Below are 54,013 nucleotides of genomic sequence, written 5' to 3' on the forward strand. Positions count from 1 at the left end.
CGACGAACGCATCAGCACCCACGAGGCCGAGGAGGACGCGCGCAACGCGGGCATCCTGATCTGGGTGAACGGCGAGTTGCGGCCCCGCCACGCGGCCACGGTCTCGGTCTACGACAGCGGCTTCATGCTGGGCGACGGGGTGTGGGAGGGGCTGCGGCTCTATGACGGGGGCTGGGCCTTCCTCGACGAGCATCTGGCGCGGCTGTTCGAGGCGGCGAAGGCCATCGACCTCGACATCGGCATGACGCCCGACCAGGTCGCCGCCGCGCTGGAGGAGACGCGCGCGGCCAACGCCATGACCACCGATGCCCACGCCCGGCTGATGGTGACGCGGGGCGTCAAGCGCCTGCCGTTCCAGCACCCGCGCCTGTCGGACCGGGGGCCGACCATGGTCATCATCATGGAACATTCGCGCCCCCGCATCCCCCGCCCCGTCACGCTGGCCACGGTGCCGCACATCCGCGGCCTGCCGATGACGCAGGACCCCAAGCTGAACTCGCACTCCAAGCTGAACTGCATCCTGGCCTGCATCGCCGCCGAAAAGGCCGGCGCGGACGAGGCGCTGATGCTCGACGTCCATGGCTTCGTGAACACGACGAACGCCTGCAACTTCTTCATCGTGCGCCGGGGCGAGGTGTGGACCAGCACCGGCGACTACTGCATGAACGGGATCACCCGGCAGAAGATCATCGACCTTTGCCGCGCCAACGCCATCCCCGTGCACGAGCGCAACTTCTCCCTCGTGGATACCTACGGCGCCGACGAAGCCTTCCTCACCGGCACCTTCGGCGCGCAGACGCCCGTGGGACTGGTCGACGGCCGGGTGATCGGCACGGGGGAGCTGGGACCGGTGACGGAGCGGCTGCGGGGGCTGTACAAGGGTTTGGTGGGGTCGCACCGATAGAATCTGGATTGGCATCAGTCGGTGCCCTGGCTCTCGCGTCGACAGAACCTGTCCGATACATGCGCGGAGATGACCGACACTGGAAATGAAGCCTGATGCCGAAGAGTTCCGCTACCCCCAATATCTGTGCCATCGTGTGTATCCGCAATGAAGACAGGTATCTGAAAGAACTTGTCGAGCATCTTGAGAAAGAGGGTATCGAAGCCTTCTTCATCGACAATGGATCGACCGACGGTTCTCGCGAGACGATCGAGAAGCACATTGGCGGGAACGTCCTGGGCGTCAGGGATCTCCCTCACAGGGGATCGTTTTCCCTCGTGGATCAGCTTCAGGCAAAGGCGGAAGTGGAGCAGACCCTCCGCCACGAGTGGGTCATGCATGTCGATGCAGATGAAATCCATCACGCCAGTTCGGACGGGACCAGATTGGTCGACGTTGCCGGGCTATCCGACGAGGCGGGTTGCAACGTCGTCAACTTCGAGGAGTTCGTCTTTCTGCCGGAAGCGGATCACGATGGCACCGATGTCGGGGCACATCTTGACGTTCTCCGGTATTACTATTTTGCTCCGGTGCCCGAGCGGCTTTTGCGTCTTTACCGTCGTGGCCAGGGTCTGGACAACCGTCCCGGTGCCGGGCATCGGCTGCGAGGCGATGCAAGGATATATCCGCAACCTCAGGTTCTTCGGCATTACATCACGCTCGATCAGGACCATCTTCTGCAAAAATATGTCGGTCGCGCTTTCGACCCTTCCGAACTTGGACAGGGCTGGCATCACAACAGGGTTGGATTGACTGCGGAGATGCTCTCGTTGAGCCGGGCCGACCATGACCAATTCGAGTATCTGCCCGCTCGGGAAAGCAGGGCGTTCATTCGCGATCGGCCCCGCAAGCGACATTTCTGGAGTTGGTGAAGTCGCACCGCGCGTTTCGATCCCGCGGTGAAGGGCTCGTCGCGGCCGAAGCTGCGCCCCAGGATCTGATGACGCTGTCGCCTTCTGTCCTTTCCTCGAAGCCTGGCCCGCAGCTTCCGGCGCCCGCGACAGGATCGGGTCACGTGACATAAGCCCCCTTGACCGATCCCGCCCCGACGTCCGACCTGAACCCGACCACCCCCACCCACGGAGTTCCCATGCGCCTCATCGCCTGGTCCGGTCCCCGGAACCTCTCCACCGCCATGATGTATGCCTTCGGCAGCCGGCCGGATTTCGAGGTGCTGGACGAGCCGTTCTACGCGGCCTTCCTCAAGGCGAGCGGGGCGGATCATCCGATGCGCGACGCTGTGCTGGCGGATCAGCCGACGGACCCGGAGGAGGTGGCGGCGATCTGTGCGGCGCCGCCGAAGGTCCATTCCTATCAGAAGCACATGGCGCATCACATGCTGCCGGGGTTTCCCATGGGCTGGGCGGAGGGGGCCGTGCATCTGCACCTGATCCGCCATCCGGCCCGCGTGATCGCGAGCTACGGCGCCAAGCGCGCGGAGGCGACGGAGGCCGACATCGGGTTCGCCGCGCAGGCCGCGCTCTATGACCGGATCGGGGGACTGGTGCTGGACACGGGCGATCTGCGGGCCGATCCGCCGCGGATGCTGGCGCGGCTCTGTGCCGAGGCGGGGGTGGCCTATGACCCTGCGATGCTGCGCTGGCCCGCGGGCGGGCACGCCGCCGACGGCGTCTGGGCCGCGCATTGGTACGGGGCCGTCCACCGGTCGACCGGGTTCGCCGGGCCGGAGGGGCCGCTGCCCGAGGTGGACCGCCCCGACCTGCTGGCCGCGGCGATGCCGTTCTACAGGGCGATGCGGTCGCGGGCGCTGCAACCCTGAACGCGCAGGTCGCGCTTGCGGCGCCGGGGCGAACGGGCAATGTGGCGGCCGAGACATGGCGGGAGGGGCGCGCGATGGGACCGGGGATCGCCGTCCTGACACTGGCTTATGTGCTGTCGCAGTTCTACCGCGCGTTCCTCGCGGTGCTGGCGCCGGACCTGACCGCCGACCTGGGGCTGACGGCGGCCGACCTGGGCCGGGCCTCGGGCATCTGGTTCCTGTCGTTCGCGGCGATGCAGTTGCCGGTGGGCTGGGCGCTCGACCGGGTGGGGCCGCGGTGGACGGCCGGTGTCCTGCTGGGGGCGGCGGGCGGGGGCGGCGCGGCGCTGCTGTCGGTCGCGGGCGCGGCCTGGCACGTGGACCTTGCCATGGCGCTGATCGGGGCAGGCTGCGCGCCGGTGCTGATGGCGGGCTATGTGATCCTGGCCTACGGCGTCCGCCCTGCAATCTTCGCCACGCTGGCCGGGGCGATGGTCGGGGTGGGCAGTCTGGGCAACATCGCCGCGTCGGTGCCCCTGGGCTGGGCGGCCGAGGTGCTTGGCTGGCGCGGTGCGATGCAGGCGTTGGCGGGGGTGACGCTGGCCACGGCGGCGGGCTGCCTCGTGCTGGTGCGCGATCCGGGGGTGCAGGGCGGCGGGCGGCGGGGGTCGCTTCTGGACGTGCTGCGGGTGCCGGCGCTCTGGCTGGTGCTGCCGATGATGCTGGTGAACTACGCGCCGGCCGCGGGGCTGCGGGGCCTCTGGGCCGGGCCTTACGTCGCGCAGGGGTACGGGCCCGCGCATGTGGGGATGGTCACGCTTGTCATGGGCTTGGCGATGATCGCGGGCAATTTCGCCTATGCGCCGCTCGACCGGATCTTCGGCACGCGCAAGGGCGTGGTGCTGACCGGCAACCTGGCAGGGGCGGCGGTGCTGGCGGGCCTGTGGTGGGTGCCGCTGCCCGGGCTTGTCGTATCGACGGCGGCGCTGGCGGCGGTGGGGTTCCTCGGCGCGTCCTATGCGATGTGCATGGCGCACGGGCGCGCGTTCCTGCCGCCCGGATCGGTGGGGCGGGGGGTGACGCTGCTCAACCTGTTCTCGATCGGCGGCGTGGGGATCATGCAGTTCGCCACCGCACCGCTGTTCGATGCGGCAGGCGGGGGGGAGGCAGGGTTCCGGGCGATCTTCGGGGTCTTCGCGCTGATCCTGGTGGCGGGCTGCGCGATCTATGCCTTCGCGCCCGATTCCACGGACTGACGGGGCGCGGCCTTTACCCCACGGGCCGCGCGGTATACCCCCGGCGCGTCCCCTTCAGGAGGTTTCGATGGGTTACAAGGTCGTCGTCTGCGGCGCCACGGGGAACGTGGGCCGCGAAATGCTGAACATCCTGGCCGAGCGTCAGTTCCCCGTGGACGAGATCGCGGCGCTCGCGTCGCGCAAGTCGATGGGAACCGAGGTGAGCTTCGGCGACAAGACCCTGAAGACCAAGGACCTGGAGCAGTTCGACTTCACCGGTTGGGACATCGCCTTCTTCGCCGTGGGGTCGGAGGCCACGAAGAAGTTCGCGCCCATGGCCGCGAAGGCGGGCTGCATCGTGATCGACAATTCGTCGCTCTACCGCTACGACCCGGACGTGCCGCTGGTGGTTCCCGAAGTGAACCCCGAGGCGGTCGAGGACTATGCCAAGAAGAACATCATCGCCAACCCCAACTGCTCCACCGCGCAGATGGTCGTGGTGTTGAAACCGCTGCACGACCGGGCGCGGATCAAGCGGGTCGTGGTCAGCACCTATCAATCCGTCTCGGGCACCGGCAAGGAGGCCATCGACGAGCTGTGGGACCAGACCAAGGGCATGTACGTGCCGGGTCAGGAGCGGGAGCCGAAGGTCTATCCCAAGCAGATCGCCTTCAACGTGATCCCCCATATCGACAGCTTCATGGACTCCGGCGACACCCGCGAGGAATGGAAGATGGTCGCCGAGACCAAGAAGATCGTGGATCCCGCGATCAAGGTGACGGCCACCTGCGTGCGCGTGCCGGTCTTCGTGGGCCATTCGGAGGCCGTGAACATCGAGTTCGAGGACTTCCTCGACGAGGACGAGGCCCGCGACATCCTGCGCGAGGCGCCGGGCATCCTGGTCGTCGACAAGCGTGAGGACGGCGGCTATGTCACGCCCGTCGAATGCGTGGGAGAGTTCGCCACCTTCGTCAGCCGCATCCGGCAGGACAGCACCATCGAAAACGGGCTGAACCTGTGGATCGTGTCCGACAACCTGCGCAAGGGCGCGGCGCTCAACGCGGTGCAGATCGCCGAGACGCTGGGCGCACGGGTGTTGAAGAAGGGTTGATATCCGATACGGGCTGACAGGGCCCGGCGGAGTTGCCAGAGTGGCCCCCGGACATCATCCTTCGGGGGCCTTTTCATGCGCTGCGCCATCTTTCTCTGTCTTCTGCCGGGCATGGGCCTGGCCGAGGATTTCACGCTGACCGCACCCGCCACCGGGGCGGTGATCTACCCGCAGGGCGCGACCGTCACGCGCGCCGCCTCCGTGCAGGTGCCGCAGGGGACGCACCGCCTGATGGTGCCCATGACGAACGGCCGGATGCCCCGCATCGCGGTGGAAGGCGCGGCGCTGGGGGCGACGCAGGTGATGGCGCGCGGCGTGATCGACGGCCGGCGCCTGTTCACGCCCGCCCAGGCCGCGGCGCACGAGGCCCTCCTCGACGCGCGGGAAGCGCAGGCCAGGGCCGAGGATGCCCGGATCGCGGCCTCGGCCGCGCTGGAGGCGGCGGAGGCGCGGATGGCCTTCCTGAAATCGGTGTCGGGCGCGCAACTGGCCGGGCTGGACGCCGAGGCCGTGATCGCGACGGCGGGTTCCGTGGCGGAGGGCGTGGTGCAAGCGCAGGGCGCGCTGGCCGAGGCGCGCGCCGCGACGCGCGATGCCGTGCGCGAGGTCGAGGAGGCCGCGCGGGTCGTCGCACAGGCGGAGCGCGATTTCGAGGCGACTGCCGCCCAACTCGGCCCCGTGGACATGCTGGCCGTGACCGTGACGGCGGCCACCGCGGGCGAGGTCGCGCTGACGCTGGAGGATCAGGTGCCCGAGGCGGGCTGGAGCGTCGCCTATGACGCGATGCTGGAGGACGAGGCCCTGTCGCTGCGCCGCAACATCAGGATGTATCAGTCGAGCGGGCTGGCGCTGGAGGACATCGACCTGACGCTGAGCACCGCTTCGCCCGCAGGCCAGTCCGGCCCGTCCGAGGTCTATCCCGATCAGGCGACCATCGTCCCGCCGCCCGATCCGAAGGAACGGGACGCGCCCGCCGGCGCCCTGCTGCGGAGCGCGCCGGAGATGGCCGTCGCGGCCGATACGGCCTTCGCGCCCACGGTCCTGGCGCAGGCGAACCTGGACGGCCCGGTCGTCACCTATTCCTGGCCCGAGCCGATCAGCCTGCCCGCGGGCGGGGCGGAGGTGACGCTGACGCTCGACACGCTGGACCTCGACGCGCGCGTCTTCAACCGCGCGGTGCCGCGCCGGGACGAGACGGCGTTCCTGATGGCCGAGGTGACGAACGACACGGGCGAGCCGCTCCTCTCCGGTCCGATGCAGACGTTTCGCGACGGGGCGCTGATGGGCGAGACCATGCTGCCGCAGGTGCCCGCGGGCGACGAGGCGGAGTTGTCCTTCGGTCCGCAGGAGCATCTGCGCCTCGAATACCGCAGGCTCGACAACACCACCGGGGATCGCGGCATCTTCGTCACCTCGGGCACGCGGCAGCAGGATCTGGTGTTCCGCGTCCGCAACCTGTCGGATGCGCCCGAGGTCGTCGAGACGATCTTCGCCCTGCCCTTCTCGGAGCAGCAGGACCTGGAGATCACGCTCGACGCCGCGCCCGAACCCGACCGGCGCGACCTCGACGAAAAGCGGGGCGTGGCGCAATGGACGCTGGACGTGGCGGGCGGCGAGGAGGCCGAGGTGCGGCTCGACATCCGCATGGAATGGCCGGAGGGGCAGCAGCTCCAGTGGTATCCCTGACGCTCAGGCCGGGCGCAGGTCGCACAGGCGGAAGCCCCCCTTGGGAAGCGCCGGAAGCGCCGTCATGTCGAGACGCGCATCCGGCGTCGCCACCCGGTAGCGGACGGCCCCGGTCAGCCAGTCGGCCGCCGCCCGCATCTGCGCCACGCTGACCCATTCGCCGGCACAGCGATGGTTGGCCAGGAAGTCGCCGCCACCCTGCGGGATCATGTCGAAAGGCCCGACCTCGCGGCCGAGGTGCCGGTCGGGGCGGAAGTCGTCGGGCGAGTCCCAGACGGAAGGGTCGCGGTTCGTGCCGTAGAGCGACAGGACGCAGCGCGTGCCGGGGGCTATTGGTGCCCCGTCCCACTCCACCCCCTCGCCCGCGATGGCGGCCACGACGGGAAAGAACGGGTAGAGGCGGCGCACCTCGCGCACGAAGGCGTCGCGGCGGTCGGGGTCGCCCGTGATGCTCTCCGCCGCCGTGGGGTGGACGTGGAGCGCATGGGCGAGGAACACGACCCAGGCCGCGTTGGCGACGATGGGCCGCAGGAACGACAGGAAGTCGCCCGCCACGACATCGAGCGGCAGGGGCATGCCGTCGGCGTGGGTCCAGCCCGCCGCGCGCACCACCGGCGCCTCGGGCGGCAGGTCGGCGCGGCCCTTGCGGATGTCGTCGATCAGCCCGCCGATCCACTTCTGCCCGCCGTGGCGCGCGCGCATGGCGCGGATGCGGCTGGCGGGCGACATCTCGCCCGCCTGGTTGAACATGTCGGTCAGGATCCGCGTCCGGTCGTCCAGATCCCCGGGCGGCAGGGGCACGCCGTTCCAGCCGCAGGCCACGACGGTCAGGATGCGGCACATCTCGGGGAACAGGTCCACGGTGCCGGCTGCGGCCCAGCGCGGCAGCGCCGCGTCGAGTTCCTGCCGGAACCGCCGCGCCAGATCGTCAGGCGCGCCGTGCGCCATGAGGTCCATCCCCTGCTTCTTGCGATGCAGATGTTCGGCCCCGTCGGTGCCCTGTATCACGCCTTTCGGCCCGAACAGGATGCCGCCAACCGCGCGCGGCACCGCGCCTTCGCGCGTGAAACGGTCGGTGTCATAGAACATCCGGGCCGCACGACGCCCGGTCAGGGCGCAGGCCGGGCTGCCCATGAGGCGCATCCGGAACGCCTGCGTCCGCATCGCCCGCGCCCGTCGGGGGATATAGCGATAGGGGTCGTGGAGCAGTGGCAGGGTGGAATCGGGCCAGCGGTCGTGGGGAAGGTCGGGCATGGGGCATCCTCCGGGCGGTTCCCGACCCATAACCCCGATGCATGCGGACCGTTCCGGCCGCCCGGTCAGAACCGGTCGGCGCGGACGACGTCGCAATCGGTGACGGAGACGAGCCCGATATGCGTCTCGACCACGGCGAAGGCGGCCTCGAGCAGGGCATCCAGCCGGTCGGCGCGCACGATGCACATGACCGCGACCATGCCCCCCGCGCGCCCCACCTGCCCCGCCCGCGACCAGAGGCCCGACCGGCCGGACCCGCCGCGCACCGGCAGCACGGTGAAGCCGGTGACGCCCGCCTTGAGCAGGGTATCGGTCAGGCGGCGCTGCATGACCTCCTCGATCACGATCTCGACGCGCTTGGCGGGGTGGGTCTGCATCGGCTCAGCCTCCGGCGATCATGCGGGACACGGCCAGGTAGAGCGGCAGGCCCAGCGTCAGGTTGAAGGGAAACGTCACCCCCAGCGACAGGGTGAGATAGATCGACGGGTTCGCATCGGGCAGCGCCACCCGCATCGCGGCGGGCACGGCGATATAGCTGGCCGAGGCGCCCAGCACCATGAACAGCATCCCGCTGCCGGTGCCCAGCCCCAGAAGCGCGCCCGTCGCGGCCCCCGCCGCCGCCCCGACCAGCGGCATGAGGATGCCGAAGGCCAGAAGGCCGGGCCGCAGGATGCCCCCCGCCGTCCGCAGCCCCCGCCCCGCCACCAGACCCATGTCGAGCAGGAACAGGCAGAGCACCCCCTGGAACGGCGCGACGATGAAGGACGCGATCCGGTCGAGCCCCGGCTGCCCGGTGATCCAGCCGATGGCGAAGCTGCCCACCAGAAGGACGATGGACCCGTTGAGCAGGATGTCGCGCCAGAGCTCGCCGTCGATCGGCCGCCCGGTGCCCGACCGCGCCACGAGCCAGAGCGCCGAGAGGATCGCGGGAGCCTCCATCGCGGCGGCGACGGCGACCATCCAGCCATCGAAGGCGATGCCCGCGGCGTCGAGGACCGAGGTGCCCGCCACGAAGGTCACGATGGAGATCGAGCCATAATGCGCGGCCACCGCCGCCGCATCGAGCGGCGAGAGCCGCGTCATCGCCCGGAGGAGCGCGAAAGCCACGACCGGCAGGGCGAAGGACAGGACCACCCCGGCCAGCAGCGCCAGTGCCAGCGTGCCCCCCGGCCCCGCCGCATCCACGGCGACCCCGCCCTTGAAGCCGATGGCGAACAGAAGATAGATCGACATCCCCTTGGCCACGGCTTCGGGGATGGACAGGTCCGATCGCGCCAGCGCGGCGCCGAGGCCCAGGGCGAAGGACAGGATGATGGGCGACAGGAGGTTGCCCAGGGCAAGGTCGAGGACGTCAATCGGGGGGCCATGCGTTAATTGAACACCTGTTCAATTATCGCGACCCGGCCCGCCTTGCAAGATCAGATCACCACGAACCTGTCGCTCTGCGCGTCGTAGGATTCGAGCGTGCCCGCGACGATGTCGTTCCATAGCCCATGCAGCGCCAGGTCGCCGGCCTCGACGGCGGACTTCACGAAGGGGAAGGTCATCAGGTTGTCGAGCGAGGTCAGCACGGCGCGCTTCTCCAGCGCCTCCAGCCGTTCGGCGTCGTCGGCGATGTCGCGCACCTCCTCCCAGCCGGGGCGCAGCAGGTCCATCCAGCGGCCCACGAAGCTCTCGGGCTTTTCCAGTTCCGGCGCATGGCCCGAGCACATGGCCTCGCAGCCCTGAACGCCGCCGCATTGGGAATGGCCGAGGATCATGATCTGCGACACCTTGAGCGAGGTGACGGCATATTCGACGGCCGCCGAGGTGCCGTGGCGCAGGCCGTCGGGTTCGCAGGGGGGGACGAGGTTGGCGATGTTGCGGTGGATGAAGAACTCGCCCTGCTCGGCCCCGAAGATCGAGGTGACGTGGACGCGGCTGTCGCAACAGCTGATGACCATGGCGCGCGGCCGCTGCCCGTCGAGGGCGAGGCGCCGATACCAGGCGGCGTTTTCGGCGAATGTGGTCGCCTTCCAGCCGTGATACCGTTGGATGAGCGATCCGGGAAGGGGCTGGGTCTTGCGCATGGGCTGTCTCCTTCGGGCTGAGGCGCTTCTAACCCCGTTCTTGAGCGAAATTCGAGCGATTTCTGCGCCGCCTCGTCGGATGGCTGCCCCGGTTTCGCCCGCTTCGTCGACCATCCAGGGCTTCGGACGCCGAGGCCGCGAAACCAAAGGACGACGACGATGACCCAGCAGATCGCCACGCTGCACCCGCAGGAAACGATGACCTTCGACCGCGCGCGGCTGGCCGCCGTCTGCGACAGCCATGGCCACCGGGCCGAGACCTTCATCGCCTTCGTCCTGACAGAGATCGAGACGCTGGTCCCCACCCTGCGCGCCCAGGTCGCCGCGCGCGACGGCGACGGGCTGCGCCGCAGTTGCACCGACGTGAACATGCTGGCGGCCAGCATCGGGATGGTCACGATGGACCGGGCGTCGCGGGCCGTGCTCGACTGTCTCGACCGGGGCGACGCGACCGCCGCCGTGGCCTGCGCCGCACGGCTGGTCCGCCTGGGCCGGCCCGGCACGCCCGACGGCTGGGCCATGGTCTGCGCGCCCGCGGACACCATCGCCTGACGGATCCCGGCCCCGCAGGGCCGCCTGCCCTTGCGGCGGGGCCTGTCATCGCTATCGTGTGCCGCGCGCCCCGAAGCCCATGACCGAGACCCGCATGACCCCCAGATTCGCCGCCCCCGACACCCGCGCGATCCCCCTCAAGATCCTTCCCCGGGCCGGGTTCGACGACTGGCTGGCGGCGCAGGACGATCCGGTCCGCGACTGGGTCACCGCAAGCGGCTTCACCGCCGACGCGGGATCGGTGCTGCGCCTGCCCGCCCCCGACATGTCGGTGTCGCGCGTCCTTCTGGGCTGGGGCGGCGCGAAGGACCGGGCGCGCGGGCGGTTCCTCGCGGCCAAGGCGGCAACTGCCCTGGGCCGGGGCACCTATGCGCTCGACGGCGACCTGACGGCGAACGAGACCGAGGAGGCGGCGCTGGGCTGGCTCCTCTCGTCCTACCGCTTCACGCGCTACGCGGGCGATCCGGTCGATCCGCCCATGCTCAAGGCGCCGCGCGGCGTCGATGCCGCCCGGCTGGAGGCGATCGCCGCGGGCGAGTTCCTGACCCGCGACCTCATCAACACGCCCGCTTCCGACATGGGCCCGGACGATCTGGAAAAGGCGGTGCGCGACCTCGCCACGGTGCACGGCGCGGCGGTGGAGGTGACGGCGGGCGACGCGCTTCTCGACGCGAACCTGCCGATGATCCACGCGGTCGGCCGCGCCTCGACCCGCGCGCCGCGCCTGATCGACATGACCTGGACGGGACCGGGGGCGGAGGACGGCCCCGCGGTGACGCTGGTGGGCAAGGGCGTCTGCTTCGACACCGGCGGGCTGAACCTCAAGCCTGCCGCGTCGATGGGATTGATGAAGAAGGACATGGGCGGGGCGGCCACGGTGCTGGGCCTCGCGCATATGGTCATGGCGACGGCGCGTCCGATCCGCCTGCGCGTCCTGATCCCGGCGGTGGAGAACGCCGTCGCGGGCAACGCTTTCCGCCCCGGCGACATCCTGACCGCGCGAAACGGCCTGACGGTCGAGATCAACAACACCGATGCCGAAGGCCGGCTGGTGCTGGCCGATGCGCTGGCCCTGGCCGACGAGACGCCGCCCGACCTGATGATCTGCATGGCCACGTTGACGGGCGCGGCGCGGGTGGCGGTGGGGCCGGACCTGTCGCCCTTCTACGCCGACGACGACGCGCTGGCGATGGCGCTGATGCATGCGGGCGCGCGGGTCCGCGACCCCCTCTGGCGGATGCCGTTCCACCGCCCCTACGAGACGATGATCGAACCGGGGATCGCGGACCTCGACAACGCGCCCTTGGGCGGCTTCGCGGGCAGCATCACGGCGGCGCTGTTTCTCGACCGCTTCGTGCGGGACACGCCGCGCTTCGCCCATTTCGACATCTACGGCTGGAATCCGACCGCCGCCCCCGCCCGCCCCAAGGGCGGCGTGGGCATGGGGGCGCGGGCCATCTTCGACGCGCTGCCGGGGATCCTCGACGCATGAGCGTGCATCCCTCCGGCTTCGATCCGCGCATGACGCCCGCCAACGGCCATGCTGCCGCGCATGAGCTGCGCGGCGTGATCGAGGCCACGCGCTACGTCAAGGGCACGATCCGCACGGTGCAGCAGCCCCTGGTCAACCTGGGCGACGCGCCGCGCGGCGACCGGGCCAGCCAGCTTCTGTTCGGCGAGGCCTTCCGCGTGATCGACGAACGCGACGGCTTCGCCTTCGGGCAGGCGCTGCGCGACGGATACTGCGGCTATGTCATCGCCGGCGCCCTCACCCGGCAGGAGGCGGCGACGCATTGGGTCGCGGCACCCGCCACGCATCTTTATCCCAAGGCGCGGCTGAAGGCCCCGCCCGAGGTTGCGATCTTCTTCGGCAGCCATGTCCGCGTGACCGGCGACCTGGGCGACTTCCAGCGGATCTCGACCGGGCACTACATCCCGACGGGCCACCTGCAACCGCTGCGGGCGCGGTTCTCGGACACGGTGGGCGTGGCCGACATGTTCCTCGGCACGCCCTATCTCTGGGGCGGATGTTCGCGGTGGGGCATCGACTGTTCCGGCCTGGTGCAACAGGCGCTGGTCGCCTGCGGCATGGACTGTCCCCGCGACAGCGACCAGCAGCGCGCCCTGGGGCGGGAGCTTCACCCCAATGAGCCGTTGCAGCGCGGCGACCTGATCTTCTGGCGCGGCCACGTCGGGATGATGTCCGACGCCGAGATGCTGCTCCACGCCAACGCGCACCACATGGCCGTCGCCTATGAGCCGCTGGCCGAGGCCCGGGCCCGCATCGCCACCAACGCGGAGGCCACGGGCACCGGCGCGGGCGAGATCGAGATGCGCCGCAGGCCCTGACCGCGCAGTCAGTCCACGGGCCGGATCAGCTTGCGCTCCAGCACCCGCAACACGGTCTTCAGGTCCTGGCCGCGCTTCAGGATGCGGCCGTCCATGCCGATCACGCAGTACATCCCCTGTTTCGCCGCCATCCGGGGGCGCTTCTCGATCCGGTAGAGCGGCTGTTCGGCGCTGCGGCGAAAGACCGAGAAGACGGCCACGTCGCGCAGGGCGGAAATGCCGTAGTCGCGCCATTCCCCCGCCGCGACCATCCGTCCGTAGAGCGACAGGATCACCGACAGTTCGGGCCGCTGGAAATGGACGGCATCGGCGGAGACGGGAAAGGGCGGCTGCGCGTTCATGCCCCAGAGTTGGCCCCTGCCGCGGGGCAAGGCAAGCCGGACCGGCGCAAAGCCGCCCCTTCCGCCACGGAAGCGCCACGAAATGACCCTGCGAATACCCCGCCCGTTCCCCGCATCCGCCCGCCAGCCGCGCCAGAACGGACCCGGTAGGAGCCAAAGGCTCAAGCCCCCGGGGCGGCCGATCATTGCCCCCACCCAATGGCCGCGCCGGGGGCGCTACCCACGGACCGGCCGCCGGACCGGGCCGCCCGGTGCGGGTGCGCTCAGGCGCGGACCAGCTTTTCGTAGGCGTCCGAGATATCGCGCGTCATCTTGCCCACCTCGAAGTTGTAGTCGCCGATCTGGCCCACGGGCGTCACCTCGGCGGCCGTCCCGGTCAGCCAGCACTGCTCGAAGCCCTCGAGCTCCTCGGGCATGATGTGGCGCTCGTGCACCTTGATCTGGCGGTCGTGCAGCAGGCGCAGGACCGTCTGCCGGGTGATGCCGTTCAGGAAGCAGTCGGGCGTGGGCGTATGCACCTCGCCGTCCTTGACGAAGAAGATGTTGGCGCCCGTCGCCTCGGCCACGTAACCGCGATAATCGAACATCATCGCGTCGGAGCATCCCTTGGCCTCGGCCGCGTGCTTGGACATGGTGCAGATCATGTAAAGGCCCGCCGCCTTGGCATGGCTCGGCGCTGTCTCGGGCGAGGGGCGCTTCCACTTGGCGATGTCGAGCTTCGCGCCCCGCATCTTGGCGTCGCCGTAGTAGTTGCCCCAGGGCCAGACCGCCACGGCCATCCGCACCGGGTTGCGCGAGGAGCTGACGCCCATGTCCTCGCCCACGCCGCGCCAGGCCAGGACGCGGACATAGGCGTCCTGCAGCCCGTTGGCCTTCATGGTCTCGTATTTCGCGGCCTCGATCTCATCCACCGTCCAGGGGATCTCCATGTCGAGCGCACGGCCCGAATCGAGCAGGCGTTGCGAGTGCTTGCGCGATTCGAAGATCGTGCCGGAATAGGCCCGCTCCCCCTCGAACACGGCGCTGGCGTAGTGCATCGCATGGGTCAGCAGGTGGACGTTCGCGTCCTTCCAGTCGACCAGCGTGCCGTCCATCCAGATTTTTCCGTCCATCTCGGCATAAGACCCGGCCATGTCGCGCTCCGTTCCGTTCGTTTCGTGGGGTTGCTTGTTTGGGACATAAAGTTGCGTAGAAACTGGCCGTGGGTAACAATGCGGTCTTGGAATGTCAATAAGGCTGACATAGTTTCGGACTACGGGAAAGGACGGTGACATGGCACAGGCGCACGGCGAGACCCTTCTGTTCCTCACGGACGAACAGCTGCGCCGGGCGACGGAGGCGATGTTCTTCGCCTATCGTGGCTTCACCGCCGACCCCGACCGCATCCTGTCGGGCTACGACTACGGGCGGGCGCATCACCGCGCGATCCATTTCATCCACCGCAGTCCGGGCACCACGGTCAACAACCTGCTGGCGATCCTGGGTGTCACCAAGCAGTCGCTGAACCGCGTGCTGCGGACGCTGGTGGACGACGGGCTGGTCGAAAGCCGGGTGGGCCAGCGCGACCGGCGCGAGCGGCACTTGTTCCTGACCCCCGCGGGCGAGGCGCTGGAGCGGGAGCTGTCGGACGCGCAGCGCGCGCGAATGCGCGCCGCCTTCCGCGAGGCGGGCCCCACCGCCGTCGCCGGTTTCCGCGAGGTGCTGGAGCACATGATGGACCCCGAATTGCGCCGCTACTTCGCCGGCGGCCGGGACGACGCCCCATGAGCGGCGAGCGCCCCCCCGTGCATCAGGCGCATGTCCTGCTGGTCGACGACGACGAGCGCATCCGCGGCCTTCTCAAGAAGTTCCTGATGCGGAACGGATACCTGACCACGGCCGCCCGCGATGCCGATCACGCGCGGCGCCTGATGGCGGGGCTGGAGTTCGACATCGCGGTCCTCGACGTGATGATGCCGGGCGACAACGGCTATGTCCTCTGCGCCGAGATCCGAGAGACGCGGGACATGCCCGTCCTGCTGCTGACCGCGCGGGGCGAGACCTCGGACCGCATCACCGGGCTGGAGGCCGGGGCCGACGACTACCTGGCGAAGCCCTTCGAGCCGAGGGAGCTTCTGCTGCGGCTGCGCGCCATCCTGCGCCGGGCGCCGGCGGGGGGCGGCGCGGTGCCCAAGATGCTGCATCTCGGCGGCACCCGCTACGACGTGGAGCGTGGCGAGCTCTGGCGCGGCGAGGAGCCTGTGCGCCTGACCGCGACCGAGACGACGCTGATGCGCGTGCTGGCCGCAACCCCGCATGAGGCCGTCACCCGCGCGACCCTTGTCGAGAAGCTGGGCCGCGACGGCGAGGGCGCGGGCGAGCGGTCCGTCGACGTCCAGATCACCCGCCTGCGGCGCAAGCTCGAGTCCGACCCCAGGCAGCCCAGATACCTTCAGACCGTGCGGGGCGAGGGCTACATGCTCGCCCCCGACTGATACGCAAGGCCGACCATGACCCTGTTCCTGACCCATCCCGACGCCGACCTTCACGTCAATCCGCCCGGCCACCCCGAGCAGGTCGACCGCCTGCCCGCCATCCGCGCGGCGCTGGCCGGCATGGACCTGCGGCGCGAAACCCCCGACCCGGCCGGCGACGACGTCCTGACCCGCTGCCATCCGCAGTCCTACATCGACGGGCTGGAGGCCGCGGCGCCGGCTGACGGCTGGGTTCAACTCGACGCCGACACCTCGCTCTCGCCCGGATCGCTGCGCGCCGCGCGGCTCGCCGTGGGCGCGGGGGTGGCGGCGGTGGATGCGGTGATGGCGGGGCGCGCGCCCAACGCCTTCGTCGCCATGCGGCCCCCCGGCCACCATGCCGAGACCGCGCGCCCCATGGGGTTCTGCCTGTTCGGCACGGTGGCCATCGCGGCGAAACACGCGCTCGACGTACATGGGCTGGACCGGGTCGCGGTGGTGGATTTCGACGTCCACCACGGCAACGGCACGCAGGACCTGCTGTGGGACGAGGCGCGCGCCCTGTTCGTCTCGACGCATCAGTCGCCGCTCTGGCCCGGCACGGGCGATCCCTCCGAGACGGGCGCCCATGGCAACGTGATGAACCGCCCCCTGCCCCCCGGATCGGACGGCACCGCCATCCGCCGCGCCATGGAGCGGGAGATCCTGCCCCGCCTCGACGCCTTCGCGCCCGATCTCGTGCTCGTCTCGGCCGGCTTCGACGCCCATCGCGCCGACCCCTTGGCGCAGCTGGGATGGGAGACGGAGGATTTCGCCTGGATCACCGAACGGCTCTGCGATCTGGCGGCACGCCGCGCGCGGGGCCGGGTGGTATCGGTTCTCGAAGGCGGCTATGACCTCGACGCGCTGGCGGATGCGACCGCCGCGCATGTGGACGTTCTGCGGAGGCGGGGACATGGCTGACGACATCGGCGAGATGACATTCGAGCAGGCGCTGGCCGAGTTGGAGAAGGTCGTGAACCAGCTCGACTCGGGCGATGTGCCTCTGGAGGAGTCGATCCGTCTCTACGAACGCGGCGCGGAGCTCAAGGCCCGGTGCGAATCCCGCCTGAAGGCCGCCGAGGAGAAGGTCGAGCAGATCACCCTCGATGCCAAGGGTCAGGCCACGGGCACCCGACCCGCCGACGCGGGGTGAGCCTCGGCGCGACGCTCGCCGCCGGCCGGACCGACATCCAGACCGTGCTCGACGACCTGCTCGCCCCCTTCGACGGGGCGGTGGGCGATGCGATGCGCCATGCCACGCAGGGCGGCAAGCGCCTGCGCGGGGTGCTGGCACTGGAATGCGCCGCGCTGTCGGGCGCGCCGCGCGACGGCGCGCTGCGCCTCGCGGCCGCGATCGAGGCGGTCCACGCCTATTCCCTGATCCACGACGACCTGCCCTGCATGGATGACGACGACCTGCGGCGTGGCCGGCCCACCGTCCACCGCCAGTGGGACGAGGCGACGGCGGTGCTGGCGGGCGACGCATTGCAGACGGCCGCGTTCGAGTGGCTTGCCGACCCCGCGACCGACCCCGACGGCGCCCTGCGCGCCGACCTCGTGCTGACGCTGGCGCGGGCGGCGGGCGCGCGGGGCATGGTGCGGGGGCAGGCGCTCGACATCGCGGCAGAGTCGGCGGCGACGCCCCTGACGCTGGAGCGGATCACCGAACTCCAGCGCCTCAAGACCGGATGCCTGCTCGAATGGCCCTGCCGCGCGGGGGCCATGCTGGGCCGCGCCGAGCCCGCGCCGCTGGTGGCCTATGCCGGACACCTCGGGCTGGCGTTCCAGATCGTCGACGACCTGCTCGACGTCGAAGGCAGCGCCGCGACGCTGGGCAAGGCGGTGGGCAAGGATGCGGGCGCGGGCAAGGCGACCTTCGTGTCGATCCTGGGGGTGGCGGGCGCGCGGGCGCGGGCGGCCGACCTGATCGCGGCGGCCCGCACGGCGCTTTCGCCCTTCGGGGGTCGCGCCGCTGGCCTCGACGCGCTCGCCTGCTATGTGTTGGATCGCGACAGATGAGGCCTGGATGACAGAGACACCCGCCCCGAAGACCCCGCTGCTGGACCGCGTGGCCGGTCCGGCCGACCTTGGCGCTCTGTCCGACCGCGACCTGCGGCAGCTGGCAGACGAGCTGCGCTCCGAGACGATCCACGCCGTCAGCCGCACCGGCGGGCACCTGGGCGCGGGGTTGGGCGTCATCGAACTGACCGTCGCGCTGCATGCCGTCTTCGACACCCCGCACGACAAGCTGATCTGGGACGTGAGCCACCAGTGCTACCCCCACAAGATCCTGACCGGGCGGCGCGCGCGGATGGACACCATCCGCCAGAAGGGCGGCCTGTCGGGCTTCACCAAGCGGACGGAATCGCCGCACGACCCCTTCGGCGCGGCCCATGCCTCGACCTCGATCTCGGCGGCGCTCGGCTTCGCCATGGCGCGGGAGCTTGGCGCGGGCGATGTGGGCGACGCCATCGCGGTGATCGGCGACGGCGCCCTGACCGGCGGCATGGCCTATGAGGCGCTGAACCACGCGGGCCACCTGGGCAAGCGGCTCATTGTGATCCTGAACGACAACGAGATGTCGATCGCCCCCCCGGTGGGCGCGATGTCGGCCTATCTGACACGGCTCTATACCGGCGGGCCGTTCCAGGACCTCAAGGCGGCCGCCAAGGGCGCCGTGGGCTTCCTGCCGCCGCCGTTCCAGGAAGGCGCGCGCCGCGCGAAGGAGATGCTCAAGGGCATGACGATCGGCGGCACCCTGTTCGAGGAACTGGGCTTCAGCTATGTCGGCCCTGTCGACGGCCATGACATGGACAGCCTTCTGGCCGTGCTGCGGACCGTGCGGTCGCGCGCCACCGGGCCCACGCTGATCCATGCGATCACGCGCAAGGGCAAGGGTTTCCGCCCCGCCGAATCGGCCCGCGACGGCGGCCATGCCACCGCGCGCTTCGACGTGGCGACCGGCGCGCAGGACAAGGCGCCGTCGAACGCCCCCAGCTATACCAGCGTCTTCGCCAAGACCCTTCTGCAGGAGGCGGAGCGCGACGACCGCATCGTCGCCGTCACCGCCGCCATGCCCGACGGCACGGGGCTCAACCTCTTCGCCGAACGCTTCCCCGCCCGTTGCTTCGACGTAGGGATCGCCGAACAGCACGGCGTGACCTTCTGCGCGGGGCTGGCGGCGGCGGGGATGAAGCCGTTCTGCGCCATCTATTCGACCTTCCTGCAACGCGGCTACGACCAGGTCGTGCACGACGTGGCGCTTCAGGGCCTGCCGGTGCGCTTCGCCATCGACCGCGCGGGGCTGGTGGGCGCCGACGGGCCGACCCACGCCGGCAGCTTCGACGTGGCCTTCATGGCCAATCTGCCCGGCATGGTGGTCATGGCCGCCGCCGACGAGGCGGAGCTTCGCCACATGACCGCCACCGCGGCCGCCTACGACGCGGGCCCCATCGCGTTCCGCTTTCCACGGGGCGAGGGCGTGGGCGTCGAGATGCCCGAACGCGGCACGCCCCTGGAGATCGGCCGCGGCCGCATGATCCACGCGGGCGAGCGCGTGGCCATCCTGTCCTTCGGCGCCAGGCTGGCCGAGGTCGAGGCCGCGCGCGAACGCCTGCGCGCGCGGGGCATCGACCCCACCGTCGCGGACGCGCGCTTCGCCAAGCCGCTCGACCGCGAGTTGATCCTGGCGCTCGCGCGCGACCACGAGGCCCTCATCACCGTCGAGGAAGGCGCGGTCGGCGGCTTCGGCAGCCACGTGGCCCAGCTTCTGGCCGAGGAGGGCGTCTTCGACGACGGCCTGCGGTTCCGGTCGATGGTCCTGCCCGACAGCTTCATCGATCAGGCCGGGCCGCAGCATATGTACGCCGACGCCAAGCTTTCCGCCGCCGACATCGAGCGCAAGGTCCTCGAGGTGCTGGGCGTGGGCGTGATCGAACGCCGGGCCTGAGGGGGCCGGCGCCTGCAAGAAAGGCGATGCGGAGACGGCATCCAATTCCCTTGCAAGGATCCCGACCTGGGCATACTGCACGGTGGAACACCGGGAATGCGGCCATGGACGACATCAAGGTTCTGCCTGCGGATCAGAAACGTCGGATCAACACGTTGCGGACGATCATGCTCGTTCTGCTTCCGCTGATCTTCTTCACCCGCCCGGGCCTTCCGTTGCCCGACCTGTCGATCGACGTCATCGAGAACCTGGGAATCCTGCTGGTCATCTCCGGCGTGCTGGGCCGGTTCTGGTCCATCCTTTATATCGGCAACCGGAAGAACGCCTCCGTCATGCAGGACGGACCTTATTCGATCTGCCGCCATCCGCTCTACCTCTTCTCCACCGTGGCGGTCCTGGGGTTCAGCCTGATGCTCGGCTCCCTGCTTCTGGCGGTGGTCATGACCGGCCTGACGTTTCATGTCCTCAACGACATCGCCAGGAAGGAGGAGACGTTCCTGCGCGCGAAATTCGGTGCCGACTACGATGCCTACGCCGCGCGGACACCGCGTATCCTGCCCCGGCCGCGGCAGTTCACGACGCCCCGCAACGTGACGTTCGATGTGACCACCCTGCGCCGCAACTTCTTCGACGCGCTGGTCTTCCTCAGCCTGATTCCGCTGGGTGAGATGACGGAGTACTTCAAGGAAGCGCAGGCCTGGCCGACGTTCCCGCTGATCTGACATGTGCCGGAACCGCACCCGGACGCGAAGGATCGTCACCCGGGCTTCCATCCTGGGGGCGGCTGCCTTCCTCGGCCTGGTCGTCCATCTGGGGTACCTGCAACTCAGCGGCAACTTCCATCCGGTGTCGGACGGATCCGTCTTCCGGGCGGCTCAGATGCACGGCGGGGATCTGGTGAACTGGAAACGCGACTACGGCATCGCGAGCGTCCTGAACCTGCGCGGCCCCAAGGTCGGGGCGGATTGGTACGAAACCGAAATGGCCGTGGCCGATCGGCTCGGGATCGAACATATCGACTTCCCGATGTCCGAACAGAAGGAACTGACGGATACCGAGGTGCAGGCATTGCTCGCGGTGATGCGCGCCGCCCCCAAGCCGCTGCTCATCCATTGCAGGGCGGGGGCGGATCGCACGGGCATCGCGTCCGCCCTCTACCTCGCGGGGGTCGAGGGCGCGTCCGAGACGAAGGCCGAGCGGCAGCTTTCCATCCGATACGGTCATATCGGCCTGCCCTGGGTCAGCAAGGCCTGGGCCATGGACGTGACCTGGGAGCGGATCGAACCCTGGCTCGGGTATCCCGGAAGCTGAGCGGTCGACGACCGGGTCCGCCCCGTCGACCTTCCATGCGCGCCGGTCCGGGGCGGCCACGCCCCCCCGACATCGAAAAAGGGCGGACCTTTCGGCCCGCCCGATGATCCGATGTTTCGCCGAGGCGGTTCAGTCGTTGTGCGACGTCGTCGTGGTGGTGGAGGACGAGGAATCGTCCGACAGGACGGCAACCAGCAGGCCACCGACCAGGACGACACCGCCGATGGCCAGTGCGGGGCTGCCGATCAGCAGGCTGTCCTGCGTGGACTTCGTCTCGAGCCGGACGGGCTGGTCCGCGGTGGCGGCAACGGGGGCGACCGCGGCCAGAAGGGCGGCGGTCAGGGCGAGGGTCTTGGTCATCGGAACAACTCCGTTAATCATTTCAGTCGGCTGCAGGGTATTTCACTCCGCCGGACGCTTCAAGGTGCCATGGCTCTGTCGGCCGGCGCCGGGCCCGATTGACGGCGTGGTGATGCCGCAATGCCATCCCCCCTTCCGTCACGATCGCGTCCTCACTCCGTCAGGCGCACGATTTCCAGGTCGCCCACCTCCGGGCTGATCCGCTCCACGCTCCGGCGGACGGTGCCGTCGCCTTCCACCCAGTAGCGGTTGGTGAAACCGTCGTCCCCGGCGCGGCAAACCTCCTCGAAGACGCGGGTCTCGAAGCTGCGGCCGTAATATTCCAGCCGCTCCGCCCCCAGCAGGCGCACGTCGCACGACCAGGCGCGCGCCACGATGCCGCCTTCGCCCGCCAGATGGCGGTTGACCCGCCGCACGTCCCGCGCGCCCCCCGCCGCGAAGGCCGCGGCAAGCCCCGGGGCATCCGCCGTCAGCAGGTCGAACCCCAGCCCCCGCGTCCCCACGACCACGCCGTCGCGGCGCAGAAGCCCCGTGTCGGATGCGTTGCGCCATTGAACCGTGCCCAGGTTGGCCGCGACGGGCACCATGGTGAAGGCCGTGTCCGACGTGCGCTGGATCACCAGCAGGACCGAAGTGGCCGAGGCCGCGACGAGCGCGGGCGTCAGGACGGCGCGGGCATCGGGGACGTCGGGCGCGGGGCGCAGGGCGCCTGCGACCTGCCCCGTCATCGTGGCCAGCGGGCTTCGGCTCGGGGCGTTGCCACAGGCGGCCAGCGTCACGCCCGACAGGAGCACCGCCACGCAGCGGAAGGTGAGAGCCCTCATCGCCAGAACCTTCCCCAGTCGTCGACAAGATCCGGCGCCGACTGGTCGCGCACCATGGGATAGAGGCGGTTCCGCAGCGCCAGCCGCGCGCCGCCGTCGCGCAGGATGGGCTGGATCGTGGCCGACGACGTGACCCGCGTCGGCTGGCCGGTGATCCAGGCCAGCGGGACCTCGATGCGGATACCCTTGTCGAAGCTGCCTTCGCCGAAATCCTCCGAACTCACATCGGTCCTGGTGGCGTAGGCGCCGACGCGCCAGCCGTTCGTGAACTCCCGCGTCAGCTCATAGGTGACGCCCCGGTCGCCGGCCAGGTATTGCCCCACGTCCACGCGGCTGTGGAAGCCGTTCCCGTGGGTCCAGTAGCCCGAGACGAAAGCCGTGGTCGCATCCAGATCGCGGAACCCCAGCCGCATGTCGAAGTCGCGCTGGCGCACGCGACTGACCTCCAGCCCGATGGCCAGGGGACTGCCGCCGCGCTTCCACAGGACCTCGCCCGAGACGCCGCCGTATTGCGTCTCCAGAAGGCCCGCCGACAGTCGCCCGTAGAGGTCGGCGCCGGGGCGGACCAGCCAGGTGCCGGTGAGATAGGGCACGAAGGGCTGATCGGTGCGGGCGAACAGGTAGGAGTCGGTCCGCACCCGCGGCAGGACGGAGTTCGAGACCCGGCTCGCCTCGTCCCGGTTGCCGAGGATGCGCTGGCGCAGCGCGCCTTCCAGCAGCAGGCCCTGCGCCGGCTCCCAGGCGGCCGAGAGGTCGGCGCCGAGGTCGATGCGAAGCGGGTCGTCGGGGTCGAAGGTGCTGATGGCGGCATAGGGCCCCAGGGTCCAGCGAAAGCGCGGAAAGGCGCCGGGCCGGACCACGAGGCCCGCGTCGTCGAGCTTCGCCGCATCGACCAGGTGCGCCGAGGCGAGGATGCGTTCGGCCCCGTCGGGGGCGTTCTCGAACCGTTCGACGTCGCCGCGCCGCAAAACGACGGCCGACCCCGCCAGCCCCGTGTCGCCCACCGGCACCATCACCAGCGTCTCGACCGAGGCGGGCAGCACGGCCGTGGCGGCCCGCGCCGCGCGTCCGGTGGCCTGCGCCTGCGACCGGAAGCGGGTGTTGCGAAAGCGGATCACCGCGCGCGTGCCCTCGACCCGGCTGGCCACCAGTTCGAACCCTTCGTCGGCCAGCGCGCGGGCAAGACCGCCGCGCACCGCTTCACCCGCCCCCGGCCCCTCGGTCCAGGCGGTGGTCCGGGCATCGGAGCCGGTGCGCAGGGTGACAGGGGTGGGCGCGGGCTCCAGCCCGCTGCCCGCGGGGGGGCGCTTGGGGTTGAGGGCGAATTGCAGCGTCAGTGCCGCCTCCGCGCCGTGGAGGATGTGGCCGCCCAGCCGGATGCCGGGGTGCAGCGCGTAGTCGAAGCCGACGTTCAACGGCGTCTTCGGGTCGAGGATGCCGCGCGCCTCCTCTTCGACGTAGGCGTCGGAGGAATATTCCGCGCTGAGCGTCAGCCGGTCGTTCCAGCGGTACTGCACCCCCGCGAAGGGCGCGGCGTCGCCCCGGAACAGCCGGTCGGCGTCGAAGCTGCCGCCGGTGCCGAAGTCGGGCGCGGGCCTCGTGTCGAACCGGTCGTCGAGCGCGCCGAGCGGGTTGGAGAACCCGCCTCGCGTGCCCAGCCGCCCCCAGCCGATGCCGCCGGTGACGGTGACATCGCCGAAGGTCTTGGTCGCCACGAGGTATTCGGAGGAGTAGAGCCCGGTGCCCCCGAAATCCTGAAGCCCCACGGTCACGGCAGGCTGGCGCGCGCCTTCCTTCAGAAGCTGCACCCGCAGGTCGAAGCTGCGGTCGTAGGTGCGGACGAACTCCGCCCCCACCGGCAGGAAGTCGGGCACCGTTGCATAGCGGAACACGGCCTGCACCCGCGGCAGAAGCTGGAAGGCGATCTGTGCGCGCGAGGCGCCGTTGGACAGAAGGCTGACCGAGGTGGTCAGCTCGGCATCGGGCTGCATCTGCGCGGTGGGCATGTCGATCAGGCCGGGCACGCCGTAGGTGTTGACCGTCCGCACGCCGTCCTGCGCGAAGGCAGGGCCCGGGACGCAGATCAGCGCGGCGAAGGCGGCGGCGGTGATGCGGTAGGTCATGGACGGTCCCTCGGGCAGGGCTGCGACGAAAAGCCCGAGGGCCGAAATGATGCGGTTCCCCGCCGCAACGTCTTGATTCCCCCGCGGCGGAAGGTCAATCCCTCCGGCGAGACGCAGACCCAGTTCGCCACAGGATCGCAGCGCATGACCGATCCCCTCCCCCCCTCAGCCCCCGACAGGCTGGCGCTGACCGGCGGGTCGGGCCGGGTCGGGCGGCTGCTGGCGCATGTCTGGGCCGGGGCGGATGTGGCCTGGATCGGGCGGGGCGACCCAGGGACGGTCGCCCTGACCGGGCGGCGGTGCCTGATCGCGCTGGCCGGGGTCACGTCGGGCGACGCGGCGGCGCTGGCGATGAACGCGGTGCTGGCGCGCGACGCGCTGGAGGCGGCGCGTGCGGCCGGGGTCGGGCGCGTGCTGCTTCTGTCCTCTGCGGCGGTCTACGGGCGCAGGACGGGGTCGCTGGAGGAGACGATGGCGCCCACGCCCGCCTCGCCCTATGGCGCGGCCAAGGCCGACCTCGAGGCGGCGGTGGCCCGCTGGCGCGCGACCGACCCAGGCGGGACCGAGGCGGTCTGCCTGCGGCTGGGGAACGTGGCCGGGGCGGATGCGCTACTGGGGCGGCTGGGGGCGGCACCGCCGGTGCTGGACGTCTTCACCGACGGGCGCGGACCCCGCCGCAGCTATGTCGGGCCGGTGACGCTGGCGCATGTGCTGGCCGGGCTGGCGGCGCATCCGGGGCCCCTGCCCCCGGTGCTGAACGTGGCGGCGGGCGTCGTGGACATGGCGGCCCTGCTCGCGGCCGCGGGGCGGGACTGGACCCCCCGGGCCGCGCCGCCCGAGGCCATCGCGGAGGTCGCGCTGGACACGAGGCTGCTGGAGGGCCTGGTTCCCGTGCCGGAGGACGCGCGGCGCCCCGACCGCATGGTCGCCGAATGGCGGGGGCTGGCGCCATGACCTTGGGCAAGCGGCTGTTCGACATCCTGTTCTCGATCTACCTGATGATCTTCCTCGCGCCCGTCTTCGCGATCGTGACCTGGAAGGTCTGGCGTCAGACGGGCCGGCCGATCTTCTATGGCTCGGAGCGGATGCGGTCGCCGACCGAGGGCTTCACCCTGTGGAAGTTCCGCACCATGGCCGAAGATCCGGGCGACCACGGCGTGACCGGGGGCGACAAGGCGGCGCGGATCACGCCCCTTGGCCGGACGTTGCGGCGCCGCAGGCTGGACGAGTTGCCGCAGCTCTGGAACATCCTGCGGGGCGACATCAGCTTCGTAGGGCCGCGCCCGCCGCTGCGCCGATATGTCGAGATGTTCCCCGACCTCTATGCCGACGTGTTGAAGTCGCGGCCGGGGGTGACGGGGCTGGCCAGCCTGATCTATGCCCCGCACGAGGCGGTGCTGCTGTCGGGGTGCCGCACCGCGCGCCAGACCGAGCGGGTCTATGTGCGCCACTGCATCCCGCGCAAGGCGGCGCTGGACCTGCTCTACCAGCGGCACCGGACCTTCTGGATGGACGTCAAGCTGATCTCCTGGACCACGGCGAAATTCTTCCCCCGGCGCATCCGGCCCCGGCGCAAGGGACGGCTGGTGTGAATTGCCAATTGGCAATTCGTCCTTTTCCCCCGCGATACCAGCAACTTGCTGAAAATTAACGACTATTTAATCTTTTCAATGCGTTGCTCGATGACGGCGAGCTTGGCCAGCACCTCGTCGCGGTAGGCATCGGTTGCCGCGTTGGACTCCTCGGCGTGGGCGTCCTGCATCGAGTTCACGATCAGGCCCACCAGCAGGTTCACGACCGCGAAGGTCGTCACCAGGATGAACGGCACGAAGAAGGCCCAGGCGTGAGGATGCACCTCCATCACCGGTCGGACGATGCCCATGGACCAGGATTCGAGCGTCATGATCTGGAACAGCGTGTAGCCCGAGAGCGGCAGGCTGCCGAACCAGTCGGGGAAGGTCGGACCGAACAGCTTGGTCGCGATCACCGCGCCGACGTAGAAGATGATCGCCATCAGGACGAAGACGCTGGCCATGCCGGGCAGTGCCGTGATCAACCCCTCGACCACGCGGCGCAGGCGGGGAAAGACCGACACGATCCGCAGGACCCGCAGGATGCGGAGCGCGCGCAGGACCCCGAAGGCCGAGGAGCCGGGCAGGAGCGCCAGACCCACGATGACCGTGTCGAACAGGTTCCAGCCGTCGCGCCAGAACCGCCCGCCCTGCGCCAGCATCTTGGCCCCCAGTTCGACGACGAAGAACGCAAGGCAGGCGGCGTCGAGTGCGACGATCAGCGGGCCCGCCGCGCGCATCGCCCCGGGCACCGTTTCCAGCCCCAGGACGACGGCGTTGAACAGGATGACCGCGGTGATCGCCCGGGTGACGGCCGGACGTTGCAGAAAGGCCGCGAGACGCGGGCGGAACGGGATCATGGGCCTCAGGTCCGGTGAAAGGTCGCGACCAGTTCCACATGGGAAGACCAGCGGAACTGGTCAACGACCGTCACCGGCCCCATGCGCCAACCCGCCGACGCGAGCGTCGCGGCATCGCGCGCGAAGGTGGCGGGGTTGCAGGAGACGAAGGCGATGGTGCGGAGCGGCGATGCGGCGAGGCGTTCCACCTGTGCGGCGGCGCCGGCGCGGGGCGGGTCGATGATGGCCGCATCGAAGGGGGCGAGGTCGTCCGCGCCCAGCGGATTGCGGAACAGGTCGCGCGTTTCGGTGGTGATCGCCTTGAGGCCCGGCGCGTGGCGGGCGGCGGCGGCGAGGGCGCCCAGGGCCGCGCGCTCCCCCTCGACCGCGTGGACGGGGGCGATGCGGGCGGCAGGGAAGGTGAAGGTGCCGCAGCCCGCAAAGAGATCGACGATCCGGGACGCGCCCGCGAGCGCCTGCGTCACGGCCGCGACCAGCGCCGCCTCGCCCTGCGGCGTGGCCTGAAGGAAGGCGCCCGGCGGCGGCGTCACCTGCGCGGGGCCGAGGGTCACGCGGGGCGGGCTCTGCTGAAGCGCCGTCTCGCCGTTCCAGCTGATGCGCGCGAAGGCGGGGGCCAGCGGGGCGAGGGCCAGCATGACATCGCGGTCGAAGGGTTTGGCGCCCTCCACCGACAGGTCGATGCCGGTGTCGGTGGCAGTGACATGCAGCGTCACCTCCGCTCCCCGCGGCGCCGCGAGGCGGGTGAGGCGCTCGAGCGCACCGAGCGCGCGCAGGATGCGGGGGTCGAGGACGCGGCAGTCGGGGATGGCGACGATCTGGGGCGAGCGGGGGACGTGGAAACCCACCTCCGCCCCCTTCTTCGTCTTGCGGCCCGAGAGCGCGGCGCGGCGGCGGGTGTTCGGGGGCGAGGTCTCGACGCCGGCAATCCGTGCCTCGATGCCTGCGCGGGCGAGGGCATCGCGGACCAGGGCGGCCTTCCAGCCCGCCACGAAGGCGTCGGAGGCGTGTTGCAGGCTGCATCCGCCGCAGCGGCGATAATGCGGACAGGGGGCGGCGACGCGGTCGGCGGACGGGGTGACGATGCGGGGCGCGGGGATGCGGCCCTCCGCGATCTCGCCGGTCACGATCTCGCCCGGCAGGCTGCGCGGCACGTGGAGGGGACCGTCCGCGATGCCGTCGCCCTGATGCCCGAGGCGGAGGATGGTATGCGCGGGCAGGTCGCCGGTCATTCTGAAACCGTCATTCTGCCACCATGTCGTCCACCCCGATGAAGCCGCCCGACTGACGCTCCCAATAGCGCGCGTAAAGCCCGCCCCGCGCCAGAAGCTGCGCGTGGGTGCCCGCTTCGACGATGCGGCCCCGGTCCATGACCACGATGCGGTCCATGCGCGCGATGGTGGACAGGCGGTGGGCGATGGCGATGACGGTCTTGTCCTGCATCACCCGCTCCAGCGCCTGCTGGATCGCGGCCTCCACCTCGCTGTCGAGCGCGCTGGTCGCCTCGTCCAGGATCAGGACGGGGGCGTCCTTGAGGATGGCGCGGGCGAGGGCGATGCGCTGGCGCTGGCCGCCCGAGAGCTTGACGCCGCGTTCGCCCAGATGCGCGTCGTAGCCGCGCCGCCCGCGGTGGTCGCGCAGGCCCTCGATGAAGCCGTGGGCTTCGGCGCTGCGGGCCGCGGCGGCCATCTCCTCCTCGGTCGCGTCGGGACGGCCGTAGAGGATGTTGTCGCGGGCGGAGCGGTTGAACATCGCCGTCTCCTGCGTGACCATGCCGATCTGGCGGCGCAGGCTGTCCTGCGCGATGTCGCGGATGTCGCACCCGTCGAGGGTGATGCGGCCGCTTTCGGGGTCGTAGAGGCGCAAGAGAAGCGCCACCAGCGTCGACTTGCCCGCGCCGGAGGCACCGACGACGCCCAGCTTCTCGCCCCGCTCCAGCGTCAGCGACAGGTCGCGGATGCCGCCCTCGCCGCGCCCGTAGGTGAAGGTCACGCCTTCCAGCGCGATGCGGCCCTCGGCCCGGTCCACCGTGACCGCGTCCGCCGCATCGGTCAGCGTCCAGCGGGGGGTGAGGGTGAGCATCCCGTCCTCCACCTCGCCCACGTTGGCGTACATCGCCATCAGGGTGAAGCTGACCCAGCCGGTCATCTGCGCGATGCGGATGGCGATGGCGCCGGCGGCCGCGATGTCGCCCGGGGTGGCCGTCCCCGCCTGCCACAGCAGGATCGCGCCGCCGATCAGGATGACGGGCAGCAATCCGGCGGTGAACATCAGCGCGAAGCGGAAGGAGGTCGAGACCTCGCCGAAGTCGATGGCCCGGTCGCGCAGCGTGGACATGGCGTCGAGGGCGGAGCGGTCCTCATGCTCGGCATGGCCGAAGAGCTTGACCGTCTTGATGTTGGTGATCGTGTCGACCACCTGCCCCGTCACCATCGCGCGCGCCGCCGCCCGCGCCTTGGACCGGCCCCGGATGCGCGGCATGAACCAGCGGATGAGGCCCAGGTATCCCACGAGCCAGAGCGTCAGCGCCGCAGCCACCCGCCAGTCGATCGCGACGAGCAGCACCGCCGACCCGATGAGGGAGGCCAGCGCGAAAGCCACCACGTTGATCGTCTCGGACGTCACCTCGGTCACGGCGCGGGCTGTCTGCATCTGCTTGGTGGCGATGCGGCCGGCGAAGTCGTCGTCGAAGAAGGTGACCGCCTGCCCCATGGTCCAGCGGTGCAGGCGCGACTGCACCAGCGGATAGACCGACGGCCCGACCGCCAGCCCGTTGAAGGCGGCGGAGGTGCCGAAGACGAGGGGGCGCAGGACGACGTAGAAAACGACGAACCCTGTCAGCAGCAGCGCGTTGCGCGCGAAATAGCCCTCCGGGCCGGCCATGGCGCTGTCGACCACGGCGCCCAGCATAAAGGCGGTCACGACCTCGGTCACGCCGGCCAGCGCCGAGGCGACGAAGGCCACCCCGATGGCGGGCCAGGCCCCGCGCAGGCACCAGCCGAAGAAGGCGCCCAGCGTCTCGGGCGGAGGGCCGAAGGCGGGCTGGAACGGCGCGATCAGCCCCGCGACCCAGGCGGCGGGACGGTTCATTCCGCCACCTGCGCCGCGTCCGTGTCCGCATCCGCGTCGGGGTCGATGAAGCCGCCGGACTGGCGGGTCCAGAACTGGGCGTAGAGGCCGCCGGAGGCGAGGAGGGCGTCGTGGGGGCCTTCCTCGACGATGCGGCCCTCGTCGATGACCAGGATGCGATCCATGGCGGCGATGGTGGACAGGCGGTGCGCGATGGCGATGACGGTCTTGCCCTCCATCATGCCGTAGAGGGTGTCCTGGATCGCGGCCTCGACCTCGCTGTCGAGCGCGCTGGTGGCCTCGTCCAGCACCAGGATCGGCGCGTCCTTGAGGATGACGCGGGCCAGCGCGATGCGTTGCCGCTGCCCGCCCGAAAGCTTGACGCCGCGTTCGCCCACGCGGGCGGCGTAGCCCCGGTTGCCCTCCGGATCCGAGAGGTCGGCGATGAAGTCGTGGGCCTGCGCCTTGGCGGCCGCCGCCTCGACCTGGGCCTCGGTGGCGCCGGCGCGGCCGTAGCGGATGTTGTCCTCGACCGAGCGGTGGAGGAGCGAGCTGTCTTGCTGGACCATGCCGATGGCGTGGCGCAGGCTGTCCTGCGTCACCTCGCGGATGTCCTGCCCGTCGATGGAGATCGTGCCGCGCTCGGGGTCGTAGAAGCGCAAGAGCAGCTTGACCAGCGTGGACTTCCCCGCCCCCGACCGCCCGATCAGCCCGACCTTCTCGCCCGGCCGGATGTGCAGCGTCAGGTCGGTCACGCCGCCCTGCGCGCCGCCATAGTGGTGCGTCACCCCGTCCATGGCGATGGCGCCTTCGGTCAGGACCAGCGGCCGGGCACCGGGCGCGTCGGTCAGCTGGATGGGTTGGGCGATGGTCTCCATCCCCTCCTCCACCACACCGAGGGAGCGGAAGAAGGACGACAGCGCCCACATGATCCAGCCGGTCATCGCGTTGAGGCGCAGCACCAGCGCGGTGGCCGCCGCGACGACGCCAACCGAGGCATGCCCGCCCAGCCAGAGGCCCACGCCCCAACCCACGACGCCCACGATCAGAAGGCCGTTCAGCGTGACCAGCGAGACGTCCATGATGGTGAAGATACGCATCTCGTTCTGGAAGGTGGTGCGCGCCTTCTCGATGGCCTCACGGGCATAGGACAGCTCCTGCCCCTCGTGCGCGAAAAGCTTGACGGAATGGATGTTGGTGTAGGCGTCGACGACGCGGCCCGTGGTGAGGGACCGCGCGTCGCTGCTGGCCTTGGAGGCGGGGCCGACGCGCGCCATCGTCCAGCGCATGAGCATCGCGTAGAGCGCGAACCAGACCGCGAGCGGGATCACCAGCCGCGGGTCCGCCACCCACAGAAGCGCCGCCGCCCCGATCAGGTAGGCCAGCGCGAAGGTGATCGCGTCGAAGACCTGGAACACGGCCTCGCCCGCCGCCGGGGGCGCCTGCATGATGCGGTTGGCGATGCGGCCTGCGAAGTCGTTCTCGAACCAGCCGATGGACTGGCGCAGCACGTGGTTGTGCGCCCGCCAGCGGATCAGCGTGCCGAAGTTGGGCAGGATCGCATTGTTGAGCAGGAGCACGTCCAGCGCCTGCAGCGCGGGCCGGACGAGGAGGACGAAGGCGACCACGCCGGCCATTTCCCAGCCGTGGTCGGCGAGGAACGTCGCGCGGTCGGTGTCCGACAGCAGGTCGACCAGCCGGCCCATGTAGGAGATGAGCCAGATCTCGACCGCCGCCACGGCGACCGCCACCACGGCCGTCGCCGCGAAGACCCGCGCGAAGGGGCGCGAGTATTCCCGCAGGAACGGCCAGAGCCGCGCGGGGGGCGTGTCGTCCTGCGCGTGGGGGGCGTAGGGGTCGACGAGATTTTCGAACAGGCGGAACATGAAACGGGGCTTTCGGGCTGGCCCCGACATATAACCCGTCAGACGAGGAAAACCATGAGGCCCGATGCGGCCAGAGCGGCGGCCATCACGCCGGTGAACACGCGCCAGGCGGCGGGCGTGGTCAGGAGCCAGGCGAGGAGCGTGCCCGCGAAGGTCCAGAACAGGCAGACGAAGAGGTTGATGCCGCTGAAGGCGGTGCCGATGCGCAGCGCCTCCCACCCCGGCGGAAGGCCGCTGGCGTGGCCCGAGGCGGCAGCCATGGCGATCATCCAGACCTTGGGGTTGACCCACTGGAACAGGACCGCCTGGAGAAACGTGAACGGCCGGTCGTGGCGCGCGGGGCCCAAGGCGGTGCGGCTGGCGCGGAGCAGCTTCCACGCCATCCAGAGGATCCAGCCCGCCGCCACGACCTGCAATGTCAGCTTGAGGACGGGCATTGCCAGAAGGAGCGCGCCCACCCCCATCGCCGTCAGCGCCGAGGTGACGCCCACCCCCGCAGCCACGCCCAGGATATGCGGGACCGTGGCGCGAAACCCGAAGCGCGCGCCGGAGGCCGTCAGCAGGATGACGTTGGGGCCGGGCGTGAAGAGGCCGGCGAAGACGAACAGGTAGAGGGGGTCGATCAAGGCGCCGCATCCCCCCGCGCGGCGGCGATCAGGGCCTCGGGGGACACATTGCCCCCGCGCGAGAGCCAGAGGGTGCGGGCGCGTTCCAGCCCCCGACCCAGGGCAGGGCCGGAGAGGGCGGGCATGAGGTCGGCGGCGGCGAGCGGAAAGGGCATCGCGGCACCTCGCCGAGCGGTGTCGAGGGCGGCAGGGTCAGGCGCCGTCTGGGTCAGCGCCGCACGGATGGCAAGCGCGTCCTGCGCGCGGGCCGCGCCCATCAGGTGCCCCAGCGCGAAGGGGGCGGTGCCGTCGCGGGCGCGGGTGGCGAGGTCGTGGACGGTGCGCGCATCGGCCTTCGACAGCCGCAGCCCGGTGACGTCGCCGCCCAGCAGCGCGAGCCGGACGCGCCAGTCGGGCGGGCCGTCCTCGGCGTTGATCAGGAGCGGCAGGGCCTCGGCCTGCGCGCCCGGCAGGACGCGTGCGAGGATGCCGGTGCGCGCCATGGCGGCCATCGCGGGCGCGGGGTCGGGGGCGGAGAGGAGCTTGCGGATCTCCTGGCCTACCCGCTCCGCGCTCAGGCGGGAGAGGCCGTCCTGCATCCTGGCGCAGGCGGCGAGGCCCTCGGCGTCCAGCCCCAAGGCCGGATCGCCGTGCCAGGCGGTGAAGCGGAAGAAACGCAGGATGCGGAGGTAATCCTCTGCGATGCGCGCGGCGGGGTCGCCGATGAACCGAACGTGGCGCGCGTGCAGGTCGGGCAGACCGCCCAGGGGGTCGATTATGGCGCCGGTGGCATCGGCATAGAGCGCATTCATGGTGAAGTCGCGCCGCGCGGCATCCTCCGTCAGGTCGTCGGAGAAGGCCACCGTGGCGCGGCGGCCGTCGGTTTCCTCGTCCCGGCGGAAGGTCGTCACCTCATGCGGCAGGCCGCCCGAGAGGACGGTGACGGTGCCGTGGTCGATGCCCGTGGGCACGGTCCGCAGCCCCGCCGCCTGCGCCAGTGCCACGACACGGTCGGGCCGCGCGTCGGTGGCGATGTCGATATCGGCCACCGCCCGCCCCAGCAGCGCGTCGCGCACGCAGCCCCCCACGGCCAGCGCGCGAGCGCCGCCGGCGGCCAGCGCCGCGAAGACGGCCTGCGTGTGCGGCGCCGTCAGCCAGTCATCCGTGATCCGCATCCATCCGATCCGCCAGCCCCCGAAGTATCCGGGCCGTCGCGCCCCAGATGTACCAGGGACCATAGGGCACGATGTAGAACCGGCGCCACTCCCCCCGCCACTGGCGGCGTTCCACGACATAGTTGGCGGGGTCGAGCACGTGGTGCAGAGGCACGGTGAAGACCTCGGCCACCTCGCCGGGTTCGGGCACCGGGTCGAAGGGCGCGACATGGGCCAGGACGGGGGTGACGGTGAAGCCGGTGACCGTCTCGTGCGAGGGAAGCCGGCCCAGGATGCGGGCGGCGGCGGAGGGCAGGCCCACCTCCTCGCTGGCCTCACGAAGTGCCGCGTCGGCGGGCGTCTCGCCCGCTTCCTGCTTGCCGCCGGGAAAGGCCACCTGGCCGGGATGGTGGCGGAGCGCCGAACTGCGCTTGGTCAGCATCAGGCGCAGGCCGTCGGGCGCATCCACCAGCGGCACGAGGACGGCGGCATCGCGCAGCAGCCGCCGCCCCGGCAGGATCACGTCGGGGTTGAGGTCAAAGTCCGACGAGGGCCGGCCCGGACGCGCCAGCGCCGCCTCGACCGCGTCAACGTCCATCGGAGGCGACATCCGGACCCTCCGTCGCCTCGAAGCCCAGGGTCGCGGGGTCGAACTCGTAATGCGCGCCGCAGAACTGGCAGTCGGCGGTGACGATGCCCTCGTCGGTCGTCATGTGGGCGATGTCCTTCCGCGAATAGATCGACAACGACTGCCGCACCTTGTCGGCCGAGCAGCTGCAGCCGAAGCGCACGGGCTGCGGGTCGAAAACGCGGGGGCCTTCCTCGTGGAACAGGCGCACCAGCAAATCGGTGGGCGCGACCGAAGGGCCGATCAGCTCCAGCTCGTCGGTGGTGTCGAGCAGGATGTTGGCGCGGTTCCAGTTCTCGCCCTCGTCCCCGTCGAGGATGTCGTCGGGGGTGAGCAGCCCGCCCTCGCCCGATCCGCCCTCGCCCTTCGCATGGGGGCTGGCCTTGGGCATGTGTTGCAGCATGACGCCGCCACCGCGCCAGCGCTCATTGTCGCCGGGCATGGTGGACTGCCCGTAGGCCAGCGCGAAGCGCGTGGGGATCTGCTCGGACTGGGCGAAATAGGTCTGCGCGCAGGCCGACAGGCTGCCGCCCGCCAGCGGCGTGATCCCTTGATAGGGAGCCATGTCCGGGCCCTGGTCGATCAGGATGGCGAAGTAGCCCTTGCCGATCAGGTCGAAGGGCTGCGCGCCCGCGGCCATGCGTTCGTCCAGCCGGTCGCGGTCGAAGCTGGCCCAGGCGCGGATGCGCGCCGCGCGGCCGTCGTCGCCGGGCGCATAATAATCCGTCGCCAGCAGCCGCGCCGGCCCGTCGCCGCGAACCTGCAGCGACAGTTTCCAGCGCAGCTTGACGGTCTGGCCGATCATCGCGGTGAGCAGCGCCATCTCGGCCACCAGCGCCTCGATCGCGGGCGGATAGTCGTGCTGGGCCAGCACCTCCTCCAGCACGCCGTCGAGGCGCGCGATGCGCCCCCGGATGTCGGAGGCGTCGAGCTGGAAGGGCAACACGGTGTCGTCCCAGATGCGGGTGGTGGCGTCGGTCATGTCGGAATTCCTCTGGTCGTCCCGCACCGGGCGGGTTTCGCGGCCCGCGCGGGGCTGGCATCATCGGCGTTCATATAGGTACCGCAAGGTCAGGACCAACCCCGATGAACGCAGCGTGATTCCCCGTCTCGGAAGCCCGGCCCGGCCGCAGGTGGCCTATCGCGCGCGGCCCGGCGCCTACGCCGTGCTGATGCGGGACGGGCGCATCCTGCTGACGCGGCAGGTGACGCCCGACGCCGACGAGCTGCAACTCCCCGGCGGCGGCATCGAACGGGGCGAGCAGCTGCGGCCCGCGCTGATCCGCGAAGTGCGGGAGGAGACTGGATACACCTGCAGCGTGGGGCGGCGGCTGGGCGCGTTCCGGCAGTTCACCTGGATGCCGGACTACGGGTTCCATGCGGAAAAGCTGTGCCACGTCTATCTCGGGCGGCCGGGCTTGTGCCTCGGGCCCGCAACGGAGGCGGGGCACCGGGCTGTCTGGCTGCGACCCGAGGCCGCGGTGTCGCGGATCGCCAGTCCCGGCAGTCGGCGCCTGCTGGCCGCGTTCCTTGCCGGCGGGCGGTGACGGCGTTCAGCCCGGGTGGCTGTCGAAGCGCAGCGCCAGCATGGAGATGTCATCCTCGAACCCGCTGATGCGCGAATGGGTCCGCAGCGCGGTCTCGATGCTGTCGACGGTGGCGAGCGCCCCGTCGGGTGCGCGGGCCAGCAGGTCCATCAACCCGTCCTCGTCCAGCATGTCGCCCCAGGTGTCGGCGCATTCGGTCAAGCCGTCGGAATAGGCGAGGAACAGATCGCCGGGTTGCAGGACCACGGTGCGACATTCGAACCGCACGTCGGGCAGCAGGCCGACGGGAGGGCCGCCGTCGCCCGCCCGCTCGATCCCGCCAGCCGCGCGGCGGACCAGCGGGTGCGGATGGCCGGCCTGGCAGAAGGTGACGACGCCGGTCACCGTGTCGACATAGGCGAGGACGGCGGTGAAATAGACGTCGCAGGCGATCTGGGACAGCATGAAGGTATTCAGGCGGTCCATCACCCGCTCGGGGCTGTCCACGTCGCGGCCGTCGTCGCGGAAGGCGATGTTGGAGCGGCGCGACGTCCAGGTGAAAAGGGAGGCTAGCCGCCCCGTCATGAGTGCGGAGGCCACGCCGTGCCCCGACACGTCGATGCAGTAAAGGCCGAAGCGCGTCGGCGAGATCGGGAAATAGCCCACGAGGTCGCCGCCGATCTGGCCCGAGGTCACGAGCCGCAGTGCCACGTCGGATCCGCCGAAGCGGCGGACCGGGTCGGGCAGGAAGGCGCGCTGGATCCGCCGCGCCTCGGCCAGGTCGCGGTCGAGTGCGTCGTTCAGCGTCATCAGGTCGTGCAGCGTCGTCTGCACCTCGTGGTTGCGATGACGCAGATCCTCCTGCATCCGCAGGATACGGCGCCCGGTGCCGATGCGCGCGCGCAGCTCCGTCAGGTCGAGAGGCCGGGTGACGAAATCATCGGCCCCCGCCTCGAGCCCCTGTGCCTTGCGCGCCCGGTCGGTCTCGGACGTCATGAGGATGACATAGGCATAGGCGTCGCGCGCCAGTTGCCGGAAGGCGCGGCAGAAATCGGGCCCGTCCATGCCCGGCATCTGCCAGTCCGACAGGATCATGCCGATTCGCCCCCCCTCGTCCGCCATGCACAGGAACAGTGCCTGCGCCGCGTCGGAGGCGGTCACGACGTCCAGCCCCATCCGCGACAGGATCGCCGACAGGAGCTGCCGCTGGGCGGCGCTGTCATCCACCACCAGTACGCGCAACGGATGGGACGCCGGCGGCGGGTCGGGTCGGGTCATCGCGTTCATCGGTACCACTGACGTCGTAAAAACAGGCGAAGGTGTGCGCGCCGAGGGTTTAAGGAGGTGTGAACGCGACAATCCGAACCTTTCCGCCCGCCGCCGTTAAGGCGCCGTTCACGGATCGGGTGCGAAACCTGCGCCCATGATTGACCGACACCGAATGGATGAGCTGGAGGCCGAGATCGGGGCGGAGGATCTGTCCTTCATCCTGTCGGTCTACCTCGATGAGGCGCGGGCCATGCTGGACCGCATGGGGCCGGCGCTCGACGCGAAGGGGCATGCGCGCGCCGTCCATTTCCTGCGCAGCGGCGCGCTCAACATGGGGCTGCGGGGGATCGCCGCGGCGGCCGAGGGGGCGGAATGTGGCGGACCGGCCGACCGGCTGGGCTGCACGGACTGCCTGCGCCGGGCGCTGAGCGCGACGGCGGAAGCGATCCGGGACCGGCAGATGGCGTGACGCGGCGCGGCTCAGATCACCAGTTCGCCCAGCAGCGGATCGTCGGTCAGGTCGCGTGACGCGAGGCCGAGATCGGCCATCCGGTGCTCCAGCCTCTCGAAGGCCTCGGGGCCGGTGCTCTCGATCCCGATGAGGACGCTGCCGAAGTTGCGTGCGGATTTCTTGAGGTACTCGAACCGTGCGATGTCGTCGTCGGGGCCCAGGATGTCGAGGAAGTCGCGCAACGCGCCGGGGCGCTGCGGCATCCGCAGGACGTAGTATTTCTTGAGGCCCGCGAACCGCATCGCGCGTTCCTTGACCTCGGGCAGGCGCTCGAAATCGAAGTTGCCGCCGGTTGCCACGCAGACGACGCGCCGGCCGGCGATCTCGGGGCCGAGGTCGCGAAGCGCGTCGATGGAGAGGGCGCCCGCAGGCTCCAGCACGATGCCTTCCGTGTTGAGCATCTCCTGGATGGTGATGCAGAGCCGGTTCTCGGGGATGCGCAGGACGTGCTGCGGCGGCACCTGGCGCAGGATGTCGAAGGGCCGCACGCCGATCCGGGCCACCGCCGCGCCGTCGACGAAGCTGTCGAGCGTGGGCAGCGTGACCGGCGCACCGTCCGCCAACGCGGCGGCGAGGCTGGCCCCGCCCGCAGGCTCCACATAGCGGATGTCGGGCACGATGCCGCGGGCGCGGAAATAGGCCAGCATCCCCGCCGAAAGGCCGCCGCCGCCCACCGGCAGCACGACCATGTCCGCGGGTTCGGGCATCTGGGTCAGCATCTCGACCGCGACGGAGGCCTGCCCCTCGATCACATCGTCGTCGTCGAAGGGCGACAGGAAATGCGCGCCGGTCTCATCGCAGAAGGCCTGCGCCGCGGCGAGGGTGGCGTCGAAGAAATCGCCGGTCAGGCGGATCTCGACCCGGTCGCCGCCGAACAGCCGGGTCTTGCGGATCTTCTGGCCGGGCGTGGTCACGGGCATGAAGATCGTGCCCTCGACCCCCAAGTGCCGGCACATCCAGGCCACGCCCTGCGCGTGGTTGCCGGCGCTCGCGCAGGCGACCCGGCCGCCGCCGAGCTTGCGCATGGCGTTGAACGCGCCGCGCAACTTGTAGGATCGCACCGGCGTCAGATCCTCGCGCTTGAGCCAGATGTCGGCGTCGTACCGGTCCGACAGATAGTCGTTCCGCGTCAGCGGCGTCTCGGGAAAGACGTCGCGCATGGCTGCGGTGGCGGCCTCGGCCCGGGTGGCGAAGTCAGTCAAGGCGCCGGCCTTCCACAAAGTGGCCATAGAGCGTGCTGAGGACGCTGATCCCCAGCATCAGGAGGATCCAGCTGATGACGAAGTTGTAGAGCATCGCGACCGGACCGGGCGCGGACAAGGCCTCGACCGCGGCGGCGGGGTCCGACAGGTCCGCCCCGCCCATCGCATCGATGAGCGCCGGCACCTGCAGGAGAAGCGCGGCGAGATAGGTCAGGATGGCCAGCAGGACGACCGTGCCCGACTGGCCCTTGGTGGCCTGCCACGCCTGGGTCAGCGTGAGCGGGCGGCCGATGGCGCCCGCGGGCAGGATGAGGCCCAGCCGGTAGCTGAGGATGATCGACAGGATCACGACGAGCGGGATGGCCACGAACGGCAGGATCGGCGCGACCAGGAGGAGCGTCGCGATCCCCACCGCCGACAGGATCAGGACGATGAGGATGGACCGGCCGAGGTACCCCAGCATCTCGCGCCCCCGGAGCGGCGGAACCCACGATGCGCCGCCCTCCGCCAGAAGGACGAAGCGGTGCCAGGCGACGGCGATCCAGACGAAAGCCAGCGTCTGCACGAAAAGCGTCAGGAAGACCGCCGTTACCGAGCCCTCGGGCAGGGCCGGGAGGGCGCCGGGGTCCGCCTCCGGATCGAAGGTGGCGATGGCCTCCATGTCGACCGTGCCCGCAAACCAGAGGTTCACCGCAATGAAGGCCGCATATGGCAGCGCCGAAACCCGCAGCGCCGCGCCCAGGTTGTCGACGATCAGCATGACCGCGCGCTTGAAGATGTTCCAGCTCAGCATCGCTGCCCCCTGTCCTGTTCGGGTCGCACTATGCCGTCCGCCCCCCGGCGGTCAACGCCGGCGCGACTTGCGGGGCATCGGCCGATGGCCTACGCCCGTGGCCGAGCAATCGGAGATACGCATGGACGCCCCCAAGAAAGTCGTGCTCGCCTATTCCGGCGGGCTGGATACCTCGATCATCCTGAAGTGGCTGCAGACGGAATACGGCTGCGAGGTCGTGACCTTCACCGCCGACCTGGGCCAGGGCGAGGAACTGGAGCCCGCGCGCAGGAAGGCCGAGATGATGGGCGCCACGTCGATCCATATCGAGGATCTGCGCGAGGAATTCGTGCGTGACTTCGTCTTCCCGATGTTCCGCGCCAATGCGCTCTACGAAGGGCTCTATCTGCTGGGCACCTCGATCGCGCGGCCGCTGATCTCCAAGCGGCTGGTCGAGATCGCCGCCGAGGAGGGCGCGGATGCCGTGGCCCATGGCGCGACCGGCAAGGGCAACGATCAGGTCCGGTTCGAGCTTGCGGCCTATGCTCTCAACCCCGACATCAAGGTCATCGCGCCCTGGCGGCTGTGGGACCTCACGTCGCGCACGAAGCTTCTGGAATTCGCCGAGAAGAACCAGATCCCCATCGCCAAGGACAAGCGCGGCGAGGCGCCGTTCAGCGTGGACGCGAACCTCCTCCACACCTCCTCCGAGGGCAAGGTGCTCGAGGATCCGGCGCGGGAGGCGCCGGATTACGTCTATCAGCGCACCGTCGACCCGGAGGCCGCGCCCGACACGCCGGAGTTCGTCGAGATCACCTTCGAGCGGGGCGACGCCGTGGCCATCGACGGCCAGGTGATGACCCCCGCAGCCATCCTGACGCGCCTGAACGAATTGGGCGGACGGCACGGGGTCGGGCGGCTCGACCTGGTGGAGAACCGCTTCGTGGGCATGAAGTCGCGCGGCATCTACGAGACGCCCGGCGGCACCCTGCTCCTCGAGGCGCACCGCGGGATCGAGCAGATCACGCTCGACACGGGCGCGGGGCACCTGAAGGACAGCATGATGCCGCGCTACGCCGAGGTGATCTACAACGGCTTCTGGTTCTCGCCCGAGCGCGAGATGATGCAGGCGCTGATCGACAAGTCGCAGGAACATGTCTGCGGGACCGTCCGGCTCAAGCTCTACAAGGGATCGGCACGGACGGTGGCGCGGTGGTCGGACCATTCGCTCTATTCGGAGGCGCATGTGACCTTCGAGGACGATGCGGGCGCCTACGACCAGCGCGACGCCAAGGGATTCATCCACCTGAACGCGCTGCGGCTCAAGCTGGTGGCGAACCGGAACCGGCGGGTCCGAAGCTGAGGGCGCTGCCACGCATCGTCCTGACCTTCGCGGTCAGCGCGGCGGGGGCCGCGGGCTTCAGGGCAGCGGGACTTCCGCTGCCCTTTCTGCTGGGGCCGATGCTCGCCTGCCTGGCCGTGGCGCTGATGGGGGTCAGGTTGGCGACCTGGACGCCGCTCACCGACACCATGCGGACGATCCTCGGCGTGGCGGTCGGCGCTTCCTTCACCCCCGCGATCGTCGGGCGGATGGGGGACATGGTGGCCTCGCTCGCGCTGGTTCCGCTGTTCCTGCTGGTCTGCGGGGCGCTGGGCTATCCCTATCTGCGGCGCATCGCGGGGTTCGACGCGCCCACGGCCTTCTATTCGGCAATGCCCGGCGGCTTGCAGGACATGCTGCTGTTCGGGGAGGAGGCCGGCGGCGATCCGCGCGCCATGTCGCTGCTGCATGCGACGCGGGTGCTGATGATCGTGACGATCCTGCCGCTGGCGCTCTGGCTCTACTGGGGCATCGACCTGTCGCAGCCCCCCGGCGCCGGGGCCGCGGACCTGCCTTGGCAGGAGCTGACCGTGATGGCCGTCGCGGGCATCCTCGGCTGGCGGCTGGCGCGGGCCGTGGGCATGTTCGGGGCCTCGATCCTGGGGCCGATGATCCTGACCGCCGCGCTGACGCTGGCCGGGGTCATCCAGCATCGCCCGCCGGCCGAGGCGATCCAGGCCGCGCAGTTCTTCATCGGCATGGTGGTCGGCGTGAAGTACACCGGCATCACCCTGGCCGAGGTGCGCCGCATCCTGCTGGTGGGTTTGGGCCATGCGGCGATCCTGGGCGCGGTGGCGGCCGTCTTTGCCGAAGCGGCGCTGGGCTTCGGCCTCGCGCCGCCGCTCGACGCGATCCTGGCCTTCGCGCCTGGCGGACAGGCGGAAATGGCAGTCATCGCCATCGTCGCGGGGGCCGACGTGGCCTATGTCATCACGCACCATGTCCTGCGCATCGTCGTGGTGATCGTGGGCGCGCCGCTGGTGTTCCGCTGGCTCAAGGTCACGCGACCGCGATGAAACGTCATTGGCCCGCGGCGCGTTCGCGGGGCAGAAGATCCGCAAAAGGAGCCGCCATGTCCATCTTCCGCACCCTGTCCCTCGCCGCCGCCCTGTTCGCCGCCCCCTCCGCCTGGGCCGAGACCGCCACGGTCGCGGGCGGCTGTTTCTGGTGCGTCGAGGCCGATTTCGAATCGGTGCAGGGCGTGGGCGATGCCGTCTCGGGCTTTGCCGGCGGCACGACGCCCGACCCCGAATACGGCAACTCCGGCGATCATCTGGAGGCGGTGACGATCCCCTTCGACGAGGACGTCATCAGCTATCGCCAGATCCTCGACCTGTTCTTCCGCTCCGTCGACCCGCTCGACGCGGGCGGGCAGTTCTGCGACCGGGGCATAGAATACACCACTGCTGTCTTCGTGGACGGGCCGGAGCAGCGCACGGTGGCCGAGGCCGCCAAGGCCGATGCCGAGGCGGCGCTGGGCCAGACGATCGTGACGCCGATCCTGGACGCGGGCGAATTCTACCCGGTGGGCGCCTATCATCAGGACTACTACAAATCCGACGACCGCCTCGCGTTCAGCTCGGTCGGTCTCGCCGTGCCGAAGAAGGTCGCCTACAAGCGCTACCGCGACGGCTGCGGCCGGGATGCGCGGGTGCGCGAGGTCTGGGGCGACGCGGCGCCCTTCGCGGGCTGAGGTCAGCGGCGCTTCCACCCGCGCCGGGCGCCTGGCGTCTTGCTGTGGAAATCGGCGGGGCGCTTGCGGACCCAGGCGATGAACCTGGCCAGCCGGGGATTGCTCCGCAGCGCCTCGGGCGTGTTCCAGAGCCGGGCGAGTTCCGCCTCCGACGCGGTGGCGTGGATCTCGTTGTGGCAGATCTGGTGCATCAGGACCGTGGGCCCGCCCTTCCCGCCGCGCAGCTTGGGGACGAGGTGATGCAGGCTCTGCGGCGTGCCGGGCAGGATCGGCCGCTGGCAAAGCGCGCAGATGGGCTGGTCCGCAGGGTCGTCGTCTGACATTCCCGGCAGGATGGAGCAGGTCGCACCAAAGGCAAGGGTCGCCGTCATCGGCGCGGGCCCGGCGGGATTGATGGCCGCCGAGGTGGCCGCGCGTGCGGGTTGCACGGTCGAGATTTTCGACCACATGCCCAGCCCCGCGCGCAAGTTCCTGATGGCGGGCAAGTCGGGCCTGAACATCACGGCCGAGGGGCTGGGCCCCGACGTCTATGCCTGCCCGCCGCTCCGTCCGATGATCGGGGCCTTCGGCGCGCCCGAGGTTCGGGAGTGGATGGCAGGCCTCGGGCAGTCGTCCTTCGTAGGCTCGACCGGGCGTGTGTTTCCCGTGGCGATGAAGGCCTCGCCCCTGCTGCGCGCCTGGCTCGCCCGGCTGGACGGGGCGGGGGTGCGGTTGCACCGCCGGGTGCGGTGGACGGGGTGGAACGGCACGACGCTGACCTTCGCGAGCGAGCCCGATGCGACCTTCGACGCGACGGTGCTGGCCATGGGCGGGGCGTCGTGGCGCAGGCTCGGGTCCGACGGCGCATGGGCGGCGGCGCTGGCGGGGCATGTGGCGGCCTTCGCGCCGTCGAACGTGGGATTCCGCGTCGACTGGTCGGACCACATGACGCGGCACTTCGGGGCCGCGGTCAAGAACACCGGCCTGATCGTCAATGGCCGGACGTATCGCGGCGAGTTCACCGTCTCGGCCCGGGGGCTGGAGGGCGGCGGGCTCTATCCCCTGACGCCGCTTCTGCGCGGCGGGGCGGCGCTGGCGCTCGACCTGAAGCCCGACATGGACCTCGCGCGCATCCGCGACCGTCTGGCGCGGCGGGGGCGCGACAGCCTGTCGAACCATCTTCGTAAGGCGCTGCGCCTCGACCCGGTGCAGATCGCGCTCCTGCGCGAGTGGGGCGGGGCGCCGGACGATCTGGCGCCCTGCATCAAGCGCCTGCCCGTCCCGCTGTTGGGGCCCCGACCGCTGGACGAGGCGATCTCGACCGCGGGCGGCCTGCGATGGGACGCGGTAGACGAGGGCCTGATGCTGAAGCATCGCCCCGGCACCTTCGCTGCGGGCGAGATGCTGGACTGGGAGGCGCCGACGGGGGGCTACCTGCTGACCGCCTGCCTCGCCACCGGCGCCTGGGCCGGGCGGCATGCGGCGGATTACGCCCGGCGGTAGCGGTCCATCCAGCCCAGCGTCGCGCCGGTATCGCCGCGGGGCTTGTACTCCGCCCCCAGCGGCGCCTCCCAGCCGAGGCGCGCGATTTCGGCGAACACATGGTCGTAGGACAGCTCCCCCCCGTTGGGCGGACCCCGGTCGGGAACCGAGGCGAACTGGATGTGGCCCGTCACAGCCAGGCAGTCGCGCAGCTGCCGCGTCAGGTCGCCGCCCATGATCTGAAGGTGGTAGCAGTCGAACATCAGCTTGACGTTGGGGCGATCCACGGTGGCGATGATGTCGCGCGCCTGCGCCGAGGTGCTCAGGAAATAGCCCGGGGCATCGTGACGGTTCAGCGGCTCGATCAGGACGGTCAGGTCAGGCGCCGCGTCGCAGGCATGGCGCAGGTTGCCGACGAAGGCGTCGCGCGCCGCCTCGCCTTCGGAAAATCCGGCCATGACATGCACCGCGCCTGCCTCGATCTCGTGCGCGTAGGTGATGGCCTGGTCGATGGCGGCCCGCGCCTCCTCCACCCGGTCCGGCAGGGCCGACAGGCCGTTGCCCTCGCCCCGCACCGTATTGATCCCGAGCGCGGGCAGGCCCGTCTCCTCCAGCGCGGCGCGGAGATCCGCGGCGGGGGTGTCGTAGGGCCAATGGAACTCCACCGCGTCGAAACCCGCCGCATGGGCCGCACGGACGGCGTCGGGCAGCGGCAGGTCGGTCCAGAGAAACCCGAGGTTGGCCGAGAATTTCATGCGTCCCACTCCACGTCGAAAGTATCCACGACGCGGCGGACCTGCGCCTCCGTCAGGCTGCGCGGCCCCATGCCCCGAGTCAGAAGGGCAAGCTGCGCCGTCGCCTCCAGCTCCTCGATGGCGTTGCAGGCGGCCTCCACATCGCGGCCGGCGACCACGGGGCCGTGGTTGGCCAGCATCACTGCCGAGCGCTTGCCCGCAAGTCCGCGCACCGCCTGCCCCATCGCCGGATCGCCCGGCAGGAAGAACGGAAGCAGTGTCACCCGGCCCAGTTGCATCACCGCATAGGGTGTGAGCGGCGGCAGGAAATCCTCGCCCGGCTCCGACAGGAGCGACAGGGCGACGGAATGGCAGGAATGGAGGTGCACCACCGCCCCCGCGGTGCCGCGCGTGTCGTAGAAGGCGGTGTGCAGCGGCATCTCCTTGGTGGGGCGGTCGCCGTCGACGTGCCGGCCGCCTGCGTCGAAGCGCGCCAGCCGCGCGGGGTCGAGCCGCCCAAAGCTGGTTCCCGTCGGTGACACCAGCAGGCCGCCGTCGCCCGTCCGGGCCGAGATGTTGCCCGTGGACCCATGCGTCAGCCCGCGCTCGAACAGCGACCGTGCCAGCAGGCAGATGCGTTCGCGCAAGGCGGCCTCGGTCATTCCGCACGCCCCCGGTCCAGCGCGCGGCGGAAGGCCGGTCGCGCGCGCATCAGGGTCATGTGGGCGCGCAGGCCGTCGGGCAGGTCGAACGACAGCCCCGCGGCCCAGCCGCAGCAATGGGCGAGCAGGATGTCGGGGATCAGGGGATCGTCGCCCATGAGGAACGGCCCGTCGCCCAGAAGATCGTCCATCACGGCGGCGTACTGCGCGAACTGCCAGCGCAGGCTGTCCTTGACGGCCGGGACGCGATGTTCCTCGGGCAGGACGAAGCTGTGCTTGGCGTAGCTCCAGAGGACGGCGTCGAAGGTCTCGTTGAGGGTGTTGGTCAGCGCGTCCTGACGGGCGCGCGCATGGCTGCCGGCGGGATGGGTGAAGCCGCCGTGCCGGTCGGCGAGGAAGGTCATCATGGCGACCGAGTCGAAGATCGCGCCCTCGGGCGTCTCCAGCACCGGGATCTTGCCCAGCGGCGAGACGGCATGGGCCTCCGCGCTGCGGGGGGCGGTCGGGACAAAGTCGTAATCGAGGCCCAGTTCCTCCAGCAGCCAGAGTGGGCGCAGCGCGCGGCTCTTGATCTGGCCATGAAGTCGATACATCGCGGGCGGTCCCTTTCGGTGGCGTCAGGTGCGGGCCATCATGGCGAGGCGGATCAGCGCCCGCTCCATCACCGCCATTTGCGGCGCGCGCGACGCGGAACGCAAGGTCAGGTCGGTGTCCATCAGCAGCGCGAGCGCCTGTTCCAGGCGCGGGGTGCCCCAGGCGCGGGCCTGCCGGGCCATCGCCTCGCGGTTCGGGCCCCAGGGCTGCGCGGTGCCGGTGGCGGCGGCGTGAAGCTGCTGGAAATGGCGTGTGGCGAAGATGACGAGCGTGACGGGCGCGACCCCCTGCCCCTCCAGCCGCTGCATCAGGGGGCCGATCCGCGCGGCCTGACCTTCGGCGGCGGCGAGGATGACGTCGTCCATCCCGGCATCCATGGTGGCGGGCGCCATCAGGGCGACGGCCTCGGGCGTGACCTCCTCGCCGCCGGAATAGAGCGCGATCTTGGTCAGCGTCTGGCGGAAGTCGCCTGGGTCGAGGCTTCGGGCCAGCGCTTCGATGTCGCGGCGGGCGGCATCGGTCAGGCGCAGGTCTTCGGCCGCGATGGCGGCGTCGATCTCCTCAGGCGTGGGGGGGTCGTCGTAGAGACCCACGGCGACGGCCTTGCCATGCGCCTCGAACGCCTTGCGGAGCTTCGACGTCTTCTTGAGCGCACCGGCCGTCACCACGAGCGCGGCGTCGCCGGGCGCCCAGCCGTCGAGCGCGGTGAGGATCGGGGCGGCTTGCGCCTCGGTCACGCCGTCGACGAAGACGACACGGAGGCCGGGAAAGAACCCCACGGCCTTGAGCGCATCGAGGACGGCGGTGGGGTCGGCCTTCGCCTCGGCCCCGGACAGGCGGGTGAGGCGCATCTCCTCCTCGGCCTGCGGACCGGCCAGGTTGGCGATCAGCTCCTGCCGGCGAAGGGCCACGCGCATGGCGTCGCCGCCGTAGATCAGCGCGCCCGCCGAGGCCGGATCGGGCCTGGCGAAGTACTTGAGCGCCGCCGCCCCCCGCAGGTTCATCGGGCCAGCGTCGGCGCCTCGGCCAGAAGCCGGGTCACGACCTTGTCGGCCAGCAGCACCGCCAGCCGCCGCCGCGCGTCGCGTTCGGATTCGAGCGTCGACACGGTCGAGCCGGAGGCGGAGTAGGCCGTGAACCCCGTCTCGCGCCCCGAGAGGACCGTGGAGGTCGCGCCCCGGGGGGTCAGCGTCCAGTCGATGATGCCTTCGATGGTATAGCGCGTGATGTTGTTCGATCCGTCGATCGCCCGCCCGACCTCGTCGAGGGCGATGACGTAGCCCAGGCTGTACCTCGGTTCGTTCGCCCGCCCCAGCCGCTCCTCGAACTGGCGGACGAAGGCGAAGGTCAGCTCGGTCTCGGGGCCGGCGGGGCGGATGGCGCCGCGCAGTGCCTGACCTTCGCCCGTGGGGCCGTAGACGGGGGTAAAGCCGCAGGCCGACAGCGTGGCCCCCACCGACAGGATCAGCCCCCTACGCGACCACATTGACGATCCGTCCGGGCACGACGATCAGCTTGCGCGGGGCACCGCCGTTCAGCGCACGCAGGACGGCGGCGTCCTGGAGCACCAGCGCCTCGACGCCCGCGGCATCCATGTCCCGCGGCACCGAGATCTCGGACTTGCGCTTGCCGTTGATCTGGATCGGCAGGGTGACGCTGTCCTCGACCAGCAGCGCCGGGTCCGCCTCGGGCCAGGGAGCGCGGACGACGAAGCCCTCGCCGCCCATCATCTGCCAGACCTCCTCGGCAAGATGGGGCGTCATCGGCGCCATCAGCTGCGCCAGAACGCGCATGGCCGCGCGACGCGCATCGCCGCCGGCGTCCGACCGGCCCAGCGTGGCCGCGAATTCATAGAGCTTGGCCACCGACTTGTTGAAGGCGAAGCCCTCGATCCCCTCCGTCACTTCCAGGGTGGCGCGGGCAGTGGCACGGGCCAGGTCCGCGTCGGCGGCATTGGCGGGCCGGTCGGCGCGGGCGATGTCGCCGGCCAGGCGGTGCACGCGGCGCAGGTGCTTGTGCGCCGCATCCGCACCGGCGGCCGTCCATTCCACGTCCCGCTCCGGCGGACTGTCGGACAGGACGAACCAGCGCGCGGTATCGGCGCCGTAGGCCGCGATGATGTCCTGCGGGTCGACCACGTTCTTCTTCGACTTGGACATCTTGGCCGAAGGGATGACCTCGACCTCGGTGCCGTCCCTCAGGACGCGCAGCCCGTCGGGCTTGGCGACCGTATCCTCGGGCAGGTGATAGACCGCCCGGCCCCGGCCGTCGCGCGTCATGTAGATCGCATGGGTGACCATGCCCTGCGTGAAGAGGGCGTTGAACGGCTCCCGCGCCTTGTCGGGCAGGTGCCCCGTCACCTTCATGGCGCGCGCGAAGAAGCGCGAGTAGAGCAGGTGCAGGATCGCGTGCTCCACCCCGCCGATGTACTGGTCGACGTTCATCCAGTAGTCGGCGTCCGCCATCACCGTGGGCGTGTCGGCATGGGGCGCGGTGAAGCGGGCGTAGTACCACGACGAGTCCACGAAGGTGTCCATCGTGTCCGTTTCGCGGCGGGCGGCCGCGCCGCAGGACGGGCAGGCGGTGTCGCGCCAGGTCGGATGGCGATCGAGCGGGTTGCCGGGCACGTCGAACGTCACGTCGTCGGGCAGGCGGACGGGCAGGTTCTCCTTGCGCTCGGGCACGACGCCGCAATCGGGGCAGTGGACGACGGGGATCGGACAGCCCCAGTAGCGTTGGCGCGACAGGCCCCAGTCGCGCAGACGGTACTGGGTGCGGCCCGTGCCGATGCCCTGCGCCTCGGCCCAGTCGATGGTCGCCTCGATGGCCTCCTGCCCCGTCGCCACGTCCAGACCTGCGGGCTGGTCGATCCAGCGGACGGGCTCGGACTTGGGCGGGACGAAGGCGGTTTCGGCGACGCGGCTGTCGTCGTCCGTCGCCACGAATGTATCGATCACCGGCAGGCCGTATTTGCGCGCGAAATCCAGATCGCGCTGGTCGTGCGCCGGGCAGCCGAAGATCGCGCCGGTGCCGTAGTCCATGAGCACGAAGTTCGCGACCCAGACGGGCAGCGCGCCGCCCAGCGGGTTCTGAACCGTCAGCCCGGTGTCGTAGCCGCGCTTCTCGGCCTTCTCCAGCGCCTCCTCCGTCGTGCCGCCGCGGCGGACGTCGACGGCGAATTGCGCGAGATCGGGATCGGCTTCGGCCAGAGCGCGTGCCAGCGGGTGTTCGGGCGCGATGGCCACGAAGGACGCGCCGCGCAGCGTGTCGGGGCGGGTGGTATAGACCTCGATCCCGTCGTGGCCGTGGGCGGGCCGCGACAGGGGGAACGTCATCTGCAGGCCCCGCGACCGGCCGATCCAGTTCTCCTGCATCAGGCGGACCTTTTCCGGCCAGTCCTTCAGGTCGCCCAGCCCGTCCAGCAGATCCTCGGCCATGTCCGAGATGCGGAAGAACCACTGCGTCAGCTCGCGCCGTTCGACCTCGGCGCCCGAGCGCCAGCCGCGGCCGTTCTCGACCTGCTCGTTGGCGAGCACGGTCATGTCGACCGGATCCCAGTTCACCGTGGCCTGCTTGCGATAGACCAGCCCCGCCTCCAGCATGTCGAGGAACAGCGCCTGCTGTTGGCCGTAGTACTCGGGATCGCAGGTGGCGAATTCGCGCGACCAGTCGATGCTGAGGCCCAGCGGCTTCATCTGCCCGCGCATCACGTCGATGTTCTGATAGGTCCAGTCCTTCGGGTGCCCCCCGCTGGCCATGGCGGCGTTTTCGGCGGGCATGCCGAAGGCGTCCCACCCCATGGGGTGCAACACGTTGAACCCCCGCGCCATCTTGTAGCGCGCGATGACGTCGCCCATGGCATAGTTGCGGACATGCCCGATGTGGATGCGCCCGGAGGGATACGGGAACATCTCGAGCACGTAGTATTTCGGCGCGTCGCCGCGGGCCGCGCGGAACAGGCCGGCGCGGTCCCAGGCGTCCTGCCATTTGGCGTCGATGGCGGCGGTGTCGTAGGTGGTGTCGGCGGTCATTGCGAATGTCATGTCCCAGGGCCGGCGCGGGCCATGGGCCGAAGCGCCGGGAAGGTTCCTAAAGCTGGCTGTCGCGGACGCGAAGCTGGCGGGCGCGGGTCAGGATTGCATCCTCGACGGCGCGCTGCGTCTCGCGGCTGACGGCGCCGGAGCGCGAGCGGAGCGAGACGTTAAGGCTTCTCGCGTCGAGGGCCGGGTCCTGGATCAGGACGGTCGCCTGATAGGCCCGGCCGCCGCCCGGAGGGGTGCCGTAGCCGAACTGGATCACGCCCGAGAAGGGATCGGCGTTCTGCACCGGCAGGAAGTTCAGCACGTCGAGCGTGGCCGCCCAAAGATAACGGTTCACCTCGATCGTGACGTTCGGGTCGTCCTGGTTCGAGAACAGGTCGAACAGCGACGACTGCCGCGATGCGGCGCGCTGGTCGCGCGCGATGGTGCGGGGGTTTTCCTGCGCGGCGATGCGGTCCTCGCGCGATTGGCCCGCGACATCGCCGCCGCAGCCCGCCAGAAGCGCCAGCACGGCCAAGGCCGGTATTCCCCGCAGCGTCGTCCTGCCGCCCATGTCGCGCCCCCTTTGCCCTGGATGTCCCGTCGGTCTGCGCCCTGCCTAGCCCATAGGCGGGCGCGTGAACAAGGTGTCGCGGCGCAGGGGGGCCACACCCGGCGGAGGACTGGGGCACGATCGGGGCAGGCGAGGCATCACTGTGGCACGAAAGCACCATGGATCTGGCGAAAACAGGGACCCGCCCGGCCCTTTTCTTGCAGGGTCAGGGCCGATGTTGGACATGCAAAGGACGCCCAACGCGATTCCCGTGGTGGGGACGATCCGAAACACGAGGGAAAACCATGAAAAAAGTTCTCTTCGCCTCGACCGCTCTCGTCGCCTTCGCCGGCGCCGCCTCGGCCGAAATCACGCTGACCGGTAACGCCGAAATGGGCGTGCGCAACACCGACAGCTTCGAAATCGACGGTGGGACCGGCGACATCTCGATCGACAGCGGCAACACCGGGTTCCACACCGACCTGGACGTCACCTTCACGATGTCGGGCGAAACCGACGGCGGCCTGACCTTCGGTGCCACCATCGACCTCGACGAAGGCGGCGACGGATCGCCCTTCGAAAACCCGAGCGATCAGGGTGGTGAGACCATCTTCATCTCGGGCGCCTTCGGCACCCTGACCGCCGGCGACACCGACGGCGCGCTGGACTGGGCCCTGACGGAAGTGTCCTTCGACGCCGGTTCGCTGAACGATGATGAGACCATTCACGCCGGCTTCAACGGCAACAACGGTCTCGACGGTCTCTATGACGGTCAAATCCTGCGCTACGACTATTCCTTCGGCGACTTCGGCGTCGCCCTGTCGGCGGAAATCGACGACGACGACGGTGACGGCAACGACGACGTCTACGGCCTCGGTCTGCGCTACAACCTGGACCTCGGCGGCACGATCATCGGCCTGGGTCTCGGCTATCAGGCTTCGGAAGTCGCGGGCACCGACGTGGACGCGCTGGGCCTGTCCGCCAACGCCACCTTCATGGGCGACTTCACGGCCGGCCTGTCCTACGTCAAGTATGGCGACCACATCCCGAACGCCATCGCGGACGGTGCGTTCACGGGCGCTCTGAATGACAGCAACGACGCTGTCGCGGTCGCCGGGTTCGCATCGCAGGGCGGCCGCGTCCTGATCGACGGCGACACCGATCACATCGGCGTCGGCATCGGCTACGCCGCGGGTGCCATCGCGGCCAACCTGAACTACGGCAAGTACGACATCGACGGCGTGGGCGACATCGACGGCATCGGCCTGTCGCTCGGCTACGACCTCGGCGGCGGCGCCATCGTCCAGTTCGGCTATGGCCGCTCGGACTACGGCGACGTCATCGACGACGGCGACGACACCATCGACACCGTGTCCTTCGGCGTTCGCATGAACTTCTGATCCCACCCGGATCGGACGACGGAGAGAGCGGGCCTTGCGCCCGCTCTTTTCTTTTGGCCAAGTCGCGGTCCCGACCCCAGACGAAGGCCGCGCCCCCATGTCCCTGCCCGACATCACCGCCCGCATCACGCGCGCCTGCGACCGCGCCGGCCGCAGCCCCGCCGAGATCACCCTGATCGCCGTGTCCAAGGTGCAGCCGCACGAGCGGGTCGAAGCGGTGCTGGCCGCTGGCCACCGCATCTTCGGCGAGAATCGCGTGCAGGAGGCGCAGGGCAAGTGGCCCGCCTGGAAGGAGGCCTACCGGGGGGTGGAGCTTCACCTGCTGGGGCCGCTGCAGTCCAACAAGGTGCGTCCGGCGGTCGACCTGTTCGACGCGATCCACTCCCTCGACCGGGCGAAACTGGCGCGCCGCATCGCGGACGTGGCGCAGGAGGCCGGCCGTTGCCCCGATCTGTTCGTGCAGGTCAACACCGGCGACGAGACGCAGAAGGCGGGGGTCGCCCCGGACGAGGCCGACGCCTTCATCCGCGAGGTGCGCGCCATGGACCTGCCGGTGAAGGGCGTGATGTGCATCCCACCGGTCGATGAGGCCCCGTCGCTGCACTTCGCCCTGCTGGCCAAGATCGCGGCGCGCAACGGTCTGGCCGGCCTCTCCATGGGCATGTCCGCCGATTTCGGGGAGGCCATCGCCTTGGGCGCCACGCATATCCGCGTGGGGTCGGCCATCTTCGGTCCGCGCGCCAGCTAGCCGCGCACCACGAGCCGCGTGCGCGGCCCGATCCGCCCGGCGATCCAGCGCAGATGCTGCGGGTCGAAGGCCACGCAGCCCTCGGTCGGCCAGCCGGGCCTGCGCCAGCGATGCAAAAAGATCGCCGAGCCGCGCCCTGCGCGCGCGATAGGCCAGTTCCAGTCCGTCACGATGATCAGATCATAGAGCGGATCGCCCCGCGCCAGACGTTCGGCCGAACCCGCGAAGGGCGCGCGGACCCGGTGGTTGTAGGCTGGATGGTCCGGCGCGTCGCACCAGAGGTCGCGCGGCCCGATGGCGGCGGCCCAGGCCGCAGGACGGGCGATGCGGTCGGCGCGGTAGAACATGCCGACGATCCGGTGGCATCCGGCGGGCGTCGCGCCGTCGCCCTCGCGCTTGTCCGCGCGGACGCCGCCGCGGCCGATGGTGCAGGGAAAGCGTCGCCCGCGGAACCGGATGCCGGAAGGCGTCAGGACCAGGTCGTCCGGCCCCGCAGGCGTCATTCCAGATGGCCCGACTTCGCGCGCTTCACGTCCAGATAGGCCGCGTTCTCGGGTGTCAGGCCCGCGTGCAGCGGCACGCGTTCGGCCACCTCGACACCCTGCGCCGCCATCATCGACAGCTTGCGCGGGTTGTTCGTCATCAGGCGCACCGATCCGATGCCAAGCTGCCGCAGAAGCCCGGCGCCAAGCCGGAAATCGCGCTCGTCATCCTCGAACCCCAGGCGGTGGTTCGCCTCCACGGTGTCGAACCCCTGATCCTGAAGGTCGTAGGCGCGCATCTTGTTGGCGAGCCCGATGCCCCGCCCTTCCTGGTTGAGATAGAGCAACACCCCGCCGCCCGCCGCCGCCATCGCGGCCATCGCAGCATGAAGCTGCGGACCGCAGTCGCATTTAAGCGACCCCAGCACGTCGCCTGTGAAGCAGGCCGAGTGGAGCCGCGTCAGCACGGGGCGTGCACGGTCCACCATCCCGATTTCGATGGCGTAATGCTCGCCCCCGCCATCCTCCTCGCGGAAGACGTGGACGCGGCTTGCGGGATGGGCCGAGAGCGGGACGCGCGCGGCCGCGACCTCGGCCGGAAGCATCGGTCGAGTCGTGACCCCGCCCGCGGGCAGGCGGGTCAGCCCCGCCGGGGCCGGCGCCTCGACCCCAACGACAGCGGGCAGCAGTTGCGCCGCCTTGGCCAGGGCCAGCCCCGTCCGCCATGCTGTGACATCGCCGTTGCGCAGGGTTCGGAGCGGCCCCTTCAGCGGCGCGCGCAAATCGTCGGCGGGGTCGGCCACGGCGCGCAGCCAATCCGACCCCGCGTCGTCGGGCACCGCGATCCGGGCGAGGTCGCCGTCGTAGGCGCGCGC

The 54,013-nt window shown here is 70.3% G+C and carries 57 protein-coding genes (2 of these 57 only partly in view); 27 read left to right on the forward strand and 30 right to left on the reverse strand.

Annotated features, from left to right (window positions below; translation table 11 throughout):
• The 6 genes from JAN5088_RS06215 to JAN5088_RS06245 form a co-directional block, all read left to right on the forward strand.
• Window positions 1–904: the 3' portion of an aminotransferase class IV gene (locus tag JAN5088_RS06215; RefSeq protein WP_055681953.1), read on the forward strand. It extends 5 nt beyond the left edge of the window; 904 of the gene's 909 nt are visible here — the last part of the coding sequence; the start codon falls outside the window, past its left edge; it ends in the stop codon at window positions 902–904.
• Window positions 905–999: 95 nt separating this feature from the next.
• Complete coding sequence (locus JAN5088_RS18190) at window positions 1,000–1,815, forward strand: glycosyltransferase family 2 protein (protein WP_074962386.1); 816 nt, start codon at window positions 1,000–1,002, stop codon at window positions 1,813–1,815.
• A gap of 218 nt (window positions 1,816–2,033) precedes the next feature.
• Window positions 2,034–2,723 (forward strand): sulfotransferase-like domain-containing protein, encoded by a 690-nt coding sequence (locus JAN5088_RS06230; protein WP_055681956.1) that lies wholly within the window; start codon window positions 2,034–2,036, stop codon window positions 2,721–2,723.
• A 74-nt stretch (window positions 2,724–2,797) separates the two neighbouring features.
• Window positions 2,798–3,958: an MFS transporter gene (locus tag JAN5088_RS06235; protein ID WP_055681957.1), complete on the forward strand. Its 1,161-nt coding sequence runs from the start codon at window positions 2,798–2,800 to the stop codon at window positions 3,956–3,958.
• Between the two features lie 67 nt (window positions 3,959–4,025).
• The gene (locus JAN5088_RS06240) at window positions 4,026–5,048 is read left to right on the forward strand and encodes an aspartate-semialdehyde dehydrogenase (RefSeq protein WP_055681958.1); all 1,023 of its coding nucleotides are present in this window, start codon (window positions 4,026–4,028) and stop codon (window positions 5,046–5,048) included.
• Window positions 5,049–5,123: 75 nt separating this feature from the next.
• A complete protein-coding gene (locus JAN5088_RS06245) occupies window positions 5,124–6,734 on the forward strand; it encodes a DUF4139 domain-containing protein (RefSeq protein ID WP_055681959.1) in 1,611 nt (536 codons plus the stop codon).
• A gap of 3 nt (window positions 6,735–6,737) precedes the next feature.
• Here JAN5088_RS06245 and JAN5088_RS06250 read toward each other — a convergent pair whose 3' ends face one another.
• From JAN5088_RS06250 to JAN5088_RS06265, 4 genes are all read right to left on the reverse strand, one after another.
• Window positions 6,738–7,988 carry a cytochrome P450 gene (locus JAN5088_RS06250; protein WP_055681960.1) on the reverse strand — a complete coding sequence of 417 codons (1,251 nt, stop codon included), beginning with the start codon at window positions 7,986–7,988 and terminating at the stop codon, window positions 6,738–6,740.
• Window positions 7,989–8,053: 65 nt separating this feature from the next.
• The gene (locus JAN5088_RS06255) at window positions 8,054–8,365 is read right to left on the reverse strand and encodes a DUF3240 family protein (RefSeq protein ID WP_055681961.1); all 312 of its coding nucleotides are present in this window, start codon (window positions 8,363–8,365) and stop codon (window positions 8,054–8,056) included.
• 4 nt (window positions 8,366–8,369) lie between these two features.
• Window positions 8,370–9,344, reverse strand: a complete 975-nt coding sequence (locus tag JAN5088_RS06260) for a sodium-dependent bicarbonate transport family permease (RefSeq protein ID WP_055681962.1) — start codon at window positions 9,342–9,344, stop codon at window positions 8,370–8,372.
• A 62-nt stretch (window positions 9,345–9,406) separates the two neighbouring features.
• Window positions 9,407–10,057 carry a carbonic anhydrase gene (locus JAN5088_RS06265; RefSeq protein WP_055681963.1) on the reverse strand — a complete coding sequence of 217 codons (651 nt, stop codon included), beginning with the start codon at window positions 10,055–10,057 and terminating at the stop codon, window positions 9,407–9,409.
• Window positions 10,058–10,216: 159 nt separating this feature from the next.
• Here JAN5088_RS06265 and JAN5088_RS06270 point away from each other — a divergent pair, with 159 nt between their 5' ends.
• The 3 genes from JAN5088_RS06270 to JAN5088_RS06280 all read left to right on the forward strand — a co-directional run bounded on the left by JAN5088_RS06270 (window position 10,217) and on the right by JAN5088_RS06280 (window position 12,958).
• Window positions 10,217–10,609, forward strand: a complete 393-nt coding sequence (locus JAN5088_RS06270; protein WP_055681964.1) for a hypothetical protein — start codon at window positions 10,217–10,219, stop codon at window positions 10,607–10,609.
• Window positions 10,610–10,703: 94 nt separating this feature from the next.
• Entirely contained in the window at window positions 10,704–12,101 is a 1,398-nt protein-coding gene (locus JAN5088_RS06275; protein ID WP_055682237.1) for a leucyl aminopeptidase family protein, read from the forward strand.
• Window positions 12,098–12,958: a C40 family peptidase gene (locus JAN5088_RS06280; RefSeq protein ID WP_055681965.1), complete on the forward strand. Its 861-nt coding sequence runs from the start codon at window positions 12,098–12,100 to the stop codon at window positions 12,956–12,958. The genes JAN5088_RS06275 and JAN5088_RS06280 overlap by 4 nt, the downstream gene beginning before the upstream one ends.
• Window positions 12,959–12,966: 8 nt before the next feature.
• On the opposite strand, the gene JAN5088_RS06285 is transcribed toward JAN5088_RS06280, so the two are convergent.
• Window positions 12,967–13,299, reverse strand: a complete 333-nt coding sequence (locus JAN5088_RS06285) for a DUF2794 domain-containing protein (protein WP_055681966.1) — start codon at window positions 13,297–13,299, stop codon at window positions 12,967–12,969.
• Window positions 13,300–13,562: 263 nt separating this feature from the next.
• Window positions 13,563–14,432, reverse strand: a complete 870-nt coding sequence (locus JAN5088_RS06290) for a branched-chain amino acid aminotransferase (protein WP_055681967.1) — start codon at window positions 14,430–14,432, stop codon at window positions 13,563–13,565.
• A gap of 139 nt (window positions 14,433–14,571) precedes the next feature.
• Here JAN5088_RS06290 and JAN5088_RS06295 point away from each other — a divergent pair, with 139 nt between their 5' ends.
• The 8 genes from JAN5088_RS06295 to JAN5088_RS06330 all read left to right on the forward strand — a co-directional run bounded on the left by JAN5088_RS06295 (window position 14,572) and on the right by JAN5088_RS06330 (window position 21,054).
• A complete protein-coding gene (locus JAN5088_RS06295; RefSeq protein WP_055681968.1) occupies window positions 14,572–15,066 on the forward strand; it encodes a MarR family winged helix-turn-helix transcriptional regulator in 495 nt (164 codons plus the stop codon).
• A complete protein-coding gene (locus JAN5088_RS06300; RefSeq protein ID WP_055681969.1) occupies window positions 15,063–15,773 on the forward strand; it encodes a response regulator in 711 nt (236 codons plus the stop codon). The genes JAN5088_RS06295 and JAN5088_RS06300 overlap by 4 nt, the downstream gene beginning before the upstream one ends.
• A 15-nt stretch (window positions 15,774–15,788) precedes the next feature.
• The gene (locus JAN5088_RS06305; RefSeq protein ID WP_055681970.1) at window positions 15,789–16,715 is read left to right on the forward strand and encodes a histone deacetylase family protein; all 927 of its coding nucleotides are present in this window, start codon (window positions 15,789–15,791) and stop codon (window positions 16,713–16,715) included.
• A complete protein-coding gene (locus tag JAN5088_RS06310) occupies window positions 16,708–16,947 on the forward strand; it encodes an exodeoxyribonuclease VII small subunit (RefSeq protein WP_055681971.1) in 240 nt (79 codons plus the stop codon). The genes JAN5088_RS06305 and JAN5088_RS06310 overlap by 8 nt, the downstream gene beginning before the upstream one ends.
• Entirely contained in the window at window positions 16,944–17,813 is an 870-nt protein-coding gene (locus JAN5088_RS06315; RefSeq protein ID WP_055681972.1) for a polyprenyl synthetase family protein, read from the forward strand. Before JAN5088_RS06310 ends, JAN5088_RS06315 begins: the two co-directional genes overlap by 4 nt.
• Before the next feature lie 7 nt (window positions 17,814–17,820).
• Window positions 17,821–19,743: a 1-deoxy-D-xylulose-5-phosphate synthase gene (dxs, locus tag JAN5088_RS06320; RefSeq protein ID WP_055681973.1), complete on the forward strand. Its 1,923-nt coding sequence runs from the start codon at window positions 17,821–17,823 to the stop codon at window positions 19,741–19,743.
• Window positions 19,744–19,847: 104 nt separating this feature from the next.
• Window positions 19,848–20,465, forward strand: a complete 618-nt coding sequence (locus JAN5088_RS06325; RefSeq protein WP_055681974.1) for a methyltransferase family protein — start codon at window positions 19,848–19,850, stop codon at window positions 20,463–20,465.
• A 1-nt stretch (window position 20,466) separates the two neighbouring features.
• Entirely contained in the window at window positions 20,467–21,054 is a 588-nt protein-coding gene (locus tag JAN5088_RS06330; protein WP_055681975.1) for a phosphatase domain-containing protein, read from the forward strand.
• Between the two features lie 129 nt (window positions 21,055–21,183).
• On the opposite strand, the gene JAN5088_RS06335 is transcribed toward JAN5088_RS06330, so the two are convergent.
• From JAN5088_RS06335 to JAN5088_RS06345, 3 genes are all read right to left on the reverse strand, one after another.
• Window positions 21,184–21,414, reverse strand: coding sequence for a hypothetical protein (locus JAN5088_RS06335; protein WP_055681976.1), 231 nt, complete (start codon window positions 21,412–21,414; stop codon window positions 21,184–21,186).
• Window positions 21,415–21,566: 152 nt separating this feature from the next.
• The gene (locus tag JAN5088_RS06340) at window positions 21,567–22,238 is read right to left on the reverse strand and encodes a YjbF family lipoprotein (protein ID WP_055681977.1); all 672 of its coding nucleotides are present in this window, start codon (window positions 22,236–22,238) and stop codon (window positions 21,567–21,569) included.
• Entirely contained in the window at window positions 22,235–24,361 is a 2,127-nt protein-coding gene (locus JAN5088_RS06345) for a YjbH domain-containing protein (RefSeq protein ID WP_055681978.1), read from the reverse strand. The genes JAN5088_RS06340 and JAN5088_RS06345 overlap by 4 nt, the downstream gene beginning before the upstream one ends.
• A 144-nt stretch (window positions 24,362–24,505) precedes the next feature.
• Between JAN5088_RS06345 and JAN5088_RS06350 the strand changes: the two genes are divergently transcribed.
• Together JAN5088_RS06350 and JAN5088_RS06355 are read left to right on the forward strand one after the other, a co-directional pair.
• On the forward strand, window positions 24,506–25,315 hold the full coding sequence (locus JAN5088_RS06350) for an NAD-dependent epimerase/dehydratase family protein (RefSeq protein ID WP_055681979.1): 810 nt from the start codon (window positions 24,506–24,508) through the stop codon (window positions 25,313–25,315).
• Entirely contained in the window at window positions 25,312–25,953 is a 642-nt protein-coding gene (locus JAN5088_RS06355) for a sugar transferase (protein ID WP_055682238.1), read from the forward strand. The genes JAN5088_RS06350 and JAN5088_RS06355 overlap by 4 nt, the downstream gene beginning before the upstream one ends.
• Before the next feature lie 62 nt (window positions 25,954–26,015).
• Here the strand turns inward: JAN5088_RS06355 and JAN5088_RS06360 are convergent, their stop codons facing one another.
• The 8 genes from JAN5088_RS06360 to hslO are packed head-to-tail and all read right to left on the reverse strand — an operon-like array spanning window position 26,016 to window position 35,113.
• On the reverse strand, window positions 26,016–26,792 hold the full coding sequence (locus JAN5088_RS06360) for an ion transporter (RefSeq protein WP_055681980.1): 777 nt from the start codon (window positions 26,790–26,792) through the stop codon (window positions 26,016–26,018).
• Window positions 26,793–26,797: 5 nt separating this feature from the next.
• A complete protein-coding gene (locus tag JAN5088_RS06365; RefSeq protein WP_055681981.1) occupies window positions 26,798–28,021 on the reverse strand; it encodes a class I SAM-dependent RNA methyltransferase in 1,224 nt (407 codons plus the stop codon).
• Between the two features lie 10 nt (window positions 28,022–28,031).
• The gene (locus tag JAN5088_RS06370) at window positions 28,032–29,879 is read right to left on the reverse strand and encodes an ABC transporter ATP-binding protein (RefSeq protein WP_055681982.1); all 1,848 of its coding nucleotides are present in this window, start codon (window positions 29,877–29,879) and stop codon (window positions 28,032–28,034) included.
• On the reverse strand, window positions 29,876–31,744 hold the full coding sequence (locus JAN5088_RS06375) for an ABC transporter ATP-binding protein (RefSeq protein ID WP_055681983.1): 1,869 nt from the start codon (window positions 31,742–31,744) through the stop codon (window positions 29,876–29,878). Before JAN5088_RS06375 ends, JAN5088_RS06370 begins: the two co-directional genes overlap by 4 nt.
• Before the next feature lie 38 nt (window positions 31,745–31,782).
• Complete coding sequence (locus JAN5088_RS06380; RefSeq protein WP_055681984.1) at window positions 31,783–32,370, reverse strand: LysE family translocator; 588 nt, start codon at window positions 32,368–32,370, stop codon at window positions 31,783–31,785.
• Complete coding sequence (locus JAN5088_RS06385) at window positions 32,367–33,524, reverse strand: CCA tRNA nucleotidyltransferase (protein ID WP_055681985.1); 1,158 nt, start codon at window positions 33,522–33,524, stop codon at window positions 32,367–32,369. Before JAN5088_RS06385 ends, JAN5088_RS06380 begins: the two co-directional genes overlap by 4 nt.
• A complete protein-coding gene (locus JAN5088_RS06390; RefSeq protein WP_233489729.1) occupies window positions 33,508–34,101 on the reverse strand; it encodes a CoA pyrophosphatase in 594 nt (197 codons plus the stop codon). Before JAN5088_RS06390 ends, JAN5088_RS06385 begins: the two co-directional genes overlap by 17 nt.
• On the reverse strand, window positions 34,091–35,113 hold the full coding sequence (gene hslO, locus JAN5088_RS06395) for an Hsp33 family molecular chaperone HslO (RefSeq protein WP_055681987.1): 1,023 nt from the start codon (window positions 35,111–35,113) through the stop codon (window positions 34,091–34,093). Before hslO ends, JAN5088_RS06390 begins: the two co-directional genes overlap by 11 nt.
• Window positions 35,114–35,228: 115 nt before the next feature.
• Between hslO and JAN5088_RS06400 the strand changes: the two genes are divergently transcribed.
• Window positions 35,229–35,678: an NUDIX domain-containing protein gene (locus JAN5088_RS06400; protein WP_055682239.1), complete on the forward strand. Its 450-nt coding sequence runs from the start codon at window positions 35,229–35,231 to the stop codon at window positions 35,676–35,678.
• Window positions 35,679–35,684: 6 nt separating this feature from the next.
• Here JAN5088_RS06400 and JAN5088_RS06405 read toward each other — a convergent pair whose 3' ends face one another.
• Window positions 35,685–36,935, reverse strand: coding sequence for a PP2C family protein-serine/threonine phosphatase (locus JAN5088_RS06405; protein ID WP_055681988.1), 1,251 nt, complete (start codon window positions 36,933–36,935; stop codon window positions 35,685–35,687).
• Window positions 36,936–37,080: 145 nt separating this feature from the next.
• On the opposite strand from JAN5088_RS06405, the gene JAN5088_RS06410 reads away from it, so the two are divergent.
• On the forward strand, window positions 37,081–37,395 hold the full coding sequence (locus JAN5088_RS06410) for an Hpt domain-containing protein (protein ID WP_143114567.1): 315 nt from the start codon (window positions 37,081–37,083) through the stop codon (window positions 37,393–37,395).
• Window positions 37,396–37,406: 11 nt separating this feature from the next.
• Here the strand turns inward: JAN5088_RS06410 and ilvA are convergent, their stop codons facing one another.
• Together ilvA and JAN5088_RS06420 are read right to left on the reverse strand one after the other, a co-directional pair.
• Window positions 37,407–38,639: a threonine ammonia-lyase IlvA gene (ilvA, locus tag JAN5088_RS06415; RefSeq protein WP_055682240.1), complete on the reverse strand. Its 1,233-nt coding sequence runs from the start codon at window positions 38,637–38,639 to the stop codon at window positions 37,407–37,409.
• Window positions 38,632–39,432 carry a hypothetical protein gene (locus tag JAN5088_RS06420; protein ID WP_055681990.1) on the reverse strand — a complete coding sequence of 267 codons (801 nt, stop codon included), beginning with the start codon at window positions 39,430–39,432 and terminating at the stop codon, window positions 38,632–38,634. The genes ilvA and JAN5088_RS06420 overlap by 8 nt, the downstream gene beginning before the upstream one ends.
• A gap of 121 nt (window positions 39,433–39,553) precedes the next feature.
• On the opposite strand from JAN5088_RS06420, the gene JAN5088_RS06425 reads away from it, so the two are divergent.
• From JAN5088_RS06425 to msrA, 3 genes are all read left to right on the forward strand, one after another.
• Entirely contained in the window at window positions 39,554–40,774 is a 1,221-nt protein-coding gene (locus JAN5088_RS06425) for an argininosuccinate synthase (protein ID WP_055681991.1), read from the forward strand.
• A 77-nt stretch (window positions 40,775–40,851) separates the two neighbouring features.
• A complete protein-coding gene (locus JAN5088_RS06430; protein ID WP_306455460.1) occupies window positions 40,852–41,808 on the forward strand; it encodes an AbrB family transcriptional regulator in 957 nt (318 codons plus the stop codon).
• A 56-nt stretch (window positions 41,809–41,864) separates the two neighbouring features.
• Window positions 41,865–42,485 carry a peptide-methionine (S)-S-oxide reductase MsrA gene (msrA, locus tag JAN5088_RS06435; protein ID WP_055681992.1) on the forward strand — a complete coding sequence of 207 codons (621 nt, stop codon included), beginning with the start codon at window positions 41,865–41,867 and terminating at the stop codon, window positions 42,483–42,485.
• 2 nt (window positions 42,486–42,487) lie between these two features.
• Here the strand turns inward: msrA and JAN5088_RS06440 are convergent, their stop codons facing one another.
• A complete protein-coding gene (locus tag JAN5088_RS06440; protein WP_055681993.1) occupies window positions 42,488–42,808 on the reverse strand; it encodes a hypothetical protein in 321 nt (106 codons plus the stop codon).
• Window positions 42,809–42,878: 70 nt separating this feature from the next.
• Between JAN5088_RS06440 and JAN5088_RS06445 the strand changes: the two genes are divergently transcribed.
• Window positions 42,879–43,967, forward strand: a complete 1,089-nt coding sequence (locus tag JAN5088_RS06445) for a TIGR03862 family flavoprotein (protein ID WP_233489731.1) — start codon at window positions 42,879–42,881, stop codon at window positions 43,965–43,967.
• On the opposite strand, the gene JAN5088_RS06450 is transcribed toward JAN5088_RS06445, so the two are convergent.
• Genes JAN5088_RS06450 through JAN5088_RS06480 form a run of 7 tightly spaced genes read right to left on the reverse strand, consistent with a single transcriptional unit; the run spans window position 43,952 to window position 50,529 of the window.
• Window positions 43,952–44,701: a hydroxypyruvate isomerase family protein gene (locus JAN5088_RS06450; RefSeq protein ID WP_055681995.1), complete on the reverse strand. Its 750-nt coding sequence runs from the start codon at window positions 44,699–44,701 to the stop codon at window positions 43,952–43,954. The two genes, JAN5088_RS06445 and JAN5088_RS06450, sit on opposite strands and share 16 nt — an antisense overlap.
• Window positions 44,698–45,342: a 3-oxo-tetronate 4-phosphate decarboxylase gene (gene otnC, locus JAN5088_RS06455; protein WP_055681996.1), complete on the reverse strand. Its 645-nt coding sequence runs from the start codon at window positions 45,340–45,342 to the stop codon at window positions 44,698–44,700. The genes JAN5088_RS06450 and otnC overlap by 4 nt, the downstream gene beginning before the upstream one ends.
• On the reverse strand, window positions 45,339–45,935 hold the full coding sequence (locus tag JAN5088_RS06460) for a glutathione S-transferase family protein (RefSeq protein ID WP_055681997.1): 597 nt from the start codon (window positions 45,933–45,935) through the stop codon (window positions 45,339–45,341). The genes otnC and JAN5088_RS06460 overlap by 4 nt, the downstream gene beginning before the upstream one ends.
• A 24-nt stretch (window positions 45,936–45,959) precedes the next feature.
• Window positions 45,960–46,940, reverse strand: a complete 981-nt coding sequence (gene holA / locus JAN5088_RS06465) for a DNA polymerase III subunit delta (protein WP_055681998.1) — start codon at window positions 46,938–46,940, stop codon at window positions 45,960–45,962.
• Window positions 46,937–47,422, reverse strand: coding sequence for an LPS assembly lipoprotein LptE (gene lptE / locus JAN5088_RS06470; protein WP_055681999.1), 486 nt, complete (start codon window positions 47,420–47,422; stop codon window positions 46,937–46,939). Before lptE ends, holA begins: the two co-directional genes overlap by 4 nt.
• Window positions 47,409–49,967 (reverse strand): leucine--tRNA ligase, encoded by a 2,559-nt coding sequence (gene leuS, locus JAN5088_RS06475; protein WP_055682000.1) that lies wholly within the window; start codon window positions 49,965–49,967, stop codon window positions 47,409–47,411. Before leuS ends, lptE begins: the two co-directional genes overlap by 14 nt.
• A 58-nt stretch (window positions 49,968–50,025) precedes the next feature.
• Complete coding sequence (locus JAN5088_RS06480) at window positions 50,026–50,529, reverse strand: DUF3576 domain-containing protein (protein WP_055682001.1); 504 nt, start codon at window positions 50,527–50,529, stop codon at window positions 50,026–50,028.
• A gap of 284 nt (window positions 50,530–50,813) precedes the next feature.
• On the opposite strand from JAN5088_RS06480, the gene JAN5088_RS06485 reads away from it, so the two are divergent.
• A complete protein-coding gene (locus JAN5088_RS06485) occupies window positions 50,814–51,908 on the forward strand; it encodes a porin (protein ID WP_055682002.1) in 1,095 nt (364 codons plus the stop codon).
• A 97-nt stretch (window positions 51,909–52,005) separates the two neighbouring features.
• Window positions 52,006–52,656, forward strand: a complete 651-nt coding sequence (locus JAN5088_RS06490; protein ID WP_055682003.1) for a YggS family pyridoxal phosphate-dependent enzyme — start codon at window positions 52,006–52,008, stop codon at window positions 52,654–52,656.
• Here JAN5088_RS06490 and JAN5088_RS06495 read toward each other — a convergent pair.
• Window positions 52,653–53,159: a L,D-transpeptidase family protein gene (locus JAN5088_RS06495; protein WP_177220038.1), complete on the reverse strand. Its 507-nt coding sequence runs from the start codon at window positions 53,157–53,159 to the stop codon at window positions 52,653–52,655. The two genes, JAN5088_RS06490 and JAN5088_RS06495, sit on opposite strands and share 4 nt — an antisense overlap.
• A protein-coding gene (ribA, locus tag JAN5088_RS06500) for a GTP cyclohydrolase II (protein WP_055682004.1) crosses the window boundary here: on the reverse strand, window positions 53,156–54,013 show its 3' portion. 189 nt of this gene lie beyond the right edge of the window; 858 of the gene's 1,047 nt are visible here — the last part of the coding sequence; the start codon falls outside the window, past its right edge — the gene reads right to left on this strand; its stop codon occupies window positions 53,156–53,158. Before ribA ends, JAN5088_RS06495 begins: the two co-directional genes overlap by 4 nt.

The sequence above is a fragment of the Jannaschia rubra genome, assembly GCF_001403735.1.
Taxonomy (GTDB): domain Bacteria; phylum Pseudomonadota; class Alphaproteobacteria; order Rhodobacterales; family Rhodobacteraceae; genus Jannaschia; species Jannaschia rubra.

What these genes read in the sequence shown, in the direction of transcription:
- msrA (WP_055681992.1), top strand. Translation starts at nt 41,865, where the DNA reads ATGTCCATCTTCCGCACCCTGTCCCTCGCCGCCGCCCTGTTCGCCGCC.
- JAN5088_RS06270 (WP_055681964.1), top strand. Translation starts at nt 10,217, where the DNA reads ATGACCCAGCAGATCGCCACGCTGCACCCGCAGGAAACGATGACCTTC.
- JAN5088_RS06335 (WP_055681976.1), bottom strand. Translation starts at nt 21,414, where the DNA reads ATGACCAAGACCCTCGCCCTGACCGCCGCCCTTCTGGCCGCGGTCGCC.
- JAN5088_RS06450 (WP_055681995.1), bottom strand. Translation starts at nt 44,701, where the DNA reads ATGAAATTCTCGGCCAACCTCGGGTTTCTCTGGACCGACCTGCCGCTG.
- JAN5088_RS06360 (WP_055681980.1), bottom strand. Translation starts at nt 26,792, where the DNA reads ATGATCCCGTTCCGCCCGCGTCTCGCGGCCTTTCTGCAACGTCCGGCC.
- JAN5088_RS06340 (WP_055681977.1), bottom strand. Translation starts at nt 22,238, where the DNA reads ATGAGGGCTCTCACCTTCCGCTGCGTGGCGGTGCTCCTGTCGGGCGTG.
- JAN5088_RS06420 (WP_055681990.1), bottom strand. Translation starts at nt 39,432, where the DNA reads ATGCTGAGCTGGAACATCTTCAAGCGCGCGGTCATGCTGATCGTCGAC.
- leuS (WP_055682000.1), bottom strand. Translation starts at nt 49,967, where the DNA reads ATGACCGCCGACACCACCTACGACACCGCCGCCATCGACGCCAAATGG.
- JAN5088_RS06405 (WP_055681988.1), bottom strand. Translation starts at nt 36,935, where the DNA reads ATGACCCGACCCGACCCGCCGCCGGCGTCCCATCCGTTGCGCGTACTG.
- lptE (WP_055681999.1), bottom strand. Translation starts at nt 47,422, where the DNA reads ATGTGGTCGCGTAGGGGGCTGATCCTGTCGGTGGGGGCCACGCTGTCG.
- JAN5088_RS06480 (WP_055682001.1), bottom strand. Translation starts at nt 50,529, where the DNA reads ATGGGCGGCAGGACGACGCTGCGGGGAATACCGGCCTTGGCCGTGCTG.
- JAN5088_RS06255 (WP_055681961.1), bottom strand. Translation starts at nt 8,365, where the DNA reads ATGCAGACCCACCCCGCCAAGCGCGTCGAGATCGTGATCGAGGAGGTC.
- JAN5088_RS06355 (WP_055682238.1), top strand. Translation starts at nt 25,312, where the DNA reads ATGACCTTGGGCAAGCGGCTGTTCGACATCCTGTTCTCGATCTACCTG.
- JAN5088_RS06350 (WP_055681979.1), top strand. Translation starts at nt 24,506, where the DNA reads ATGACCGATCCCCTCCCCCCCTCAGCCCCCGACAGGCTGGCGCTGACC.
- dxs (WP_055681973.1), top strand. Translation starts at nt 17,821, where the DNA reads ATGACAGAGACACCCGCCCCGAAGACCCCGCTGCTGGACCGCGTGGCC.
- JAN5088_RS06330 (WP_055681975.1), top strand. Translation starts at nt 20,467, where the DNA reads ATGTGCCGGAACCGCACCCGGACGCGAAGGATCGTCACCCGGGCTTCC.
- JAN5088_RS06425 (WP_055681991.1), top strand. Translation starts at nt 39,554, where the DNA reads ATGGACGCCCCCAAGAAAGTCGTGCTCGCCTATTCCGGCGGGCTGGAT.
- JAN5088_RS06410 (WP_143114567.1), top strand. Translation starts at nt 37,081, where the DNA reads ATGATTGACCGACACCGAATGGATGAGCTGGAGGCCGAGATCGGGGCG.
- JAN5088_RS06265 (WP_055681963.1), bottom strand. Translation starts at nt 10,057, where the DNA reads ATGCGCAAGACCCAGCCCCTTCCCGGATCGCTCATCCAACGGTATCAC.
- otnC (WP_055681996.1), bottom strand. Translation starts at nt 45,342, where the DNA reads ATGACCGAGGCCGCCTTGCGCGAACGCATCTGCCTGCTGGCACGGTCG.
- hslO (WP_055681987.1), bottom strand. Translation starts at nt 35,113, where the DNA reads ATGACCGACGCCACCACCCGCATCTGGGACGACACCGTGTTGCCCTTC.
- JAN5088_RS06275 (WP_055682237.1), top strand. Translation starts at nt 10,704, where the DNA reads ATGACCCCCAGATTCGCCGCCCCCGACACCCGCGCGATCCCCCTCAAG.
- JAN5088_RS06485 (WP_055682002.1), top strand. Translation starts at nt 50,814, where the DNA reads ATGAAAAAAGTTCTCTTCGCCTCGACCGCTCTCGTCGCCTTCGCCGGC.
- JAN5088_RS06345 (WP_055681978.1), bottom strand. Translation starts at nt 24,361, where the DNA reads ATGACCTACCGCATCACCGCCGCCGCCTTCGCCGCGCTGATCTGCGTC.
- JAN5088_RS06235 (WP_055681957.1), top strand. Translation starts at nt 2,798, where the DNA reads ATGGGACCGGGGATCGCCGTCCTGACACTGGCTTATGTGCTGTCGCAG.
- holA (WP_055681998.1), bottom strand. Translation starts at nt 46,940, where the DNA reads ATGAACCTGCGGGGGGCGGCGGCGCTCAAGTACTTCGCCAGGCCCGAT.
- JAN5088_RS06495 (WP_177220038.1), bottom strand. Translation starts at nt 53,159, where the DNA reads ATGACGCCTGCGGGGCCGGACGACCTGGTCCTGACGCCTTCCGGCATC.
- JAN5088_RS06245 (WP_055681959.1), top strand. Translation starts at nt 5,124, where the DNA reads ATGCGCTGCGCCATCTTTCTCTGTCTTCTGCCGGGCATGGGCCTGGCC.
- JAN5088_RS06290 (WP_055681967.1), bottom strand. Translation starts at nt 14,432, where the DNA reads ATGGCCGGGTCTTATGCCGAGATGGACGGAAAAATCTGGATGGACGGC.
- JAN5088_RS06295 (WP_055681968.1), top strand. Translation starts at nt 14,572, where the DNA reads ATGGCACAGGCGCACGGCGAGACCCTTCTGTTCCTCACGGACGAACAG.
- JAN5088_RS06305 (WP_055681970.1), top strand. Translation starts at nt 15,789, where the DNA reads ATGACCCTGTTCCTGACCCATCCCGACGCCGACCTTCACGTCAATCCG.
- JAN5088_RS06460 (WP_055681997.1), bottom strand. Translation starts at nt 45,935, where the DNA reads ATGTATCGACTTCATGGCCAGATCAAGAGCCGCGCGCTGCGCCCACTC.
- JAN5088_RS06240 (WP_055681958.1), top strand. Translation starts at nt 4,026, where the DNA reads ATGGGTTACAAGGTCGTCGTCTGCGGCGCCACGGGGAACGTGGGCCGC.
- JAN5088_RS06365 (WP_055681981.1), bottom strand. Translation starts at nt 28,021, where the DNA reads ATGACCGGCGACCTGCCCGCGCATACCATCCTCCGCCTCGGGCATCAG.
- JAN5088_RS06285 (WP_055681966.1), bottom strand. Translation starts at nt 13,299, where the DNA reads ATGAACGCGCAGCCGCCCTTTCCCGTCTCCGCCGATGCCGTCCATTTC.
- JAN5088_RS06490 (WP_055682003.1), top strand. Translation starts at nt 52,006, where the DNA reads ATGTCCCTGCCCGACATCACCGCCCGCATCACGCGCGCCTGCGACCGC.
- JAN5088_RS06445 (WP_233489731.1), top strand. Translation starts at nt 42,879, where the DNA reads ATGGCCGCCGAGGTGGCCGCGCGTGCGGGTTGCACGGTCGAGATTTTC.
- JAN5088_RS06280 (WP_055681965.1), top strand. Translation starts at nt 12,098, where the DNA reads ATGAGCGTGCATCCCTCCGGCTTCGATCCGCGCATGACGCCCGCCAAC.
- JAN5088_RS18190 (WP_074962386.1), top strand. Translation starts at nt 1,000, where the DNA reads ATGCCGAAGAGTTCCGCTACCCCCAATATCTGTGCCATCGTGTGTATC.
- JAN5088_RS06300 (WP_055681969.1), top strand. Translation starts at nt 15,063, where the DNA reads ATGAGCGGCGAGCGCCCCCCCGTGCATCAGGCGCATGTCCTGCTGGTC.
- JAN5088_RS06230 (WP_055681956.1), top strand. Translation starts at nt 2,034, where the DNA reads ATGCGCCTCATCGCCTGGTCCGGTCCCCGGAACCTCTCCACCGCCATG.
- JAN5088_RS06440 (WP_055681993.1), bottom strand. Translation starts at nt 42,808, where the DNA reads ATGTCAGACGACGACCCTGCGGACCAGCCCATCTGCGCGCTTTGCCAG.
- JAN5088_RS06310 (WP_055681971.1), top strand. Translation starts at nt 16,708, where the DNA reads ATGGCTGACGACATCGGCGAGATGACATTCGAGCAGGCGCTGGCCGAG.
- JAN5088_RS06370 (WP_055681982.1), bottom strand. Translation starts at nt 29,879, where the DNA reads ATGAACCGTCCCGCCGCCTGGGTCGCGGGGCTGATCGCGCCGTTCCAG.
- JAN5088_RS06375 (WP_055681983.1), bottom strand. Translation starts at nt 31,744, where the DNA reads ATGTTCCGCCTGTTCGAAAATCTCGTCGACCCCTACGCCCCCCACGCG.
- JAN5088_RS06385 (WP_055681985.1), bottom strand. Translation starts at nt 33,524, where the DNA reads ATGCGGATCACGGATGACTGGCTGACGGCGCCGCACACGCAGGCCGTC.
- JAN5088_RS06325 (WP_055681974.1), top strand. Translation starts at nt 19,848, where the DNA reads ATGGACGACATCAAGGTTCTGCCTGCGGATCAGAAACGTCGGATCAAC.
- JAN5088_RS06390 (WP_233489729.1), bottom strand. Translation starts at nt 34,101, where the DNA reads ATGGACGTTGACGCGGTCGAGGCGGCGCTGGCGCGTCCGGGCCGGCCC.
- JAN5088_RS06250 (WP_055681960.1), bottom strand. Translation starts at nt 7,988, where the DNA reads ATGCCCGACCTTCCCCACGACCGCTGGCCCGATTCCACCCTGCCACTG.